Raw genomic sequence first — 57,671 nt, forward strand, 5'->3', positions numbered from 1 at the left:
GTGTCGGATTCCCAAGCGCCCCTCCACGAGACGTGGCGAAAAGTCGTCGAAGAACTTTTTGTTCTTACGTCGACTCCGGACAGCGGGCTGCAGCCCTTGGGCCCCCAGCAGCGGGCCTACCTGCAGCTTGTGAAGCCGGTCGCGCTCGTTGAGGGCGTCGCTGTCCTGGCGGTCCCCCACGCCAAGGCCAAGGAGATCATCGAGACCGAGCTCGGAACCGCAATCACTCAGGTCCTCGGGATGAAGATGGGCCGCGCCTTCGCGCTCGCGGTCACCATCGATCCCAGCGTCAGCCCCGAGCCGGTGCCGGTTCCCGCCCACGTGCAGGCAAGCCCCGCCCCCCGCCAGGAGGCTCCGGTCGAGGAACCGCGGGCGGAATACCGATTCGAGGAACCGCATACCGCGGGCAACAACCCCTTTTACGGCGAGCAGTCCCATGTGACCACGGCCGATAGCCTGCGCCATCAGGTTGCTCCCGAGTTCCAGATGTCGGGGCCTGAATTGACTCCCACGACGGCGACGCTGGCCCCGCAGGAAGCTGCTTCGGCGGGATGGGAAACCACCCACGCCCCGGCTGCACCCGCCGACTCGGGGTTCAAGCGCAACCCGCAGGCCGCCCCCAAGCACGCAGGCGAGCAGCCGGTCTCGCTCAACCCCCTGCACACCTTCGACAACTACGTCGTCAGCGACTCGAACAAGCTTCCGGCCTCCGCTGCCATCGCTGTGGCAGAAAAGCCCGCGCGCGCGTACAACCCGCTGTTCATCTGGGGTGACTCCGGGCTGGGCAAGACCCACCTCATGCACGCCATCGGCAACTACGCGCACCAGCTGCACCCGCGCCTGAAGATCAAGTACGTCTCGAGCGAGGAATTCACCAACGACTACATCAACTCCGTGCGCGACGACCGCCAGGAGTCCTTCAAGCGGCGCTACCGCGAGGTGGACATCCTCATGGTCGACGACATCCAGTTCCTCCAGGGCAAGGAGGGAACCCAGGAGGAGTTCTTCCACACCTTTAACGCCCTTGAGCAGGGCGGGAAGCAGATCGTGCTCAGCTCCGACCGCCCGCCGAAGCAGCTGACCACCCTCGAGGATCGCCTGCGCACCCGCTTCCAGGCGGGCCTCATCGCGGACATCTACCCGCCGGACCTGGAGACGCGCATCGCGATCCTGTCGAAGAAGTCCCGCGCCGACGGCATCGAGACCGACCGCGAGGTCCTCGAGCTCATCGCCAGCCGCTTCGACTCCTCGATCCGCGAGCTGGAAGGCGCCTTCATCCGTGTGTCCGCCTACGCCTCGGTGAACAAGCTCGAGCTCAACCGCGAGACCGCCGAGATCGCTCTGCGCTCGATCAGCCCGGATCAGTCCAACATCGAGATCACCCCGGAGACGATCATCGAGGTCACGGCCGATTACTTCCAGATCCGCGCCCAGGACCTCAAGGGGACGACCAAGACACGCAACATCGCGCACGCCCGCCAGATCGCCATGTACCTGTGCCGCGAACTGACCGAGTTGTCGCTGCCCAAGATCGGCGAGAGCTTCGGCGGCAAGGATCACACCACGGTCATGTACGCCGACCGGAAGATCCGCAAGGACATCGGGGAGAAGCGGGACACCTACAACGAGATCCAGCAGATCACCAACCAGATCAAGGGACAGGGCAACTCCTAGGCCCGAGACGTTGAAATAACAATCCTCTTGCAAGGTGGAAGCCGCCGCGCCGTAAGGTGCGGCGGCTTTGTTATTTTCCCTCCAATATGGCGCGCGAACTGGGGATTGTGGACAACAGGGGAGTAGTCCACAAAGTTATTCACAGCTGTGTAATTACAAACTTGTAATTCGGTGATCCTTGCCACTTTCGGTGAAAAACCCACGAAGAAAACGCCCTGTGGATAACTCCCGAAAAAGTGTGCATCATGCCCCTATGCTTTGGGGATGGGTTGTGGAGAAATCCGCCAGCCCCGTTTTTCTCCACAGGAAGCCCAAGTTATCCACAGGTTACGCACACCCGGATCCACACGAGGAAAAATTGTAATTATCCAAGTCAACGCGACGATTCCGCGCTTATCCACAGAGTGCACAGGACCTACTGTTGTTACCATCATTTAATTACAAAATTTCTTAATAGAAATAGGGGGCTGGGGATGAACGAGGATCAAGCCACGAGCAGCGCAGCTGCGAGGCCGCCCCAAATGACAAAAATCTGCACCATGAAGTTTCTTCCTTAGGCAAAGGCAGGTACGTTAGGTCTTGTAATTTCAGGAAGTTGTCGAAGCTGTTTTCAAGGAGCCGGACTTTGAGCATGGACGCAGTAGGGGTGTCATTCCAGGTCGCAAAAGATGACCTGGCCAGCGCAGTGGCGTGGGTGGCACGCAACCTTTCCTCCAAGCCCACTCAGCCCGTCCTGCGAGCCATGCTCATCACCGCGGACGACGAGGGCCTCGAGTTCGCTGGCTTCGACTACGAGGTATCTTCCAAGGTCAGGGTGCCTGCCGAGGTCAAGCAGCCGGGACGCATCGCCGTCGCGGGCAAGCTGATCGCCGACATCACCGCCACGCTTCCCAACAAGCCGGTCGACGTCTTCGTCGAGGGTTCCACCGTGCAGCTGGTGTGCGGCACCTCCCGCTTCGAGCTGCCGTCGATCCCGCTCGATGACTACCCGCCGCTCCCGGCGCTGCCCGCGGTCACCGGTGCGATCAACCCCGCGCTGTTCCAGGGGGCCGTCACCCAGGTCGCCGCAGCGGCCGGCAAGGACGACGCGCTGCCCATGCTCACCGGCGTGTTCATGGAGATCAATGGCGAAGAGGTCACGCTCACGGCCACCGACCGCTTCCGCCTCGCGCTGCGCCGCTTCAACTGGACTCCGGTCACCCCGGACGCCCAGGCCAAGCTGCTCATTCCGGCCAAGAACCTGCTCGAAAACGCCCGCACGCTGGAGACAAACTCCACGGAGCCGGTGGAGATCGCGGTCGGCACCGGCGAGAGCATCGGCGAGGAGGGCCTGTTTGGCATTCACGTCGACTCGCGCCAGACCACCACCCGCATGCTCGACGCCGATTTCCCCAACGTCAACCCGCTCCTTCCCAAGCAGCACAAGTCGATGGCCAGCGTCGAGATCAGCCCGCTTCTCGACGCCATTCGGCGCGTGTCCCTCGTCGCAGAGCGCAACGCGCAGATCCGCATGACCTTCAGCCGCAACGAGCTCACGCTCTCCGCGGGCGGCAACGATGCAGGTCACGCCGAGGAGTCCATCCCCTGCGCGTTCACCTCGGACGAGCCACTGCTCATCGCCTTCAACCCGGCCTTCCTGCGCGATGGCCTCAACGTCATCCGCACCGATCGCGTGGTCTTCGGCTTCACCGAGGCCTCCCGACCCGCGATTTTGATCCCCGAGCCGGAGGCCCTCCCCGAGGCCGACGCAGACGGCATGTTCCCGACCCCGGAGACGGACTTCACCTACCTGCTCATGCCGGTCCGCCTGCCGGGCTAAGCAGAAGGGGGCGAACGTGTACATCCGTGAGCTCGTCCTCCGGGGCTTTCGTTCGTGGCCCGAACTCGAGATCGAACTTGCTCCCGGCGTGACGGTGTTCGTCGGGCGCAACGGCTTCGGCAAGACGAACATCGTCGAGGCCATCGGGTACGTCGCACACCTGGGATCTCACCGTGTGTCCCAGGATGCGCCGCTGGTCAGGCAGGGTGCCAGCACCGCGCGGGTCTCCGCGACCGCCGTCAACCAGGGCCGCGAGCTGACCGCGCACCTGCTCATCAAGGCCCAGGGCGCCAACCAGGCGCAGATCAACCGCACCCGGCTGAACTCCCCGCGGGAGCTCCTCGGCGTGGTGCGCACCGTGTTGTTCTCCCCGGAGGACCTAGCGCTGGTGCGCGGCGAGCCGGAGCAGCGCCGCCGCTTCCTCGATCACATCCTCGCCACGCGCTACCCGCGCATCGCCGGGGTCAAGGCCGACTACGACAAGGTCCTTCGCCAGCGAAACTCCCTGCTCAAGACGGCCGGCTCCTCCCTGCGGAAGGGCTATTCCGGCGGCGAGGACGCCGAGGGGGCGCTGGCAACCCTGGACGTGTGGGACGGCCAGCTCGCCCACTTCGGCGCCCAGCTCATCGCGGCGCGCCTGCAGCTAGTCGCCGAGCTCAACCCGCTGGTCCACGACTCCTACGCGCGCATCGCGCCCGAGTCGAGGCCCGCGTCGATCGCCTACCGCAGCACGGTGGGCATCGAAGAGGCCGTCGACCAGGACTCACCGGTGGAGGTCGGAGTCCTCGAGGCGCTCATGCTCGCCGAGCTCGGGCACGTGCGCAAGCGCGAGATCGAGCGCGGCATGAGCCTCGTCGGCCCCCACCGCGACGACCTCGACGTCTTGTTGGGTAACTACCCGGCCAAGGGCTTCGCCAGCCACGGGGAGACGTGGTCGATGGCGCTCGCGCTGCGGCTGGCGGAGTTTCACCTGCTCAAGCAGGACGGCACGGACCCCATCCTCATCCTGGACGACGTCTTCGCCGAGCTGGATGCGCGCCGGCGGGAGAAGCTGGTGGACATCGCCAGCGAGGCCGAGCAGGTGCTCATCACGGCGGCCGTCGACGGCGACCTGCCGGACAACCTCGAAAACGCTGTGGTCCACCGCCACACCGTCACGGTGAAGGACACCGACGAGGGACGCATTTCGCTTCTCGACGCCGAAGGAGAGGAGCAGCCCTCGTGAGCGAACCCACCAAGGACGACAGCCCCGATCCCATCGCCTCGGCGTTCGCCAACCTGCGCAAAGAGGCGGTCAAGCGCAACGGCCGGGTGCCAGACCTCAGCCACCAGATCCCGCGTCGCAAGCCCGACTCAGGGTCGAGGGGGAAGGGTATCCTGCGGCAAAAGGGCATGCCCACCGGCAAGGATGGCCGCAGGCTGCCGCGCCGCGACACCATGGAGGGCATCGGCTCGGTGCTCAACACGGAGATCAAAAAACGCGGCTGGCGCAAGGAGATCGCGGGCGGCTGGGTCATCTCCCACTGGGCTGACTTGGTCGGCGAGCGCATCGCCTCGCACACGAGGGTGGAGATGGTCAAGGACAAGGCCGTCTTCATCACCTGCGACTCCACGGCGTGGGCGACGAACCTGCGCATGATGCAGCGCCAGATCCTGCAGTCGATCGCCGAGCAGGTGGGCGCGGATGTCATCGCGGAGCTGAAGATCTTCGGGCCCAAGGCTCCGAGCTGGCGGCACGGGCCGCTCCACGTCAAGGGCCGCGGCCCGAGGGACACCTACGGATAGGATTTTCGGCGGCCGCCATTGGCCGTCGGCAAGCGAAATGCGCGAAAACGCGCTGAGACGGCCCTTACACGCGGACAGCCAAGGCGCAAGTAGGGGGCTAGGCAGTGTAGAATAGAACGGTCTAAGAGGTTTTTCTACGCAAGGGAGTGCAAGGTCACGTGGCAAACGCTGAACACGCGAATGGGCAACACGAATACGACGCCTCATCGATCACGATTCTCGAGGGCCTAGAAGCCGTTCGTAAGCGCCCTGGCATGTACATCGGCTCCACCGGCGAGCGCGGCCTGCACCACCTGGTCTGGGAGGTCGTCGACAACTCGGTGGACGAGGCCATGGCGGGCTACGCCACGCAGGTGGACGTCACCCTGCTCGCTGACGGCGGCGTCGAGGTCGTCGACAACGGCCGCGGCATCCCGGTGGAGATGCACCCGTCCGGCCAGCCGACCGTCCAGGTGGTCATGACCCAGCTGCACGCCGGCGGCAAGTTCGACTCGGATTCCTACGCGGTCTCCGGCGGCCTGCACGGCGTGGGCATCTCCGTGGTCAACGCCTTGTCCACGCACATGGAGACCGAGGTCAAGCGCGACGGGTTCCTGTGGCGCCAGGACTTCACCAACGCCGTCCCCGCCGAGCTCAAGCAGGTCAAGAAGGCCCGCGGCACCGGCACCAAGCAGCGCTTCTGGCCGGACCCGGAGATTTTCGAGACCACCGTGTTCGACTTCGACACCGTGGCCAAGCGCCTGCAGGAGATGGCCTTCCTCAACAAGGGCCTGACCATCACGCTGACCGATCAGCGCGCCACCGAGGAAGAGATCGAGATCGAGGCCATCGCCGAGGCTGGTGACGTGGCCGAGTCCGCCTCCCTCGACGAGGTCGATTCCCAGGTCGACGCCGCCGAGGAGGAGTCCTCCGCCAAGGGCAAGAAGAAGGAAAAGAAGAAGACCTTCTTCTACCCGAACGGCCTCGAGGATTACGTCGCGCACCTCAACAAGTCCAAGACCCCGATCCACCCGTCGATCATCGGCTTCGACGCCAAGGGCGACGATCACGAGGTCGAGGTGGCCATGCAGTGGAACTCCGGCTACTCCCAGAGCGTGCACACCTTCGCCAACACGATCAACACCTTCGAGGGCGGCACCCACGAGGAGGGCTTCCGCGCGGCGCTGACCTCGCTCATGAATCGCTACGCCCGCGAGCACAAGCTGCTCAAGGACAAGGAGGCCAACCTCACCGGCGACGACTGCCGCGAGGGCCTGGCCGCGGTCATCTCCGTCAAGGTCGGCGACCCGCAGTTCGAGGGCCAGACCAAGACCAAGCTGGGAAACACCGAGGTCAAGGGCTTCGTCCAGCGCATGGTCAACGAGCACGTCACCGACTGGTTCGACGCCAACCCTGCCGAGGCCAAGACGATCGTGAACAAGGCCGTCTCCTCCGCGCACGCCCGCGTGGCCGCGCGCAAGGCCCGCGACCTGGTCCGACGCAAGTCCGCCACCGACCTGGGCGGCCTGCCCGGCAAGCTCGCCGACTGCCGCTCCAAGGACCCGGTGCGCTCCGAGCTCTACATCGTGGAGGGCGACTCCGCAGGCGGCTCGGCGAAGGCCGGCCGTGACTCCATGTACCAGGCGATCCTCCCGCTGCGCGGCAAGATCCTCAACGTGGAGAAGGCACGTCTGGACAAGGTGCTCAAGAACAACGAGGTCCAGGCGATCATCACCGCGCTCGGCACCGGCATCCACGACGAGTTCGACATCAACAAGCTGCGCTACCACAAGATCGTGCTCATGGCCGACGCCGACGTCGATGGCCAGCACATCGCGACGCTGCTGCTCACGCTGCTGTTCCGCTTCATGCCGAAGCTCATCGAGGAGGGCCACGTCTACCTCGCCCAGCCGCCGCTGTACAAGCTCAAGTGGCAGGGCAAGGGCGAGCCGGGCTTCGCCTACTCCGACGACGAGCGCGACCGGAAGCTCGAGGAGGGCCTGGCCGCCGGCCGCAAGATCAACAAGGACGACGGCATCCAGCGCTACAAGGGCCTGGGCGAGATGAACGCCTCCGAGCTGTGGGAGACCACGCTCGACCCGAACGTGCGCACCCTGCGCCGCGTGGACATCCACGACGCCCAGCGCGCCGACGAGCTGTTCTCCATCCTCATGGGCGATGACGTGGCTGCCCGCCGCTCGTTCATCACCCGCAAGGCGAAGGACGTTCGTTTCCTCGACGTTTAATGAAGAGCCAATGCAAGGGCCGAGACCGTATGGTCTCGGCCCTTCTCCTTTGTTGAGGACTATTCCGGGAGAGCACACATTACTCAAAAGAAACTTCCATAATTGCGCGCCCGATGAGCGCACCATGCCCATAGCCGGTAGTCGGTGATTGCTGGTTACGGGCATTGCCGTGTTCTGAATGGAATCCTTCAGGAAATCGGCGGGGATGTTCGGTGGGCTCGTGTTGGCAGTGGTTAATAGACAGATTTGTTCAAAATGTGAGATATTGGCCAGTTGTCCAATTATATTTTTGCAGGTTGCCGCCTTAATTTCTGGATGAAGGAAACGCTGGAAGATATTTAGACCGAGTGGTCTAATAGGGGTGCGTCTAGAGCGAAAGGACGCAGTGCGGGGCAGCTCGGGAATGAGGGGCACTACTTACCACTAGGTACTCGTGCCGTGGAGGCGGTGTTAACTCTCACGCCCGACCACGTCCCAGAGCGCTCTTGGGGCAAAAATCTGCCTGTACCTAAAACTCACAGAACGAAACCTGAAAGACGGTGGATCTTTCCAATGACAATTCAACTTGAAGCGCCCGTATCAGATCGGGGCGCGGAGTCGCTAGGAAACACTGAATTAGAACGAGTGCCTAATAGGAAGCAATCGCGCAGATCAAAAGTGCCGAAGCGGGCAATTCAGCTGGCTAGTTTCCTCATTTTGCTCACGGTGTGGTGGCTGATCACATCGTTGAGTGGCGTAGATCCGGTTGTCCTGCCTTCGCCGGGTGCTGTCCTAGAACAGCTCATCTTCACCAATACCTGCAGCATGCCAACTGGAGTTCCGGGCCGCACAGAATGCGGCGTCCAAGGTTATTACCTGTGGCAGCATCTATTTGCCACGCTCCAGCGCATCGGCGTTGGCGTGGTTGCCGGATCCGTCGTCGGCATAGCGCTGGGGTGGATACTGGGGCGGTCAACGTCGGCGCGATCGATAATTGAGCCCTACCTCAGTTTCCTACGGGCGCTTCCGCCGCTGGGCTACATTGGCCTGCTCATTGTATGGTTCGGCATCGGAGATCAGTCGAAGATTGTCTTGCTCTTCCTTGCCGTATTTCCCACCGTGACCGTGTCGACGCTGTCTGGCATTGTTGCGATCAAACGAGACTGGATCCGAGCAGCCAAGACGCTTGGCGCGAGTGAATTACAGATCCTCCGCCGAGTCATCATCCCCGCTGCTTTGCCGCAAATTATCAACGGTATCCGACTGGGTACGGGAATGGCCTGGGCCGCGATTGTGGCGGCTGAGATGAACGATGGAATCCCCGGCATCGGCGGCTTGGCCTATATCTCTGGAACGCAGCTAGATACCTCTTTGACCATTGCCTGCATTATCGTCATCGGTCTTACGGCTTTGACCATTGACCAGCTGCTTCTTCGTTTCGAACGGCGCTTCACCCCGTGGGTGGGCAAGTAGCAAGCGAACGCACCTTTAGCGGCCGCGCAATATCACTCCACGGAAACCTCTCAACAACACAAGGAACCTCATGTCCATTACAAGAAAGTACAAGAAGCTGATTGGAACCCTCGGGATTCTCACGCTCAGCACGTCGTTGACCGCCTGTGTCGGGAAAGCTGCCACACAAACTCAGGCAGGAAACGCCGTCTGCCCCGTGACCGTCAATGAGTCGGAAGGCAGCGTCCGGATCGCCTATTTGGGGTGGCCAGGACCGGACCTCTACACCTACGATCAGGGCCTCCTAGGTGCCTGCCTACCGAATGTGAAGGCAGAGTGGACGAGGTACCCAACCGGCCAAGACATCATTCAGGGATTTGCCGCCAAGTCGGTTGATCTTGGCGGATTGGGTTCGACCCCTACGGCGAAGGCGTTGAGTGATCCTCTCAACCTTGATGTCGTGGTCCCTCGCGTGAACGCGGTAATCGGGGAGACGGAAGCCTTGGTTGCCAAAAATGTCACTTCAGTGGAAGAACTGAAGGGGAAGAAAATTGCGGTTCCCTTCTCTTCGACTTCCCACTACAGCCTGCTTAAAGTCCTTGAGTCCGCCGGTTTGGACCCGAAGAAAGATGTAACAATCACCAACATCTCCCCAGACAAACTACCGGCTGCCTGGGCATCCGATGAGATTGAGGCGGCCTATGTGTGGGATCCCACCCTGCAGGTCCTCAAGGATAGTGGACGGGTCTTGGTTACCTCGGAGGAAGTTGCGAAACTCGGCGCACCAACCTTCAACGTGTCATTGGCCGATCGTACTTGGGCACAGAAGAATTCTTCGATTCTCAATACGTGGCTCGAATTGCAAGATTGGGTGACTGAGAAGGGGGCCGTAGGCGATGAAGACTACATTCAGGCAAATGCCGCGCAGTCTGGCATGAAGCTCGAGGATGCAACGCGACAGATCAAGGGGCAGAAGTATGTCACCAAGGAGGAACAAGCCGACGAATTATTGACGGTTGGGAAGGCTCTGTACAGCACAGCTGGGTTCCTCGTGGATCAAGGTGAGATCCCCGCCGTTCACGAAGAGACGCACTACATTGGCGCGGTGACTGAGTACGGATACTACGCACAAGGTGAGAAGCAATGATCAGTATCCATCACATTTCAAAGACGTTCGTCACGGATGCCGGAACGGAAGTCAAAGCACTCGGCGACATTGACCTCGAGATTACTAATGGAGAGATCCTCTCCGTCGTCGGGCCATCCGGGTGCGGAAAATCAACCCTCCTCAAGCTCATTGCGGGGTTCGAGACACCGACCGCCGGTGTCATCCTCGGGTCGGAGGGGCAAGAACTAACGGTTCCGGGAGTGGATCGGGGGGTTGTGTTTCAACAACCTACCCTCTTTCCTTGGCTGAATGTTCGCCGCAACGTAGAATTCGCCGGCACTGTGCGCGGTAGGAAGGAGTCTCAGTCCATCAAGGCTGCGGCCAACGAGCTGATTGGGCTTGTCGGTTTGGGGGCGGCTGCGCGACGGTTCCCTCACGAGCTGTCGGGCGGCATGCAGCAGCGCGCCCAAATTGCCCGTGTGTTGGCCACCAGTCCCGAGGTGGTGTTGATGGATGAGCCCTTCGGTGCATTAGACCCGTTCACGAGGGAGCACCTCCAAGCGGAGCTACTGCGGGCGTGGCATCGCTACCGCCCCACAATTGTCCTGATCACGCACTCAGTGGAAGAGGCGCTCTTGGTCTCCGATCGCGTCGTGGTCATGGCGCCAAACCCAGGGCGGATTCTTCGAGATTTCGAGGTGCCACAGAAGATCCGTGCCAGCTTGCTCGATGAGGAGGTCGTCGATGATCGCGAGCGCCTGCGGGCACGCTTGCGCGAGCACTCGGCACATCCGACGTTGGTAGAGCTGCGGCATGTCGTCAAAGAGGCGATTGCTCACGCTCACAGCGGGCCGGAGCTTGCTGCCTAGGCGGGTTACGCCGAGAGAAAACCATGGCAATAGCCGTCGTCGGCGCGCTGGATCCCACAGTGTGCTCGCGGCGGCTTTTTGCTTGTCGACGCCTACGGCTGGGTGACATTCGGGCAAACAAGTGGCGTTATTTTCGGGGTGAATGCATCCGTTGTATAGGGCGCTTGGTCTGAATAATCTAGACCATGCGGTTCACATTTTGAGCAAGCATAAACCCACGTAGGAAAGGCAATCTAGAAAATGACAGATCCCAATCGAAAGATCCTCTTTAACGCATTCGACATGAACTGCGTAGTGCATCAGTCACCAGGCCTGTGGCGCCACCCCGATGACCACGCACGAGACTACAACACCATCGATTATTGGGTGAATCTAGCTAAGACGCTGGAGCGCGGCCTGTTCGACGGCCTGTTCATCGCGGATGTCTTGGGAACCTATGACGTCTACGGATCCAGCAACGAGGCGGCCTTGACCACAGGTGCCCAAGTGCCGGTCAACGACCCGATCCTGCTGGTGTCCGCGATGGCGCAGGCTACGGAGAACCTAGGTTTCGGCATTACCGCTGGCACTGCCTACGAACACCCGTACCCCTTCGCCCGCAGGCTCGCTACTCTCGATCACCTCACCCAAGGTCGGGCGGGCTGGAACGTGGTCACTGGCTACTTGCCGTCGGCGGCGCAGAACATGGGGGAGAAGGACCAGCTCCCACACGACGAGCGCTACGACCGTGCGGATGAATACCTCGAGGTGGTCTACAAGCTCCTCGAAGGCTCGTGGGAGGACGACGCCGTGGTCAACGACCGCGAGACAGGTATCTTCAGTGACCCAACAAAGGTCCACTCCATCAATCATCACGGGAAATACTTCGACGTGCCCGGCATTGCTATCACTGAGCCGAGCGTGCAGCGTACCCCGGTCATCTATCAGGCTGGCGCCTCCAGCCGCGGAAAGCGATTCGCTGGCGAGCATGCCGAGGCCGTCTTCGTGAAGGCGAATAGCCCGGAGAAACTCAAAGAGGTCGTCGCCGATATCCGTGCTGAGGCCGCCGCCGCCGGCCGTGATCCGGAAGACATCAAGGTTTTCGCGATGCTCACCATCATCACCGGTGCAACAGAGGAAGAAGCGCAGTCGAAATACGAGGATTACCAGCAATACACTGACGTGCTTGGCGGACTTACCCTGATGAGCGGCTGGTCGGGAGCGGACCTGTCCACCTTCGAGCTCGACGAGCAGATCCGAGACATCAAGTCGAATGCCATCCAGTCCATCGCCAATACCTTGACCAGCGAGTATGGGGATGCTCCCACCGTGCGCGAGCTAGGCGAACGAACCGGGATCGGCGGATTCGGCCCGATCCTCGTCGGATCCGGCAAGGAGGTAGCTCGCCAGCTTGTCGAGCTCCAAGACCTCACCGACATTGATGGTTTCAACCTCGCATACGCAATCACCCCGGGCACCTTTGAAGATATCGTCGAATTTGTCGTGCCGGAACTTCAGGCTTTGGGCAGGTACAAGACCTCCTATGCCCCGGGCACGCTGCGGAACAAGCTCTTCGGCAAGGGAGATCGACTACCGAGCGACCACCGCGGTTCTCGTTACCGCGTTGGCGGGGATCTGTCGACTATCGGCGCTGCGTGGACGCCATCACAAGAAGTACCGGAAATTGAGGAGATTCTGGAAAACCTACGTCCCGTGTTCGAGGAGATTGCTGCCACGGCGGCAGCTCGCGAAGCAGATAGGAATTTCGACCGTAGGCTCGTCGACAAGCTCAAGCGGGCAGGATTTACCCGACTGCGAGCGCCGGTCGAGTACGGCGGGTACGGATTGAACCTGGAGGACACTTTTCGCGCTTACGTCGAGCTGGCGGCGGCTGACTCAAACCTCGCGCAAGGATTGCGTCCGCACTTTCTGGCGGTGGAATCGCTGCTGTCGGCGAAGGACGAGGGAATCAAACGCCGCTGGTTGACCCGCGTGGGTGCGGGTGAGATCGCCATCGGGAATGCTCTCACGGAAGTCGGGAACAAGCCGGGAGAAATCACAACGACGCTTAGCCCAGGTGCGGATGGATTTTTCCTCCTCAACGGTACGAAATTCTATTCCACTGGAAGCCTATACGCCGATGCGATCTTCGTGCGGGCGCGGATCGCTGGGACAGGCGAGGACGTCTTCCTATTTGTTGATCGAAACGCTCCAGGGGTCGGACTTTTCGACGATTGGGATGGGTTTGGCCAGAAGCTGTCTGCCTCGGGGACAACGGTCTTTAACCAAGTCATCGTGCCCGAAGAAGACATACTTCACCGCGATTACACCGCTCCCGGGGTAACCCAGGCTTTTGCCCAAGCGCATCACCTAGCAACCCTGGCTGGCATTGGCACCGCGATTGAACGAGACATCACGAACTATGTTCGCGAACGCGCCCGTATCTTCAGTCATGGTGCAGGAACCATCCCGCGAGAGGATCCCCAGGTCCAGCAGGTCGTGGGTGAAGTGTCCGCGAAGGCCTATGCGGCCCGCACAGTGCTGGAAGGATTCCTCCGCAACCTCGATGCGGCATTAGTTCGCCTAGAGGGGATTCCGGAAAGCAAGGAAGGAGAATTCCGCGAGGCAATCTATGCGAGCATCGAGCTGGAGGCCTTCCGCGCTCAGCTCACCATCGCACCAGCCGTGCTCGATGCTGCCAATCACGCCTTCGAAGTGGGAGGAGCCTCGGCCACGCTAAAAACGACGGCGCTCGATCGACACTGGCGCAACGCGCGCGTCCTAGCCAACCATAACCCCCTCATCTACCGTGCTCGGCTCGTGGGCGAAGACGTCCTCAACGGCGGACACCAGGCAATTCAGTACACCATCGGTTCGAGCGAGAAGGTGGGTGCGAGCGCGTAGCAAAACCACACTGATCTGATCCGCACCCGGGGAAGCCAGCTATGGCCCCCGCATCCGCTGAACAACACTTCTCAAACAGAAAGGAAAGAAACATGACTTCGAACAGCCGCGATCTCACACTGCATTGGTTCCTCCCGACCTACGGGGATTCCCGAGGTATTACCTCCGGCGGGCATGGCGCTGGCTTTCACCACGGATCCCGGGAGGTGGATCTCGACTACCTCACCCAGATTGCCCTAGCAGCAGAGCACAACGGTTTCGAATCCGTCCTAACGCCTACGGGCCTGTGGTGCGAGGATGCCTGGATTACCACCTCGGCGCTGATCGCGCGTACTTCTCGACTGAAATTCCTTGTGGCCACTCGCCCAGGACAGGTCAGCCCGACGATCATCGCTCAGCAGGCGGCGGCATTCCAGAAATTCTCGAATAATCGGCTGTTCATCAACATCGTCGTCGGCGGCGAGGACCACGAGCAGCGCGCCTTTGCGGACTATTCCACCAAGGAGGAGCGCTATCTGACCTCGGCTGAAGCCCTGACGATTCTCGATCATCTGTGGAATGATCCACAGCCGTACTCCTTCGAGGGCAAGTTCCTCCGGATTGAGAACGCACAGCTTAAACAGCTCCCAGAGGTGTCACCGGCGATCTTCTTCGGCGGCTCCTCCGATCTCGGAATTCAGGTGGCCTCGCGGCATTCAAACGTGTATCTGACTTGGGGCGAGCCGGTGGCAAACGCGAAGGAAAAGATCGACCGTGTCCGCCGAGAAGCGGATAGCGTTGGTCGGGAACTGGAGTACGGCATTCGCCTGCACATCATCGCGCGTCCCACGGATGAGGAAGCATGGGATGTGGCGCAGCGGTTGCTTGATGGGATTGACCCGGCAGAGGTGGAGAAGATCCAGGCGGGTCTCGCGCGCTCACAGTCGGAGGGGCAGCGCCGCATGACCGAGCTTCACCACCAAGGCGCGGGTTTTAGCTCCGGTCAGAGCGCACGAGTGCTCGAAATTGAGGACAATTTGTGGGCTGGAGTCGGACTCGTGCGCGGTGGTGCCGGTACGGCTCTGGTGGGCTCGTACGAGTCGGTCGCGGCCGCGATCAAGCGCTACTACGACGTCGGGTTTACCCACTTTGTCCTCTCGGGTTACCCGCACCTCGAGGAAACCTACTATGTCGGCGAGGGAGTGGTGCCAGCGCTGCAGAAACTGGGGATTTCTGTTTCCAACCACCAAGACGCTTCGAACGCCGCGTCCCCACAGACCCCGTTTCTCGCAGGTTGATCGCTGAGCAAGGGTGTTGCTTGTCGACGGCCAAAGGCATCGACGCCACTTTGCTTCCTCGTGACCGCAGGGTTTCTCGCGAAGGGCCGCGCCGATCATTATCGATCGACGCGGCCCGATTTTCGTGAAGACTGCTGGGGACTGGGAGGATTCCTAGGAGAAGAGCAAGGGGTCATTACGGAAGCGGCTGAGCGCAACCTGGCTCGCCGCCCGTTGCAAAATGTTGCGTCCAGCATTGTGAATGCGCAGTTGCGCGCCGGGATGAGCCGTGTGTCTTACTCGGGAAACGGTAACGCGCAGGGTATCCGGGTCGAGCGTAAAAGCCTCACCGGCAAAAACAACAACCTCGGGGTCGACGAATTCGACCGCTGCGGCGACGGCGTCCCCTAGTGCCTCGGCGCGGGCCCGGAAAAGTTCTTTGATGGGGGTGCAGTGCTGCGAATGCCGGACAAGGTCGGCGAAGGAAGACGTGCGCAAGCCCTGCGCCGTGGCTTCATCGATGATGCCAGAAACACTCAGTGGTGAGGCGTGCGAGGGGGTCTCAGGCCGGTAGATCGAGGGAGCCTTGCCGGAATGAGGGCGATGAACCACGCCGTTGAAAATCCAAGCATGATTCACTATTTCCCGAGCGTAGAAGTACAGAGTGGAGGGCAACAGAGGAGCCTCCCGACGGTCTGCCGCAAGCGGCGTATCGCTGATCTCTGCCCCGGCCATCGCCAACACGCCTGTTGAGACAGAAACCGAACGATTGAAGATTTCCGATAGGAGGGAGCAGACGTTGATGTCGTGCCAGCCATATTCGGAGGAATCGACGAATCCGTGGTGGTTTACGTGGGAGGAAAATGCTATTCCAACGTCCACCGGCTGGGGCAGCCCGACAGATAAACGCTCTAGTTCGTGAGATACCGTGCGAAGATGGTCCTCTGGTGCCAGCTTCTTCGTGGCAAGGGGAAGCCTCCTCTGTCTGATAATTCGTCCGCCAACGTCGCAGACGACGATCTCGGTGCTAGAGACGCCGACGTGTGCTCCCCACGCAGTCAGGTGTCCTCCATCGATCCCCAGCGTGATACGCGGGCGACCTGTACGAGACTCCTCTTGGTTCGCAGCGGACACCTCTTCGACGAGGCCAGCCTCCATAAGCGAAGCGACGTGTCTAGTGATGCTGGCTTGTGAGTATCCCAGCTGTCTCTGTAGGAGGGTGCGGTCGGAAGCGGTGGTCCTAATCTGATGGAAAACCCGTGCGACGGGAGTATCCGGAAAGGAAAAATAGACTGGTTTGTTCATGATGCTTGTAGTCATGAACCATTAGTGTAGACAGATTGGTGCACAATTCCATCGCCCGGAAGAATTATTTGTATAAATGCCAGCTACCTCGGCAAATAACAATTACATTCTGAATGAAAATAATGCCAAATTTTCACTTTGGAAGAAATGATCGACAAATGAATAGACAACATTGTCTAATAAGGGCATGAGTACAGCACTGAAGAATCATCTAAGTAGAGCCTCCTTTGAGGCTAAGGTCGAAAAGGCTTCGCTTCGCGAAACTCTCCGTCGTGTGCCCACTCCCATCACCTTCGTTGCAGCCGTCGTGGATGGGCGCCCAGTGGGGATGGTGGTTGGCTCTTTCGTTGGAATCAGTATTGAGCCTGCGCTGGTGGGCTTTTATACCCAGCATTGCTCGGGTACCTGGCCAGCACTCAAGAAGCACCTCGACAGAGGAGGAGAGATTGGAGTTTCCGTGCTCGGGATCAACTTCCACGGGGATGTGTATTCGCTCGCCGGCCCGCAAGAGAAGCGTTTTGATCGCAACTGGAATCTGGCAGGCGACGAAGCGATCATTCTCGACGGCGCGGACAGCTTCATCGTTGGTCGTGCCGATCTTATTGCAGAGGCTGGCGATCATGACTATGTGCAGCTAAGTGTTGAGAGGTCCTTTGTTGGTCTGAATGACTCCCAAGCACTTGTGTTTCATGATTCTCGGATTGGTCTCGTTACCTAGAGCGCCACGGTGGTCGCTCAGATCGAGAATAGAGAAGAGCCCAGCACCTGCCGAAGGTGCTGGGCTGCGTGTTTTTTCGTTGGCTTAGCCCATGTGCTTGGCGATGACCGCGCCGAGCTCCGGCAGCGCCGGCTCGATGAAGTTGGCGGCCTTGCCGCGGATCGCCTTGTAGGCCTTGACGAGCGCTGGGACGTTGATCTTCTCGGAGGCGTTGTCGGCGACGGTCATGATGGCGGAGACGACCTCGTCCTTGTGCGCGACGAGGTAGGCGCCGAAGTCGGACTCGCCGCTGGCCTGGAAGCCCTGCCACTGCGGATCGAGGCTGCTGGCCAGCTCCGGCAGCAGGCGGTTGAGTCCCTTGGAGACGATGTCGGCGTCCATCTTCTTGGCCGCGCCGACCGCGCCCTTGAGCGCCATGCCGGAGATTCCGGACTGGCTGTCGACGGTGCGGTTGACGAGGTCGGTCAGGTCGGCGACGACGGCCTCGCGCGGGGTGCCGAGAAGATCGTTGAGAGAGCTCACGGTGGAAAGCCTTTCGGTGACGTAGGGGAAAGGCGGCCGGTGGCCGCCGCATTTTGTCCATATTAGCCGCGACCGGTTCAACGCGGTGCCCGTTCGCGGAGAGTTGTTTTCCTTTTTTGGAAGCAGTTCCTGTTCCTTATGGGAGGGCATCCTCCCCGCGCCGACCAGCGGCTGGACTCCACTTGGTCGGGTTATTCGAGCCGGGATGGCCTTGCATAATCTCATCGAAGAAAATTATTTCTAGGCGAGGCAAGAAAAATGCGATTCCTATAGTGGGTCATGCCAATCATTGGGCCATGAACAATAGGAACCGCTAACGTTGTCATTCTTCCGCCACAGGAAACTACTATTTCGGGCGTAGCGAAGAGCAACACAAGAAACACGAATTAACTGTAATCACAACAATCACAGATGTTACTTTACTTATTTCCTGCAAGGCAACCGAATGCGGGAAAGGGGAAGAAAAACTTTCTCTAAAAAGAGTGTCGCGCCAGCCAGCGCAAAAGTCAATGCGATATCCGCGCGAGTCAATAGGCGTTGAGGCCGAGGAGAACGCGGGCGACGATCGTCGCAAACTCATCGTTGTGGGCGCTGAGCGGTTTCAGTCGGGTGATGATGGAGGAGAGGTGTGCTGCCAGCGGTTCGGGGGTTTCGAAGACGGGGAACCCGTCGAAGCGCGGCGAGCTCGCGCCGGCGATGGCGCACAGCGCCGAGTAGTCGACCACCTCGCAAGGAAAGCGCTCGGCGAAGGCGTCCGCGATGGCGAGCACCTGCTCGGGGCTAAGCCCCCGCGGCGGCGCGCTCACCTGTGCGCCTTTGCTACGCGGGCCTTGGTCTCGGCCAGGTCGGTGATGGCGGAGGCGGCGAGGTCGCGCACTTCAGCGTCGGAAAGCGAACGCGAAGCGGCAGTAAGGATCGCACGGACTGCGGCCTCGTGCTTGCTCGTGGACTGCAGGCGGGCGAGGAGGGTGAGCGCGCGGTCCTGCTCGGCGGTGAGGCGAAGGGTCATGGCCATGTGCTCATGGTATCAGGGTGATACCATACTGGGCGCAGAGGGAGGCCTAGGGAGGGAATGAGGGGCAAAAACGGGTAGAATGGTGGGCGTCTGTGCACGCATGCGAGCACAATGATCCCAATCAGGCCGCCACAGCGGCGAAGAGAAGTTAAAGGTGACTTATGAGTGACGATCTCTTAGGAGATGGCTTCGATCGCGTGAACCCGATCGACCTGAACGAAGAGATGCAGACCAGCTACATCGACTACGCCATGTCGGTCATCGTTGGTCGTGCGCTGCCCGAGGTGCGCGATGGCCTGAAGCCGGTGCACCGCCGCATTCTCTACGCGATGTACGACTCCGGCTACCGTCCGGAGCGCGGCTACGTGAAGTCGGCCCGCCCGGTCTCGGACACCATGGGCCAGTTCCACCCGCACGGCGACTCGGCGATCTACGACACGTTGGTGCGTCTCGCGCAGGACTGGAACATGCGCTATCCGCTTGTCGACGGCCAAGGTAACTTCGGCTCCCGCGGCAACGATGGCCCCGCGGCCATGCGTTACACCGAGTGCCGCCTGACCCCGCTGGCGATGGAGATGGTCCGCGACATCCGCGAGAACACCGTGGACTTCTCGCCCAACTACGATGGCAAGACCCAGGAGCCCGACGTCCTGCCGTCGCGCGTGCCGAACCTGCTCATGAACGGCTCGAACGGCATCGCCGTGGGCATGGCCACCAACATCCCGCCGCACAACCTGGGCGAGCTGGCCGACGCCATCTACTGGCTGCTGGAGAACCCCGAGGCGGGCGACGCCGAGGCGCTCGAGGCCTGCATGGAATACGTCAAGGGCCCCGATTTCCCCACCGCCGGCCTCATCGTGGGCACGCAGGGCATCAAGGACGCCTACTCCACCGGCCGCGGATCGATCCGCATGCGCGGTGTCACCTCCATCGAGGAGGAGGGCAGCCGCCAGACCATCGTCATCACGGAGCTGCCGTACCAGGTCAACCCGGATAACCTCATCTCCAACATCGCGGAGCAGGTTCGCGACGGCAAGATGGCGGGCATCTCCAAGATCGAGGACGAGTCGTCTGACCGCGTGGGCATGCGCATCGTGGTCACCCTGAAGCGCGACGCGGTCCCGCGCGTGGTGCTCAACAACCTGTACAAGCACTCCCAGCTGCAGACCAACTTCGGCGCGAACATGCTCTCCATCGTCGACGGCGTGCCGCGCACCCTGCGCCTGGACCAGATGCTGCGCCTGTACGTCGACCACCAGGTCGAGGTCATCGTGCGCCGCACCCAGTACCGCCTGGACGAGGCCGAGAAGAAGGCCCACATCCTGCGCGGTCTGGTCAAGGCCCTCGACATGCTCGACGAGGTCATCGCGCTGATCCGTCGTTCGCCCACAGTCGAGACTGCCCGCACCGGCCTGATGGACCTGCTCGACGTCGACGAGATCCAGGCCAACGCCGTCCTCGAGATGCAGCTGCGCCGCCTGGCCGCCCTGGAGCGCCAGAAGATCATCGACCAGTTGGCCGAGATCGAGCTCGAGATCGCCGACCTCAAGGACATCCTGGCCAAACCGGAGCGCCAGCGCGCGATCGTCCGCGACGAGCTCAAGGAGATCGTGGAGAAGTACGGCGACGAGCGCCGCACCCAGATCGTCGCCGCCACCGGCGAGGTCACCGAGGAGGACCTCATCGCCCGCGAGAACGTCGTGGTCACGATCACCTCCACCGGCTACGCCAAGCGCACCAAGGTCGACGCCTACAAGTCGCAGAAGCGCGGCGGCAAGGGCGTGCGCGGCGCCGAGCTCAAGCAGGACGACATCGTCCGCCACTTCTTCGTCAGCTCCACCCACGACTGGATCCTGTTCTTCACCAACTTCGGTCGCGTCTACCGCCTCAAGGCCTACGAGCTGCCGGAGGCTTCGCGGACCGCGCGCGGCCAGCACGTGGCCAACCTTCTGGAGTTCCAGCCCGAGGAGCGCATCGCCCAGGTCATCCAGATCCAGAGCTACGAGGACGCCCCGTACCTGGTGCTCGCCACCGCCCAGGGGCGAGTGAAGAAGTCGCGCCTGTCCGATTACGAGTCGGCGCGCTCCGGCGGGCTCATCGCCATCAACCTCAACGAGGGCGACAAGCTCATCGGCGCCGCGCTGTGCTCCGACGAGGACGATCTCCTGCTCGTCTCCGAGGAGGGCCAGTCCATCCGCTTCACCGCCTCCGACGACCAGCTGCGCCCGATGGGACGCGCCACCGCGGGTGTCCGCGGCATGCGCTTCCGCGGCGATGACCAGCTGCTGTCCATGTGCGTGGTCCGCGAGGGCGGGTTCCTGCTCGTCGCCACCAGCGGCGGCTACGGCAAGCGCACCGCGATGGAGGAGTACTCCGCCCAGGGCCGCGGCGGCGTCGGCGTGGTCACCTTCAAGTACAACCCGAAACGCGGCAAGCTCATCGGCGCCCTCGCCGTGGACGATGACGACGAGATCTTCGCCATCACCTCCGCTGGCGGCGTCATCCGCACCGAGGTCAACCAGATCCGTCCGTCCTCGCGCGCTACGATGGGCGTACGCTTGGTCAACCTGGAGGACGGTGTCGAGCTGCTGGCCATCGATCGCAACGTCGAGGGCGAAGGCGAGGAAGAGGCCGAGGCAGTCGCCACCGGCCAGGCCGCGGGTCCTGCCGACAAAGCCAAGCAGCAGCAGTCCCTGCTGGATGACTCCACCACCGACGAGGAGGACTAAAGATGGCCAACCGTAAGGTAGCGATCCGCTACGTGTCGCCGCTCTCGGCGTTCAAGACCGCTCTGTCGCTGAGCCTCGTCGGGCTCGCGGCGTGGGTCATCTGCGTCGTCCTGCTGTACTTCGTCATGGGTGCGGCGGGCGTGTGGGACAACGTCAACGAGATCATCGGCGGCGTCGGCGGTAGCCAGGGGATTACCTTCGGGCTCGTGCTCTCGCTGGCCAGCCTTATCGGGGCCATAGGCGCCATCATCGTCTCCGTCCTGGCGCCGCTGACGGCGGTTGTCTACAACGCGATCGTCGACCTGTTCGGCGGGCTCGTCGTCTCGCTGAGCGACGACGGCGAATTGGTTGGATAGCACAAAGGACGCGAAAAAAGGGACGGGCCAAAAGGCTCGTCCCTTTCTTCTTTGGCGGGCTAAACCAGCCAGTCGTTCGGGCTGAACAGCTCGAAGTGGACCCGCGACTCGTCGACGCCTGCAGCGGTCAGCTGCTCGCGGACGTTCTTCAGGAAGCCGTTTCCGCCGCACAGGTAGATGTCGGCGTCCTCGGGCAGGCGACCTGAGACCTCGAGTCGATCCCCCTCGGAGCGGTAGAAGGACGAAAGCTGGGCGTCGGAAAGCTTATCGACGAGCAGCTGCGCCTCCTCGCGCTGGGCGTAGGACTCGGCGGAATCGTCGGCGTGAAGCACGGTGACCGGGCGGGTGGCGTTGACCTCTGCGAGGTGGCCCAGCATGCCCACCATCGGGGTGGAGCCGATGCCCTGGGAGATGAGCGCGACGGGGTGGTCGCCGTCGGAAAGAACCAGGTCGCCGGCGGCGATGGTGGTCTCGATCTGGTCGCCGACGGCGACGCGATCGCGCAGGAAGGTGGAGACCTCGCCGTCGATCTGCACGGCGATGCGGTAGGAGTTCTTATCGCCTGCGAGCAGCGAGTACTGGCGCAGCTGGCGGGCACCGTCGTCGAGCATGACGCCGACGGAGGTGTACTGGCCCGGCTTCGGGGCGACGAGCGCGCCGTCCTTGCTGGTGAGCTCGAACTCGTAGACGTTGTCGGACAGCTGCTTCTTGCTGGTCACAGTGACGTCGCGGAAGACGTCGCCGGCCTCGAGGTTGTTGGACTGGTAGAGGTCCGACTCGTAGTTCACCAACACGTCCGCCATGAGCCAGTAGACGGCGTCCCAGGCCTCGGCGACGTCAGGGGTGACCACGTCCGCGCCCAGGACCTCGACGATCGCGGCGAAGAGGTTGTCGTGGACGATCTGGTACTGGTCCTTGGTGATGCCCAGCGAGACGTGCTTGTGGCCGATGCGGGCGAGCATGGCCACCGGGTCCGGCGCCTCGGAGTCGACGAGCATGCTAGCGAAGCTGGCGATGGAGGCGGCCAGCGCCTTCTGCTGCTCGCCCTGCTTCTGGTTGCCGCGGTTGAAGGTGTCGGCGATGAGCTCCGGGTGAGCGGTAAACATCTTCTTGTAGAAGACCGGGGTGATCTCGTTGATCTTGCCGCCGACGAGCGGAAGCGTGGCCTTGATGGTGGCCTCGTGCTCGGGGCTCAGGTGAACCGCCTTGGTCTCTGGCTGGGAGGAAACGAACATTAGTGTCAGGCCTCTTCCTTCGTGAAGTGGGTGAAAACGTTTGAAGCGGATGAACTCTTCAACCGGCTGTTGGCCACTCTACACCATAAAACACGGATATTGCCGTTTTAATTGTTGGAGTTTCCTGACCGTCTCACCCGCGCATCGGGGAGGGCGAAAAACCGCTGGCGAGCGACGGTGAATATATGTGTCTACCAGCTGATTTGCTAATGTTCTCGGGTCTTGTGTAAAGTTCTATCTCGTTCCCAGGGCCTATAGCTCAGTCGGTTAGAGCGCATCGCTGATAACGATGAGGTCGCAAGTTCGATTCTTGCTAGGCCCACAGGAACGATGGGGCATTAGCTCAATTGGTAGAGCATCTGCTTTGCAAGCAGAAGGTCAGGAGTTCGATTCTCCTATGCTCCACAGCCCAAGATCCCGGACCGAATGGTCCGGGATTTTTCAATTTCTGCAGCTCACTGGCCATCCTGAGCTTGCGAGGCAAGGGGCCTCAGCCTGCGGAGGACCAAACCTGTTTCTTGGTTTAGTCTTGCTTGATCTCCCACGAGACTAACCGTGCCGATCCGGGGGTGAAAAGCGTGCGCTCAACGAACGTGCGTACCCACGGCGAAACTCGGCGCTAGGTTGTAAGCATGATTGACGTGACAACCTCCAAGATCGATCTTCGCCGAGCCGCCATCCATGCCGGCGGCTTCGTGGGGCCCTTCCTCGGTCAGTCGCTCGCGGTGATCCTGCCGGAGTTTGCCGCGTCCTACGGCATCACCCTTAATCAGGCAGCCTCGACGATCACCGCGTACATGATCCCGTTCGCTCTGGCCATGCTCGGCTCGACTCATCTTGTGCGCAATCTTTCACCGTCGAAGGTGGTTCTGCGCGCGTTCGTGATCATCTTCTTGGGTGCGCTGGTGCTCACGGTCGCGCCGTCGTGGTGGGTCTTCCTCGCCGCGTTCATGGTCATGGCCGTCTGCAACGCGTTTACCACGCCGGTGCTGCAGGTGCTCATCAAGCGCACCACCCCGGACGGCCAGTTGGGCAGGGAGCTGGGGACATTCGTCGCCATCCAGTCGCTCGGCGTGTTCAGCGCGCCGCTCATCGCCGGCGCCGCGGCGAAGTACTCCTGGCGGTTGACCTACCTGCTCGTGGCGGTGGTCTGCGCGTTCATCCTCATCGTCCGGCTGCCCGAGTGTCGGGCCGCCGAGACCACCGGTACCGGGGCCAAGCAGCGCTTCTCGCTGGCCCACACCAGCGTGCACATGGCCACCTGCCTGGCCATCGGCATGGGCGTTGCGGGCATGCCGTTCGCGGTCGCGCTGCTGGTCGGCGACCGGTTCGGCGCCGATTCCGTGGCCAAGGGCTTGGTGGTCATGTGCGGCGGACTCGCCGCGTTCTTGTTCTCCCGGGCGATTGGCACGTTCGCGGACCGGGCCGGGCACGCGAAGGTGCTGCTCATGGGCCTCGCCGAGAGCGCCTGCGGGCTGGCGGTGGTGCCGTTCGTGCCCGCCCTCGGGCTCGTGGGCGTGGTGTGGGGGCTCACGCTCATCGGCAGCCAGGCGGTCCAGGCGATGGTCACCGTCATCGTGCTGCGCAGCCCCGGTGGCACGAGCCTGCTCTCCTCGGTCCTCGCCTTCCGCTTCTTCGGCAGCGCGCTGGCGCCGATCCTCATGCTGCACGTCTACCAGCGCAGCGCGCAGGCGGCCTTCCTCATCCCCGCGGTGATCCTCCTCCTCGTTTTCACCGCCGAGGGCGTTATCGCCCGCAGGAAGGTATTGGCCTAGGAAAGTTCCAGGTAGGACTTCAGCGAGCTCAAGATCATCGACCATCCCTCGGTGACACCTTGGAGCATGACGGACTCGTCCGAGTCGAAGCCGTCGTGCACGAGCTGGAGGCGAGCCCCCGTCAGGCCGTCGGAAAGCGGCGAAATGGTAAAGGTGACCTTGCTGCGCTCCGGCAGCGCCGCCTCGAACGCCTCGTCGGAGTCGAAGAGGTAGCGGTGCATTTCCTGGATCGGGTGCCACGTGTACTGCAGGATCTCGCCGGGGACCGCCTTGAGTACGATCTGGTCCATGTCGTCGAACTCGTCGTCCGGCATGGACTTCCAGAACACCTTGTCGCCCGGGACCCACGTGGACTTCGGGCCGGTTCCCTGCAGGTAGACGTCCATGTCGGAGCGTTGCGTGAGCGCCTCGTAGACGCGCTGGCAGGTGACGGATTCGCCGTAAATATAGGTGATGTAGTTGAACTGTGGGGCGCGCATCGAGGCTCCTTCGGTTTGCTGGGCTGTCGCGCGGCGGCACCGTGCGAAACTGTGAGGCCCAGCATAGGCGCAGCGGCCGACACCCGCCGCGCGGCGATGTGCAGGATGGCAGGGCCCAAAGGGGGCGAAATCTAGGGGTGGGCAGATAGTTCTCCGCGGGGCTTGTGCCCGCTAGGGTAGTGGGTGGAAAAGTTCCGCTCTGTGAGGAAGGCCTGACAAAGGTGACTAGGGTAATGGACGCACGTCTTGCAGTTCGCCGTAAACCACAATTCCGCGACGAGGAAGCCGCGTTGCGGGAGACCTTGAACAATCTCGATGGTGTCGCCCTAGATAGCGTCACCATTATTAATGTCTACGACGTCTTCGGCGCGGGTGAGGCGGACCTTGCCTCCTTGAAGGCCTCTGTCGTCGCCGACGAGCGCGTCGATCAAGTGCTCGTCGACGGAGAGCTTTCTTCGCTTATCGACGCTTCGCTGGCGGCCCTCGCCGTCGAGCCGCTGCCAGGGCAGTACGACCAGCGCGCGGATGCCGCGGAGCAGGCGCTGCGCCTGCTACAGCCGGACACCGCTGCCAGCATCTACTCGGGCGAGCTGTACCTGTTCGAGCCGGCCCCCAGCGCCGAGGCGCTGGCCGCCATCGAGAGCTACCTCATCAACCCGGTCGAGGCCGGCAAGAAGGACATGAACGTCCTGCGCCAGCCAGCCATGGGCGAGATCGAGCCGCTGGCGACCTACCCCGACTTCCTCGAGCTCGACGACGCCGGGCTGGAGGCCCTGCTCAAGAGCGTCGGCATGGCCATGAACCTGGCCGACCTCAAGGTCACCCAGGAGTACTTCCGCTCCGAGGGCCGCACCCCGACCGAGGTCGAGCTGTCCGCGTTGGACACCTACTGGTCCGATCACTGCCGCCACACCACCTTCAACACCGAGCTGACCAGCATCACCAACAGCGAGCCGACCTTCGGCCCGCTGCTTGACCGCGCGCTGGCGCGCTACGAGGAGCTGCGCGAGGCCAACGGCCGCACCGCCAAGCCGCGCACCCTCATGGACATGGGCACCATCATGGGCCGCGAGCTGCGCCGCACCGGCGTCATGGACGATCAGGAGGTCTCCGAGGAGATCAACGCCTGCTCCGTCTACGTCGACGTGGACCGCGCCTCGGGGGAGAAGGAACCGTGGCTGCTCATGTTCAAGAACGAGACCCACAACCACCCGACCGAGATCGAGCCCTTCGGCGGCGCCTCCACCTGCCTGGGCGGCGCGATCCGCGACCCGCTGTCGGGGCGTTCCTGGGTCTACCAGGCCATGCGCATCTCGGGCGCGGGCGACATCAACACCCCACGCAGCGAGACGATCGAGGGCAAGCTGCCCCAGGCCGACATCTCCACCCGCGCGGCCCACGGCTACTCCTCCTACGGCAACCAGATCGGCCTGGCCACCACCGGCGTCCGCGAACTGGTCCACCCTGGTTACGTCGCAAAGCGAATGGAACTCGGTGCGGTCGTCGCCGCGGCCCCGGTCGACAACGTCAAGCGCCTCGAGCCGCAGCCGGGCGACGTGGTGATCTACCTGGGCGGACGCACCGGCCGCGACGGCGTAGGCGGCGCCACCGGCTCCTCCAAGGCCCACGACGAGGAGTCGCTGGCGCGCTCCGGCGCCGAGGTGCAGAAGGGCAACCCGGTCAACGAGCGCAAGATCCAGCGCCTGTTCCGCCGCGCGGATGTCGCGCAGATGATCGTGCGCTGCAACGACTTCGGCGCGGGCGGCGTCTCCGTGGCGGTCGGCGAGCTGGCCGACTCCATCGACATCCACCTTGAGCGCGTCCCGCTCAAATACGCCGGCCTCAACGCCCGCGAGATCGCCATCTCCGAGTCCCAGGAGCGCATGGCCGTCGTCGTGCGCCCGGGGGATGCCGACGCATTCATTAAGGCCGCCGAGACCGAGAACATCGAGGCCGTGGCCCTGGCGGAGATCACCGACACCGGCCGCCTGCGCATGTTCATGGGCGAGGAGCTCGTCCTCGACCTCTCGCGCGAGTTCATCGAGACCAACGGCGCGCACCGCGAGCAGGCGGTCGAGCTCGTCGCGGCACCGGCCGCGGCACCGCGCGCGACCACCGGCATCCTGGAGTCGCTGGCGGCTGCGCCGTCGGGCTCCCAGGAGGGCATGATCGAGCAGTTCGACTCCACCGTCGGCCGTTCCACCGTGCTCATGCCCTACGGCGGCCGCACACAGAAGACCGACGAGCAGGCCAGCGTCCAGACCCTCCCGGTCCCCGGCGGCACCTCCACCGCGTCGGTGATGACCTGGGGGTACTCTCCGGTCAAGGCCGACGAGTCCCCGTTCCTCATGGGCGCGTACTCCGTGGTCGAGGCCCTGGCTAAGCTCACCGCCTCCGGCGCCGATCCGCGCGGGGCGTGGCTGAGTGTCCAGGAGTACTTCCAGCGCCTCGACCAGGACGCCGAGCGCTGGGGTGAGGTCACCCAGGCGCTGCTCGGGCTCCTCGAGGCCCAGGACGGTTTCCAGGTCGCGGCCATCGGCGGCAAGGACTCCATGTCCGGCACCTACGGCCACGACCTCCACGTCCCGCCGACGCTGGTGACCTTCGCCGTGGCGGCCATGGACGCCGCTCAGGCCGTCTCCGCCGCCATCCCGGCGGGCCAGCACGAGCTCTACCTCGTGCGCCACACCCCGCTGGCCGCGGGTGATCCCGACTACACGCAGCTGAGCGCCAATTTCGCCGCCATCCACGAGCTTGCCTCCCAGGGCAAGGTCGCCGCCGCCCAGGCCGTCACCGAGTCCGGGCTTGCGTCCGCGATCGTCAACATGGCGCTCGGCAACGAGCTCGGCTTCGCGGTCGCGCCGGGCGCGTCGCTCGAGGCGGCCATCGGCTCCGTCGTGGTGGCGGTCGCTGCTGGCACCGAGGTCGCAGGCGGGGAGTTGCTGGGTACTACCAGCGACAACGGCACCCTCGACTTCGGCACCGAGTCCTTCACCGTCGCGCAGGCGCTCGAGGCCCTCGAGTCCGGCTACCGCGAGGTGTACCCGCTCAACGTGACCTCCGAGTACGAGGGCGCGGACCAAGCTCTGCCGGAGTTCGCCGTGTCCCTGCCCGCCGAGGGCGCGGAGGCCATGGCTGCCGCGAACAAGGCCGAGGCCCACGTGCTGCTGCCGGTGTTCCCGGGCACCAACTCCGAGTACGACATGGCGGAGGCCTTCCAGGCCGCGGGCGCGACCACGGAGTTCCACGTGATCCGCAACCTCACGCCTGAGTTGTTGGAGCAGGACACCCGCGCGTTCATCGAGAAGCTTGCCGATCCCCAGACCAACATCCTGGCCTTCTCCGGCGGCTTCTCGCTTGGCGACGAGCCTGACGGCTCCGCGAAGTTCATCGCCGCGTTCTTGCGCTCGGAAGAGGTGGCCGAGGCCGTGAAGGCCTTCACCGCCCGCGACGGCCTCGTGCTGGGCATCTGCAACGGCTTCCAGGCGCTGGTCAAGTCCGGCTTCCTGCCGTACGGCGACCCCGCCAAGCAGACCGAGGATTCCCCGACGCTGGCCCATAACCGCCAGCTGCGCCACATCTCGCGCATCGCGGAGACCCGCGTGGCCACCGCGCCGGGTGTCTCCCCGTGGCTGTCCACCTTCGAGCCGGGCCAGCGCCAGTTGATCCCGGTTTCCCACGGCGAGGGCCGCTTCGTGGTCAGCGAGGAAGAAGCCAAGGCGCTGTTCGCCGCGGGCCAGGTGGCCTTCCAGTACGTCGATGCGGAGGGCACCCCGACCATGGAAGCACCCGCCAACCCGAACGGCTCCTCCTACGGCATCGAGGGCATCATCTCCGCCGACGGCCGCATCCTCGGCAAGATGGGCCACCCGGAGCGCTTCCGCGACGGGCTCATGCGCAACATCCCGGGCATTGCGTCCCAGGACATCTTCGCCAACGCCGTGAACTACATTCGGGGCAAGGCGTAGGAGAGCTGTTCCCGCGCCCACCGAAACGCTGAGGTGTTCGGTGGGCGCGCAGGAAACTCCAAGAATCCTCTCACCCAAATCGACGTTGAGGCCCATGGAATGGGCAGAATGTCGGGGTTAACTTCCTTTCATTGAAGTCAAGGCAATGAGAGGAACACGAATGGCTAAGCCTGTAAGCCTGCGAAGGAAGGCCCTCGCGGGCATCTTTGCGTCCGCGATGGTGGTGAGTGTCGCCGCCTGCAGCACCGACCCGATCGTTTCGAACACGAGCTCCGCATCCTCGGAGTCCGCGCTGGCCGGGACCACCGACGTGGGCAAGGACAGCGCCGACCTGTTCGATGCGTCCGCCAGCCACACGATCTCGCTCAACATCAGCCAGGATGACATCGACAAGATCCTCGAGGCCTACAAGAATGACGATGAGAAGACCTGGGTGAGCGCGGACATCACCATCGACGGCACCGAGATCAAGAACGTCGGCGTGCGGCTGAAGGGCAACTCCTCGCTCATGTCGCTGAGCGGAAACACCCCTGGCGGCGGGCAGCCCCCGCAGGGGCAGGCCAACCAGGACCAGGCGGCCACCGACGAAGCGTCGGCAAGCGACAACAACAACGCCGCGAACCCCCCGCAGGGGATGGGAAACCGCTCGGGAAGCACCATCGATGCCAGCGACCCGACGACGCTGCCGTTGCTCATCAAGTTTGATAAGTACGTGGACGGCCAGCTCTATCAGGGCATGTCCGAGCTGTCCTTGCGTTCCGGTATCCCGTCGCTCAACGAGGCGACCGCCCTGTCTGCGCTGTCCATGACGGATCAGGCCACCCAGCGCTACTCCTACGTGACCTACTCGGTCAACGGCGGCAGCACCCTGACCCGCATCGTTCTGGAGACCCCCGACGAGTACTACGCCGCGCGCCTCGGCGACGGCATCCTGTACAAGGCCGACGCCTCCAGCTCCCTGACCTACCAGGGTGACGACGAGGACACCTACACGGACCAGTTCAAGCAGCAAAACGGCGACGACAACGAGCAGCCCATCATCGACTTTGTGAAGTGGCTCGACTCCGCCGACGACCAGGAGTTCGAGGACAACCTGGACAAGTACGTCGACGTGGAGAGCCTGGCGAAATACATTGCGACGCAGAACCTGCTCGTCAACTCCGACGACATGGCTGGCCCGGGCCGCAACTACTACCTCTGGTACGACAACAGCACGAAGAAGCTGTCCGTTCTTGCCTGGGACATGGACATGTCGATGCAAGGAAACGCTGAGCTCAGCCCCGACTCCACCGCCTCGATGGGCATGGGCGGCGGGAAGCCTGAACAGACACCTGGCGCGCAGGCAGCGGCTGGCCAAACTGACCAACAGACGTCCACCGACCAGCAGGCGCCCACCGAGCAAACGGATCAAAACGGTCAGCAGGCCGCGCCGGGTGGAAAGAGCGGCGGCATGTCTACAGGCGCCGACACGCTCAAGGAGCGCTTCCTCGCCTCCTCGAAGTTCAAGGCGATCTACGAGCAGCAGTACTGGGAGCTCTACGACCAGCTCTACGGCAACGGCGCGCTCGCGGGCGTCGTGGACCAGCTGCGCACCCAGATGCCCGCCACCGACGGGCTGAGCCAGGACGAGATCAACACCGACGCCGACACGCTGGCCAGCTTCATTCAGCAGCGCACCGACTACCTGGCGTCGCAGCGGACCGCGTCGACCAGCTCCGCTTCCTAGCTAGCGGGGACATCCCTCCGGATAATGGGGAGCATGGAGATCTCAGAACCCTTCGTGTTCCCCGCCCACGTCGCCATTGCCATTCGGGAGGATGTGCCCATCGTAGAGGTCGGCGACTTTTTCTCACGGTCCTATGAGCTACTCGGTGAGGTGCTAGGCCGCGCGCAGGCCGTACCGGTGGCAGTGCGCGGTTACTATTTCTCGGCCCCGAGCGCCACCCTCGACGTCACCGCAGCCTTTGTCATTGATCCGGCCGCGCGCACCCGGGTCGCTGAGTTGGTGCCAGAGTACTCGTCTCGCGGGGTGGAGATCCTAGAGTTCGCTGAGACCCGGGCGATCAAGACCGAGTTGACCGGCGGCTACGAGCAGCTCGGTGGGGCTTGGGGCGAGTTCTGCACGCTCATCGCGCGGGCCGGGTACGAGGCGGGGGAGTGGACCTGCGAGGACTACCTCACCATGCCTAGCGAGGTACCCGTCGACGAGGTCCGCACGGACCTCTACTCGGCGATCATCTAACCTTCTTATTGCACGCAATAAGAACGCCTAGGCGTTGAGATCTGTGAAGGTCACCTCGGTGGGGTGTTCCACCGTGCGCGAGACGGTGCAGTCCTTGTCGTGGGAAATGGCGATCAGTCGTCCGACCATCGACTGGGCCTGGCGGCCCTCGGGGGTGTCGGGGAAGGTGACGTCGAAGCCGAGGCGCACCGAAGAAAGCCGGGATGCTCCTTGTTCGCTGACGCGATCGCCCTCGGCGTGGACGCTGAACGCCTCGGACTCGGCGCGCCTGCCGGTGACGACGTCGACATCAATGGAGGAGCACCCGGCGATCGCGGCGAGCAGCAGCTCGACCGGGGAAAGCAGCCCCTCGCCTTGTCCGAACTCGACGCTGTCACCAGCTGCGTTGGTGGCCTTGTAGTGGGTGGGGCCGATGCGGGTGAGGTCGACGGCATATGTCTTGACCACTTCTGGTTTATTCATAGGGCCATTATGACTCCCCGCTGACGTCGGCGGATGACGTCCTCGAATTCCTCACCGCGCGAGTTTGCCGTTGCCCGTAGCCCGGTACGCCCACAGCACCGCGCCGAAGGGGTCGGTGATGGTCGCCTGCGCCGGGCCGCTGATGTCGAGCGAGACGAAGAGCTCCCGGTCGCCGCTGAAGCTGCGGTAGGTGATCGACTCGTTGGCGATGTCGGTCACCTCCGTGCGGGATTCGATGAGCCACGCTTGCGCGCGTCGTAAAGCGATCAGCGCCTTGTACGCGTTCGTTACCTCGTTCGGCTCCGGCGTCGAGGGGAAGGCTGGCCGGATGGCGTCGTCGCCGCGGAAGCGCTCCTCCTTGAGCCCCTCGAAGCCCAGCTCGTCGCCGTAGTAGACGCTCGGGATGCCGCCCACGGTGAACAAGATGGTGGCGGCGAGCAAAGCCTTGTCGCGGCCGACCTGCGTGGCGATGCGCGTGACGTCGTGGTTGCCGATGAACGTTTGCGGCACGAAGGCGTCGAGGAACTCGTTGTGGCGGCCAAGCGTCCACTCGAGCTCGAAGAAGTTGGCCTCCTTCAGCGAGGACCACGTCGCCTTCCACAGCTCGTACTCGGTGAGTGTGTCCATCCCGGACTCGGCGACGATCGCCGCGTAGTCGCCGTGGATGACCTCGCCCAGGATGAGCGCGTCGGGGTGTTCCTTCTTTACCGCTGCGAGCACCGGCGCCCAGAACTTTGGCGAGACGGAGTAGGCGGCGTCGAGCCGCCAGCCGGAGATCCCCTGGTCGAGCCAGTGGTTCATGACGGAGACCACGAACTCGGCCACCTCCGGCAGCGCGTGGTCGAAGCGCTTGAGGTCGCCGTGGCCCTCGAATACCTCGCTGGAATCTAGCAGCTCTGGCCGCACAAACGAGGCAGCGGCGTGCGAGAAGACGCCGTCGAAGATCACCTTGATGCCGCGCTCGTTGCAGGCGTTGATGAGACGGCGCATGTCCTCGTTGGTGCCGAGCCGGCGGTCCACCGCGAAGTAGTCGATCGTGTCGTAGCCGTGGGTGGCGGACTCGAACACGGGGCCGAGCAGGAGCCCGTTGAGGCCGAGGCCGATGAGGTAGTCGAGCTGCTCGATCAACAGGTTCAGCCGCGGCGGCTGGTCGGTGCCGGGGCCGCGGTCCCAGATCGGCGCCCCGCAAAAGCCCAGCGGGTAGACGTGCCAGAACATGACGTGATTGGCCCAGGCGGGCAGCGAGGTCGGTGCGCTCATACTTATCAAGAATAGTTCCCCACTTGCATTTGCTTGTCGACGCTACGCGCCTGATCCCCTACCCATGGGGGAGGAAATGGCCCGCTAGCTGAATGCAAAAAGTGGAAAATTACCCACGTTTGGCCAGCGATGTTTTTCACAGCTTTCGGTTCTTTACACCCAGCTTAACAACACTTAATCGATAAACTTGCAGGTCAGATGGTTTGACCGCACTGGGGGTAGTGGGCGACTATGCAATTGTGAAAAAACTTTCCCGGACACTAAAGACGGCCGCTGCCGGCGTTCTCGTGGCAGTGCTCAGCGCCTGCTCCTCCACGGGTGGCTCCCCCACTTCGAACAATGAAAGCGGCACCGCTGGCGGCGTGGACACCCCCCGCTACGTGGTGGCCATGGTCACCCACGGCGCGCCGGGAGATACCTACTGGGATCTCGTCCGCAAGGGCGCCGAGGACGCGGCGAAGAAGGACAACATCGAGCTGCGCTACTCCAGCGACCCGCAGGCGCCGAACCAGGCGAACCTGGTGCAGTCGGCCATCGACTCCCAGGTTGACGGCATCGCCGTGACCCTGCCGAACGCCGATGCCATCGGCCCAGCGGCGAAGAAGGCCGTCGACGCGGGCATCCCGACCGTCGGCCTCAACGCCGGCATGGACGCCTACCAGAACTACGGCATCTCCGCGTTCTTCGGCCAGGAGGAGAAGGTCGCCGGCACCAAGGCGGGCGAGCGCCTGGCTGGCGAGGGTGCCAAACACGTCGTGTGCGTGATCCACGAGCAGGGCAACTCCTCCCAGGAGTCGCGCTGCGCCGGGCTTGCCGACGGGCTGAAGGCCTCCGGCGGTCAGGTCGAGACGCTCTACGTCAACGGCCAGGACCTCACCGCGGCCCAGGCCACCATGCAGGCCAAGCTGTCGCAGGACGCAACCATCGACTGGGTCATGGGCCTGCAGGCACCTGTTGCCATGCGCGCCATCGACGCGGTCAAGCAGGCGAACTCCACCGCCAAGATCGCCACCTTCGACACCAACTCCGAGCTCGTGGACGCCATCGCCGACGGCCGCATCGCCTGGGCCGTCGACCAGCAGCCCTACCTCCAGGGCTACATGGCGATCGACGCCCTGTGGCTGGCCAAGCGCAACGGCTCCACCATCGGTGGCGCCCGCCCGGTCTACACCGGTCCTAGCTTCGTCGACTCCTCCAACGTGGCCACCATCTCCGAGGCCGCGAAGGCGGGTCTTCGATGAGCGACGCGGCGGATCTAGGCGAAAAGCCTTTGGCCGTCGACAAGCAAGAAAACGGCGAGGACCGCCTGCGGACCCGCTCGGGGCTGTCCCAGCTCATCCGGCGCCCGGAACTGGCCAGCCTGCTCGGCGCCATCCTCATCTTCGTGCTGTTTTTCACCGTGGCGCCCGCGTTTCGCTCGCTCGACGCCGTCTCCACGGTGTTCTACGCCAGCTCGACGCTCGGCATCGTGGCGCTGGCCGTGGGCCTGCTCATGATCGGCGACGAGTTTGACTTAAGCTCCGGCGTGGCGGTGACCTCCTCGGCGCTGGCCGCGACGATGCTCAACTACAACCTGCACCTCAACGTGTGGGTGGGCGCGGCGATCGCGCTGGCGATGTCGCTGGGGATCGGCGCGCTCAACGGCTACCTCGTCACGCGCACCGGTATCGCCAGCTTCCTCATCACGCTGGCGGCGTTCCTCATGCTGCAGGGCCTCAATCTCGCCGTGACCAAGTTGGTGACGGGGCAGGTGGCCACGCCCTCGATCGCGGACATGGCGGGCTTCGATTCCGCGCACGCCGTGTTTGCTGGAACGGTTCACATCGGCTCGGTGAGCGTGCGCGCGACCGTGTTCTGGTGGCTGGGCTTCGTCGCGCTCGCGTCGTTCCTGCTCTACAAGACGCGTTTTGGAAACTGGATCTTCGCGGTCGGCGGCGACCAGGCGGCCGCGCGCGCCGTGGGCGTGCCGGTGCGGCGCACGAAGATCACGTTGTTTATGTTCGTCGGCTTCGCGGCGTGGTTCGTGGGCATGCACACGCTGTTCGCGTTCGATTCCATCCAGGCGGGCCAGGGCATCGGCAACGAGTTCCTCTACATCATCGCGGCCGTCATCGGCGGCTGCGCGCTCACCGGCGGCCGCGGTACGGCGCTGGGCACCGCGATCGGCGCGCTCATCTTCGGCATGACCAACCAGGGCATCGTTTACGCGGGCTGGAACCCGGACTGGTTCAAGTTCTTCCTCGGCGCGATGCTGTTGTTCGCCGTCTTCACCAACACCTCGTTCGCCAACCTCACCAGTAAGCGTTAAGCCATGCCGATCATCGAACTAAAAGAAATCACGAAATCCTACGGCAGCTTCGACGCGCTGCGCAAGGTCGACCTGTCCGTCTCCGCGGGCGAGGTCACGTGCGTGCTCGGCGACAACGGCGCGGGCAAGTCGACGCTGATCAAGGTGCTCGCCGGGTTGCATCAGGCCACCAGCGGGCAGTTGCTTATCGACGACCAGCCTACGGTGCTCACCAGTCCCCGCGACGCGCTCGACCACGGGATTGCTACCGTCTACCAGGACCTGGCGGTCGTGGGGTCGATGTCGGTGTGGCGGAACTTCTTCCTCGGCCAGGAGCTCACCGGGCGCTTCGGGACCTTGAGGACCGACGAGATGAAGCAGATCACCCGCGAGCAGCTGCTCACGATGGGCATCGACCTGCCCGACGTGGACGTGGAGGTCGCGAGCCTCTCCGGAGGCCAGCGCCAGGTGGTGGCGATCGCCCGCGCCGTGTATTTCGGCGCGCGGGTCATCATCCTCGACGAGCCGACCGCCGCGCTCGGCGTGAAGCAGTCGGGCATGGTGCTGCGGTTCATCGCGGCCGCCCGCGACCGCGGCATCGGCGTCGTGCTGATCACGCACAACCCGCACCACGCCTACCTCGTCGGCGACCACTTCACCATCCTCAACCTAGGTCGCCAGATCCTCGATGCACCGAAGTCGGAGGTAACCCTCGAGGAGCTCACCCGGCAGATGGCCGGTGGGGGAGAGCTCGACGCGCTCAGCCACGAGCTGGCGCGCTAGCCCCGCCGACAAGCGCCCGTGTCCAGCTCTAGGACGCGGGCGTTTTTTCATGCGAACGCTCACGCCTTCCTAGCGTGATCGGGATCGCGGGAGGATAATCGAGTGAAGTGGCTAACATTTAGCCCTTCACGACGGCTCAAGATAAGGAGCATCCAAGACCACCACTTATCGCAACTACATAAACGGCGTCTTCGTCGCGGCCCCCGCGCTGCAGGACGTCACGAACCCGTCCAACGGCGAGCTGCTCGCGCAGACTCCGGCGTCGGACGCCGAGGCTGTCGACCAGGCGGTCGCCGCCGCCAAGGCCGCGCAGAAGGAGTGGGCCGCGCGCTCGGCGATCGAGCGCGCGGGGTACCTCACCGCGATCGCGGCCGAGCTGCGCAAGAACATCGATCGCTTCGCGGACTACCTCGTCAAGGAGCAGGGCAAGATCCGCGCGCTGGCCACGGTGGAGGTCACCTTCACGGCCGACTACCTCGATTACATGGCGGGTTTTGCACGCCGCATCGAGGGCGAGGTCATCCCGTCCGACCGCAAGAACGAAATGATCTTCTTGACCTACCAGCCGCTCGGCGTGGTCGGCGGCATCCTGCCGTGGAACTTCCCGTTCTTCCTCATCGCCCGCAAGATGGCCCCGGCGCTGCTCACCGGCAACACGATTGTGCTCAAGCCGTCGGCCGAGACCCCGATCAACGCCTTCGAGTTTTGCACGCTTGTCGACGCCGTTGGCTTGCCGGCCGGAGTCTTCAACATGGTCGGCGGGTCGGGCCGGGTCGTCGGCGAGGCCATGACCACCCACCCGGACATCGACATGATCTCCATGACCGGCTCGGTGGGCACCGGCAAGCGCATCATGGCGCAGGCGGCCGACACGCTCACCCGCGTGAACCTCGAACTCGGCGGCAAGGCTCCGGCCATCGTTCTCGAAGACGCCGACCTTGAGCTCGCGGCTACCGCCATCTGGAACTCGAGGGTCATCAACACGGGGCAGGTGTGCAACTGCGCGGAGGTCATCTTGGTCCAGGAGTCCGTCCACGATGCGCTCGTCGATAAGCTCGTCAGCAAGTTCGAGGCGACCCGCTACGGCGACACCTCCGCCACCGACGAGCTCGACATGGGCCCGCTGATCACCGCGCAGGCCCTGCGCGACATCGACGGCATGGCCAAGGACGCCGTCGCGGCCGGCTGCACCGTGGCCACCGGTGGTGGGCCCGCCACCGACAAGGGGCCGGGCAACTTCTACCAGCCGACCATCCTCACCGGCGCGACCCGCGACATGGGCATCGCGCGCGAGGAGATCTTCGGGCCGGTGGCGCCGATCGTGAAGGTCAAAGACCTCGACGAGGCCATCGAGATCGCCAACGCCTCCGAGTACGGGCTGACGTCTTCGATCTTCACCAACGACCTCAACAAGGCGCTCAAGGCGTCGCGCGAGCTGCTCTACGGCGAGACCTACATCAACCGCGAGCACTTCGAGGCGATGCAGGGCTTCCACGCCGGGCGCCGCAACTCCGGCATCGGCGGTGCCGACGGCAAGCACGGCATCATGGAGTTCGTGGAGACACACGTGACCTACGTCCAAGGTCAGGAGTAGGCAGGCGTTTTTGGGCATGGCTGTGGGGCGCGTTGGCGTGTGCCAGCGCGCCTTTTCGGCGTTGTTGGGGGTGTTAGTGGTACACGCGGCGGACTGTGCCGTCGACGCGTTCTAACCGGCCGCGGGTGCCAGGTGCTGCCGGGTCATCGTCGTTGACCCCGTTGTGGTACGCGCAGCAGGTTGTCAGGTTCGAGCTGGTGGTGTGCCCACCGTACTGCCACGGCAGGAGGTGATGAACCTGGCACTCATCAGCAGGCTTGTTGCACCCTTCCCACGCACAGGTCGGGTTTTCCACCGCCGCCAACACCCGCTGCTTGGTGTTGGCAAACCGCTTCGACCGCACCAAGTCCACTGGTCCTTCGACCGGGTGGATCAGCGCGAACCCCCAGTGGTCATCCAGCCTGGCGCCGACGATCTCACAACTAGTACGTGTCACCCCGTCGGAGCAGGAAAACACGGTCTCGTCCCCGGTACCGTCTAACACCGTGTCGGCTTTGTCTAGGGGGATGGTGACAATCGGGCGCAGGATCGTTTCCACCGATCTTCCACCGGTGACTGCTTGATGCAATGCATCGACGGGGTCGTCGGCGTTTTTGACCGGGTCGTACAAGCTGGCGATGATGGCGGCGGGTCCGGTGATCCGCATCGACCAGAGTTGGTCACTGTACCGGCTCACCGACACCCCTAGTTTCCTGGTGCGGGGTGTGGCAAGTTCTACGAGCAGGGTAAGGCCGCGTTTTTTGATCTGCTTCGGATTACCCTTTGTGTGGCATAGAAGGCGGCGCAGCTGCCATTTCTTGCGGCTGCTTTTGACCCTTTTGGCTAGTTTCTCGATGACGATAAGCGTGTCGAGGCTGTGGTGGTTGTCCTCGATGGCCTTCGCGCAGATGACTGCCGCTGGGTCGGTGGTGGACCCGTAGACCGCGGTGAGGGCATACAAGGTGGCGGCGGTGTCGTGGGGGAGGAGGTGAAAAAGTTCTGCGCGGCTTTTCCCGGTGGCTGCGCGGATGAGCCCCATGGGGGCTTTCAAAAGCGCGGCGAGGGTGTCAAGCGGATTCATGCCCCGAAAGCTAACAACCCACCCAACACCCGGCAACCCCCGAAATCTCAACACGCCGATTTCTGTGGATAACCCCACCAGAGGAAAAGTTATCCACAGAAAACGGCGCCTTTCCAACGCCCGCCGCGCGCACCGGACACCGATGTGCTAGGGGCTCGTCGCGGCGAAGCGACCGGTCACACCGTCCACCAAAACCCTGCGCCCGCCCGCCTCGAACAGCCAGTTCGGCTTGTACAGCGGGTCGATGACCTCCGCCACCTCCAGCTCGATGCGCGAGGCCAGCTTCCAGGTCTTGCGCAGGCGCAGGGAGACCACGCCGTAGGCGTCGGAAAGCAACTGCCTTCTAGGCAGCGAGGAAACCTCCTGCAACACGGCGTGTTCGGGAACCGGCACCAGCGTCCACGGGTCGGATGTCTGCGCGCGGCCGGTTTGCTTGTCCACGATCGCGTGGGCGAGGCAACCCAGGAGCCGCCGCGCCGGGCCTCGGGCACCCGTCACCGAAAACACCGCGCCGAGCAGGGGATAGGCGTACAACACGCCCGAACTGGCGGGCGCGCCCGCGATCGCGGCGGCCTCGTACTCGTCGACGAGGATCGGCAGCATCATGGGCGCGGCATCTGCAGCAGCAGCTGGGCGTCCTCGCTCGAGGAGCCGGCGGCGAGCTCCATGGCGCGGACCACGCCGCCGGGCACGGGGTGGGTGCGCTGCGAGGCCAGCGAGCCTGCCACCATCGCCAGCGTGGAGGCACCGAGGCCCGCGACCATCGGGTCGAGCCCGGTGGCGTCGGTGAGCCCCACGATGTCCCACGAGACGCTGGCCACGGCGCCGGCGATCATGGACGCGAGCGCGCCGACCGCGTTGGCCTTCTTCCACCACACGGCGCAGATGTAGGCGGGCGCGAACGAGCTGCCCAGGATGGTCGTGGCGTAGATGGCCATGGCGAACACGCTCGGCGGCTGCCACAGCGCCAGCCCCACCGCGCCCAGGCTCATGACCAGCACGGTCGCGCGCGAGACGGTCACAAGCGCGCGGTCGGTGTAGGTGGCGGGGATGAATCGGCCGAGCAGGTCGCGCGAGACGATCGTCGAGGCCTGCAGGAGCAGGGCGTCGGCGGTGGACATGATCGCCGCCATCACCGCGGCCATGACGATGCCGACGGCGAAGGTCGGCAGCACCGCCTTCGACACCTCGAACAGCGCGAGCTCCGGGTTGTCAAGCCCCGGCACGATGAGAAGGGCCATGACGCCGATGAGGTAGGGGCTTGGGATGAACAGGAAGTTAAAGATCATCGAGTACACCGACGCCTTGCGCACCACGTGCGGCGAGCGCATCGCCATGTGCGATACCACCACGTGCGGCCAGCCCATGTAGCCGATCGAGAAGATCAGCAGCGCGCCCAGGATGATCCCCCATTGGCCCTGGTACTGCAGGTTAGCGCCGAACATGGAAAGCAGGTTTGCATTTTGCTTGCCGACGGCTACGTTTCCGGCCTCAAGGCCCCCGACGTGGCTCAGGGTGGCGATGAGGATCCACACCATGCCCACCACCATGATGATGGCCTGGACGCAGTCGGTGTAGGCCACCGCCAGGTAGCCGCCCAGGAAGGTGTAGGCGATGATGATGCCCGCGGAGACGAGGAGCGCGGCCTCGAAGTTGATGCCGGTGACCGCCGAAAGCCCGGAGCCGCCCGCCACGAACTGGGCGAGGAGGTAGAGGAAGAGGCCGAACAAGGCGATGATGGCCGCGACGAGGCGCACCCAGCCCGAGGCGTAGCGGTGGCCGAGGTACTCGATCGAGGTGATCGAGCCGAACAGCTGCGAGAGCCTGCGCATGCGTCGGCCGATGGTGGACAGGTTCAAGACGCCGCCGCCGAGGTCGCCGAGCGCGTACCACATGCCGAAATAGCCCTGGGTGTAGCCGAGCGAACCGGCGCCGAGGAACATGTAGCCGGACATCGACGAGGACTGCAGGCGCAGCGCGGTCACGGCCGGGCCGAGGCTGCGGCCGGCGAGGAGGAAGTCCTCCTGCGTGTCGGAGGACCGGCGCGCGGCCCACACGCCGATGGCGAGCATGAGCAGGAAGTAGCCGGCGAGGAAGGCGATCGCGGTGTTCACTGCTCCTCCTCCGCGGCCCAGTCGCGGCTGACAAACATGAACACCGCGGTGTACAGGATCCAGAAGATGCCCACGGCACCCAAGATGGCGACGGTGAGAAGGGGAAGTCCAAACATGAAAAAGAAGCCCCGCGAGGGTAGAAAATATGACGTAGAGCACGTCTCGCGCTCGGGCTTCATCTTGCCCGCCCGCCCGATTCCCGGGCAAGATTCTTGATGCATCAAGATTGAAAGCACAGGTCACGGGCACCCCCGGGACCGGTCGGCGGGGGCCGATAGGCGTCGGAAAGCGAAAAACGGCGCCCCGTGATGGGGCGCCGCTGCGACCTCAGCCTAGTCTTCGGCCTGGTGCTTGTTGAGCTGCTCCTCGAGCGAGTCGAGCAGCTCCTCGTCGCGCTCGGTCACGCCCTCCTCAGGCGAGGCGACCTTGGCCTCGTCTTCGTCCTCGGTCGGGGTCTGGGTGGAGTAGACGAGGCGGGAGTCGGGGTAGTCCTCCACGCGCGGCGGCTCGGCCTCGACGGCCTTCTTGCGCTTGCCGAGCACCACGTAGACGACGGCCGCGATGGCGGCGAGAACGGCGCCCACGAGGCCGACCTGGGCGACGCGGGCGCCCACGCCCGGCTTCTGCTTGCGGCCGAGCTTGGCATTGAGCTTCTTCTCGGTCTGCGCCACGAGCTTTTTGGCGTCCTTGGGGGCCTGCTTGCGCGCCTTCTTCAGAGAGGCGCTGGCCTCCCTGACCACCTCGTCGCGGCGGGCCTCGGCCTGGGCGCGGGCGGCCTCGAGGCGCTTGCGGTACTGGTCGGACAGCGTGGCGACCTGCTTGGACGAGTCCTGGTAGAAGCCCGCGACGTTCTCCTGGCCCTTGCGGACCGACTGGGCTACCGAGTCCGCCACGGAGTCGTAGGAGTCGGCCGCCTTGAGCAGCGCCTCGTAGGTCTCGCTGGTCTTGCGATCACGGTAATCTGCGTAGGTGTCATAGGCCTTCTTGGCCACGGTGATGGCACCGCGGATCGTGCTGGAATCCATGAGCGTCTCCTCGGTTTCGGTGTGTTTAAAAATAGGGTGCTTAATTACCCAGCGTAGCGAGCTTTCGCATTCCTTGCCTAAGATAGAACCCATGAGTTTTAAGACTGCTACCGCAATCATGCACACGAACCGCGGTGACATCACGATCGAGCTGTTCGGCAATCACGCGCCGAAGACGGTCGAGAACTTCGTCACCCTGGCCGACGGTTCCGCCGACTACCGCACCCCGAACGCCCAGGGCACCAACGAGGGCCCGTTCTACGACGGTGCGATCTTCCACCGCGTGATCGACGGGTTCATGATTCAGGGCGGCGACCCGACCGGCACCGGCCGTGGCGGCCCCGGCTACCAGTTCGCCGACGAGTTCCACCCGGAGCTGCGCTTCGACCGCGCCTACCTGCTGGCCATGGCGAACGCGGGCCCGGGCACCAACGGTTCCCAGTTCTTCATCACCGTTGTTCCCACCCCGCACCTGAACAACCACCACACCATCTTCGGTGAGGTCACCGACGCCGAGTCCCAGAAGGTCGTCGACGCCATCGCCTCCACCGCCACCGATCGCATGGATCGCCCGGTCGAGCCGGTCGTGATCGAGTCCATCGAGATCACCGAGTAATTCTCGGCGCTTCGTGACCGAAGCGCGCGAAAGCCCCAGGAACCAGCGGAGGTTTCTGGGGCTTTTCCTGTCTCACACCGCACCCCAAGGAGGCCCCGCGTGACGCTCAACCAGACCCTTGCCCGGCAGACCCGCGGCGCGCCGGGCACGGTGGGGATCTGCATCGCCACGGTCGCCGTGTTTATCGCGACGGCGGCGCAGTCGGGCTCGGTGGCGGAGAACCTGTCGTTCTCCGCGCTGGCCGACTCGTGGATCCTGTTCGCCCCGGTCATGCACGACCCGCTCAACCTCCTGCGCGCGGTGGGGGCGATGTTCCTGCACGTGGGCCCGGCACACCTCGTGATGAACACGATCATGATCTTCTTCCTCGGCCGCGAGGTCGAGCGCTACCTAGGCACGGCGATGTTTCTCGCCGCGTACTTCATCAGCGGGGTGGGAGCCTCGCTCATGGTGATGGTCGCCGACCCGCTCGCGCCGACCGCGGGGGCCTCGGGCGCGCTCTACGGGCTCATGGCGGTCTTGCTGGTCATCGCCATGCGCACCCGCGCCGACGTGCGCGCCCCGCTCGCGCTCATCGCGGTCAACCTGGGGTACTCGTTCATCGCCAGCGGCGTCTCGCTGTGGGGGCACGTCGGCGGGCTCGTCGCGGGCGCGTTGGTGTCGTGGCCCTTGGTCGCGGGGCGGAAGGCGTTGCTCGTGGTCTTCTTCGTTGCCGAGTGGGCGGGCATTTGGTACGTCGGCACGCACTTGGGGCATCAGGCTATCGGGTTGTGAAAAACTCGTGCGGTCGCGTCTCCCGTGATTGAGCGGGAGGCGCTTTTTGTGCTTGTCGACGCTTCGCTGGTGATACCCCCGGGGAGTGTATCCACAGGCGGGCTGGGACGGGCGACGTCCTCATCAAGCCCGGATGCTTTACTCGGGCCGGATGTGAATCGAGAAAGCTTCGTCATTCACAGGTTATTCACCGAAGATACACATTCTTGTGGAGCGCGCGCGGCGGATGTGGACAACCGAGATTATCCACAGGAGTTATCCACACTGTGGATAATTACACGGCTGGAAATACATTCTTGTAATTCGAATTTGACACTGTGGAGTTGTCTGCGAACTGGGCGTTTATCAGAGCATTCGAACAAAGCCGCAGGTGGGGAAGAAGTGCACAACGTCATCCACAGGCTGTGCATAAACCCTGTGGATGACGCGGCGGGGGAGTTTTCTACAGGTTTGTGCACAGCCTGTGGATAACTCGTCCCCTGTGGAGTGCACAGCGGTGGATGGCGAGTATGGCGGGGAAGGGATAGTGGTGCGGGGTCGATCGTTGGCTTCGCCAATGAATGAGGGGGAGGGGGTATGCCCGCGGGGCCGCTAGGTGATGTGTCACAAAGGTGTGATGAAGTCGACTTTTTCAAAGGCTTCCGATTGCGGCGGCCGGAGCGTAGTGTTCTTGGGGTCTCATGATAGACAGCTAGGTCTATCACTTATGAACAAATTAGTTTAGAAACGGAATGTGAATCCCATGTCCCAGCAGGTCATCGACAAGGTGGACGCCGCTCCCAGCAACAAGAAGGTGGGCGGGGCGCTCATCGGCTCCGCCATGGAGGTCTTCGACTGGTCGGTCTACTCCACCTTCGCCGCCTTCTTCGCCGTCTCCTTCTTCGGTTCGGGAGGCAGTGACAACCAGGCGTTTATCAACTCGCTCATCGTCTTCGCCGTCGGCTTCATCGCGCGACCGATCGGGTCGTTGTTGTTCGGCTACATCTCAGACAAGCGCGGCCGGCGCGTCTCGCTCTTCCTCACCTCGCTGACCGCGCTCATCGGCACCACGCTGCTGGCCGCGGCACCCACCCACGCGCAGGTGGGCGTCGGCGCGGCGATCGTGCTGGTCGTCGCCCGCGTCATTCAGGGCATCGCCCACGGCGGCGAACAGCCCGCCGCCGGTGCCTACGTCGCCGAGCGCTCGACCAAGGACAACCGCGGGGCGCTGTCCAGCCTCATCTACGTCTCCATCATGGTCGGCGGACTCATCGCCACGCTGCTCGGTGCGGTGCTGACCTCCTCGGTGGGCAAGGAGGGGCTCGTCGATTGGGCCTGGCGCGTGCCGTTCATCGTCGGCGGCCTCGGCAGCCTCGCGGCCCTGTACTCGGTGTGGCGGCTCAACGATACCGAGGTCTTCGAGGAGGCCACACAAGACGCGGTCCGCCCGAACGTGTGGAAGGAGATGGCGCGCTCGTGGCGCCCGTCGCTGCAGATCATCGGGCTGACCCTCGGCATCACCATCGCCTTCCAGAACTGGGCTGCCATCTCCGGCTTCCACATCTCCGTGCTCAAGGCCAACCCGACCCACACCATGTGGACCGCCGTCGCCGCCAACCTGCTCGCAATCATCGCCCTGCCGCTGTGGGGCAAGCTCTCCGACCGCATCGGCCGCAAGCCGGTCCTCTACATCGGGTTCGTCGGTATCGCGCTTTCAACCTACGTGTTCATGCGCTACCTCGACGGCTCCTGGCAGCACATGCTCGTTGCCATGGGGGTCTCCCTCATCTTGCTGTCCGGGCCGCTGGCTATCCTGCCTGCGCTCATGGCCGAGCTGGTTCCCACCTCGATCCGTACCATCGGGGTTGGGTTCAGCTACGCGCTGGCCACCGCCATCTTCGGCGGCACCGTTCCGGCGCTCCAGGCCTGGATCGGCGACCGCTGGAGCCCGCAGGCCTTCGGCGTCTACGTCACGCTCGCCGTGATCGTGTCGCTGCTGGTCACCCTCACCATCCCAGAAACCCGCGGCAAGGACATCGCCGCCGAGGCGACCACCGAATCCTAGAGGAGGAAACCATGGGCGTCGACAAGCAAAAAGCAGACCACCTGGCCAAAGAAGTAGGAGCAAAGGGCGAGTTCAAGCGCCAGAGCAACCGGTTTACGGCGCCTTTTGCCGCGGAGGCGGGGAAGTATCGGCTCATCGTGGGCAAGCTGTGCCCGTGGGCGCACCGCCAGCTCATCGTGCGCGAGGTCCTAGGGCTCGAGGACGCGATCAGCGTCGGCGTCGTCGACCCGATCCGCGGCGAGCGCTCGTGGGAGTTCAACCTCGACGAGGGTGGGGTGGATCCGGTGCTCGGCATCCACGAGCTGCGCGAGGCGTACCTCGCCGCCGATCCCGACTTCGACGGCCGGCCGACCGTGCCCGCCGTCATCGACATCGAAAGCGGAAAGGTAGTCAACAACGACTACCACGAGCTGTCGCACTACTGGGAGACCACGTGGCGCCCCTTCCATGCCGAGGGCGCGCCGGACCTCTACCCCGAGCGGCTGCGCGCGGAGATGGACGAGCTGGCCGACTTCATCTTCCACAACATCAACAACGGCGTGTACAAGTGCGGCTTCGCGCGGACCCAGGAGGCCTACGAAGAGGCCTACCACGTGCTGTTTTCCGCGCTGGACGCGATCGAGGAGCGGCTTGGCAGCCGCCGGTTCCTCTTAGGCGACCGCATCACCGACGTCGACGTGCGCCTGTTCGTGACCCTCGTGCGCTTCGACGCCGCCTACCACGGGGCCTTCCACTGCAACCGCCAGCGGCTCACCGAATTCCCCAACCTCTGGGGCTACGCCCGCGACCTGTACCAGACCAAGGGGTTCGGCTCGACCACCGACTTCGACCACATCAAGCGCCACTACTACTCCATCCCGGTGGTGCGCAGCCAGTTCGGCATCACCCCGGTGGGCCCGGACGAGTCCGGCTGGCTCACCCCGCACGGCCGCGAGGCGCTCTCGCGGACCCCGGAAAAGATTTACTACGACTTCAAGGACTAACAATCATGGGAATCAGCGAACGCACCAAGGAAACCGACGGACACGGCGGATTTACCCGCCAGCAGAACTCCTTCACCACCCCCTTCGGCGACGGCGAGGGCGAGCTGCCCGTCGAGGCGGGCCGCTACCGGCTCATCGTGGCCAAGATCTGCCCCTGGGCGCACCGCCAGCTCATCGCCCGCGAGCTGCTCGGGCTGCAAGACGCGATCAGCGTCGGGGTCGCGGGCCCGCGGCGCACGCTCAACGGCTGGCGCTTCTACCTCGACGAGGGCAACAAGGACCCGGTGCTCGGAATCGAGTACCTCATCGAGGCCTACGAGGCCGCCGACCCCACCTACTCCAAGCGCGGCACCGTGCCCGCCATCGTGGACGTGACCACCGGAAAGGTGGTCAACAACAACTATCACCGCATGACCAACGAGCTGGAGGTCAAGTGGGAGAAGCTCCACGCGCCAGGCGCCCCCGACCTCTACCCGGCGGACAAGCGCGAGCAGATCGACGAGTTCAACGAGTGGCTGTTTAACAACGTCAACAACGGCGTGTACAAGTGCGGCTTCGCCACCACGCAGGCCGCCTACGACGCGGCCCACGACAACCTCTTCGCCGCGCTCGACAAGCTGGAGGAGTGCCTGGCCACGAAGCGCTTCCTCTGGGGCGACTACATCACCGACTCCGACATCCGCCTGTACGTCACGCTCGCCCGCTTCGACGCCGCCTACTACGGTGGGTTCAAGGCCAACCGCCAGCGGCTCGTGGACTTCCACCACCTGTGGGACTACGCCCGCGACCTCTATCAGACCCCGGGCTTCGGCTCGACCACCGACTTCGAGGCCATCAAGGAGGGCTACTTCGGCGGCGAGGGCGTCATCGGGGAGGGCGAGCCCATCATCCCGAAGGGGCCGGACCAGTCCGGGTGGGAGCTGCCGCACGATCGCGCGCGCCTGTCGAGCGACCCGGACAACAAGTTCCTCGCCAAGTCCTAGGGCGCGTGGCCGTAGGCGTCGACAAGCAAGGTGCTAGGCGAGGGCGTCCGTGATGGATTGCACGCCCGTGTAGTGAACGGCGCGGAGGCCGAAGGCGCGGGCGGCCTCGACGTTGCCGAGGGTGTCGTCGAAGAAGATCGTCTCCGACGGCTTGGTGCCTAGGTCCGCGACCGCGCGGGCGTACGCCGCGTGATCGGGCTTCACGGCGTGGATGTCGCAGGAGAAGGTCACCGAGTGGAACTCCTTGAACCAGGCATGCTTGTCGACGAGGCCTTCGGCGAGCACGTGCGGGATGTTGGAGAGCACGCCCACGGTGTGGCCCTGCGCGATGAGCTCGCGGACGAGCGAAACCGCGTCCTCGTGGGGGATGAGCAGGGTGTCCTTCTCGGCCTGGATGGCCTCCTCGATGGGGAAATCCTCGAGCCCCGCGGTGCGTGCGACGGTGGCCCACCACTCCTGGTCGGAGATCGCGCCCAGGTCCAGCGGCTCGCGCAGCCGGTGGTAGGCGTCCCAGAGTGCGTCGCGGTGGTTCTCGTCCACGCCAAGCCGCTTGTCGACGTCCCGCCGGACGCCATCGGTGCGGTGCTTGATGAGGACTCCGTAGAGGTCGAAGAGCAAGTTAGCCATGGCCCCAGTCTAAGCCGAAACCCAATAAAACAAAAGGAATCGGAACTAATTAAACATTGTCGCGTCGTGTTTCCCGATAAGGCGGGGCGGTGGGCATGGGAAAAGGCCGCCTGCGATGCAGACGGCCCTGGCTTGGTGGCGGAGGCTGTGGCTTAGCGCCAACCCATGGTCATGAGCAGACCCAGGATGAACGCGCCGAATCCGACGGCGTAGTTCCACGGACCCAGGTTGGTCATGAGTGCGATGTCCTCGCCAGCGAGGTAGTTGACGATCAGCCACGCGAGCCCCACCAGCATGAGGCCGAACATGATGATCTTGTACCACATCGGGGTGCCGGAGGAGTTGATCTTGACCGGCGTGCGGTTGCTCGCGCTCGAGGAGTGCGGGACGGAGCTCGCGGAGATCTTTGACTTTGGCATAACAATCCTTCAGGGATACGCGTAAAAAACTGAATTCAGTTGGTGTAAGGGACAATATACCAGCCGCGAGGCGCTGGCCAGCGCAAGTAGTGCTTGCGCGGACCGGCGCCTGTTAGTTGGCGGGGTTGATCGCGAGGAGGTCGAACTCGTAGAGCCTGACCACCACGTTGCCGTTCTTTCGGACGGTTCCGCCGCTTGCCGGGTCCTGGGATGCGATGAGCCCCTGATCCACGAGCGCCGCCGTCTTCACGGGCTGGCCGATCTGCAGCTGGTCGTTCGTGCCGGTCCACCCCGCGGCGCGCAGGGCGGCGAGGGCGTCGTTGACGTTCTTGCGGGTGATCGTCGGGATGTTGATGAGCTGGCCGTTGGAGACCTGCACCGCCACCTGGGTGCCCACCGCGGCCTGGTTGCCCTCGCCGTCGACGGAGATGACCGTGCCCTCGGGCTCGGTGGAGTCGACGTACTGCACCACCGGGGTAAAGCCGAGCGAGGTGAGGTTGCCCTCGGCCTGGTCCCACTTCATGCCGGTCACGACGGGGATGCGCTGCTGCTCCGCGCCGGTGGACACCGTGATGGTCACCTTCGTTCCCTTGGACACCTGCGCACCCGCGGCCGGGGACTGGTCGACCACCCCACCCGGGGCGACGTCCTGGGAGGAGGTCTCGTGTACCGTGGAATCCAGCTGGAGCCCGACCTTCTCGAGCGCCGCGGCCGCCTCGGAGGTGTTCATGCCGCGCACGTCGGGCACGTCGGTGATTTCCTTGCCCGAGGAGACGTACAAGGTGATGGTGGTTCCCGACTGCACGGACGACCCCGATGCCGGGTTGGTACGGATCACGAGCCCGCGGGCGATGTCGGGATTGGCCTCCTCGGTCACGGTGACCTGGAGCCCGAGGTTCTGCAGCTGGGTGACGGCGTCGGTCTGGGCCTGGTTGGCGAGGTCCGGAACCGTCACCATCGTGCCCGAGCGATTGAAGCTGAAGCCGTTGTTGGAGACGTAGTCGTACGCGGCGATGCCGCCACCGCCTAGGGCCAGCACGGCGAGCAACGCGACGAGCGCGTTGCGCACCTTGTGGTTAGGCTTGTCCTCCTCGTTCGCGCTGGCCTCGGCGGCCTCCGCCGCAGGCTCTGCCGTGGCGGCGCTCGTAGCAGGCGACTCGGCGGGCGAAACCGTGGTCGGGGCGACCACGGGGGCGGGCACGATCTGGGTCGGGGCGTCCTCGATCGGCTTGACGTAGTGGCGGGCGGCCTCGGTGACGGAGTTGCGCTCGAGCCGGCGCAGATCCTCGGCGAACTGGTTCGCCGACTGATAGCGGTCGCCGGGGTGCTTGGCCAGCGCCGTGAGCACGACGGCGTCGACGTTGAGCGCGGCGGTCGGGGTGAGGTCGGTGAGCAGCTCGCTCGGCGGCTGCGGGTCCTCCTGCACGTGCTGGTAGGCGACGGCGAAGGGGGTGTCGCCCTCGAACGGCGGCTTGCCGGTGATGATCTCGTAGAGCACGCAGCCTAAGGCGTAGACATCTGAGCGCGCATCGGCGCCCTTGCCGCGGGCCTGCTCGGGGGAGAGGTACTGGGCGGTGCCGATGACCGCCGAGGTCTGCGTCATCGCCGAGGTGGCGTCGCCGATCGCGCGGGCGATGCCGAAGTCCATGATCTTCACCGCGCCGGTGTTCGTGATCATGATGTTCGCTGGCTTGATGTCGCGGTGGATGATGCCCGCGTCGTGGCTGACCTGCAGCGCCTCACACACCGGGATGAGCGTGTGCGCGGCCTGCGTGGGCGTGAAGCGTCCGTCCTCGCGGATGATGTCGCGCAGGGTGCGGCCCCGGACCAACTCCATCACGATGTACGGCGTGCCGACGCCGTCGCGGTCGGTCTCCCCGGTGTCGTAGGTGGCCACGATGGCGGGGTGGTTGAGGCGGCCCGAGTTCTGGGCTTCGCGGCGGAAACGCTCGCGGAAGTTGATGTCGCGCGCCAAGTCGGGGCGCAGCATCTTGATCGCCACCTCGCGGCCAATGAGGGTGTCTTTGGCTATGTACACCTCTGACATGCCGCCGGTGCCGATCACCTCGCCTAGGTCATAGCGGTTCGCGATGAGCTCACTCACTGGCCTACTCCTGTGTTTGCTGTTCCTGCCCCGTTGGGCAGGTTGATCGCGGTCGGGATGGAAATCGTGTTAGGGATGGTCACCACGGGGGTCTGGTTGCCCGTGCCGTTTCCGGCAGTGGGTTCGGGCAGAACGACGGTGCTGGCAGAATCCGGGTTGTCGTCGACCGTCGCGGAGGGCAGCAGCATCGAGGAGTGCTCCTGGGTGGTCTCCGGGGTGGTCTGCTCAGGTGCCTGATAGGTACGGGTCGGCGCCTGGTGAGTGGTGGCATTCTTCTGGGTGGTCGGGGTCTCCGTCACGGTTGCGGTGATCGTCGCCGGGTCGGTGGTGGGAGTGTTGCTGCCCGTGCCGAACAAGCCGGTGCTCGCGGCGAAGACGCCGAGGGCGACAAGGGCTGCGACGATGAGCGCGACGAGCAACCCGATGGACAGGCCGCCCGACTTCTTCTTCGTGGGGGTCTTGGCGGGGACCGGCGTCGCGGAGGCGCGCCGGGCTGCCGCGTTGGCGGCCGCCCCGGCCGCGACCTCAGACGCCTCCGTGGCACCAGCCGTGCCCGCCGAGCCCGCCGCCGGGATGACGGTGGTCGGCTGTGCCTCGTCGCCGAGCGCCTGGGTGGAGGCAGTAGGCGAGGGGGTGGGGGCGATGCGGTTGAGGCCCGCGGACTTCGGCTGCGGCGGGCGCTGGCCGAGGCGCGCGGCGGAGACCGCCAGCGCCATCTCGTTGCCGTCGGCGTAGCGGGCGTCGGGGTCCTTGCGCAGGGTGATCCCGATGAGCTCGCGGGTCGGGGCGCTGATCGAGGTGGGTAGCGCGGGCGGGGCCTGGTTGATGTGGGCGATGGCCACGGACACCGAGCTATCGCCGCTGAACGGGCGCTCGCCGGCAAGCATCTCGTAGCCGACGACGCCGAGGGAGTAGACGTCGCTTGCGGCGGTGACATCCATGCCCTGAGCCTGCTCCGGGGAGACGTACTGGGCGGTTCCCACGACCATGCCGGTGCGGGTGAGCGGAACGGCGGCCGCGGCCTTGGCGATGCCGAAGTCGGTGATCTTGACCTGGCCGTTCTGAGTGATGAGCAGGTTGCCCGGTTTGATATCGCGGTGGACCAGGCCCATCCGGTGGATGACGCTCAGGCCATGCGCGGCCTGCTCGAGCACGTCGAGGGCGAGATCCTCGGGAAGCGAGCCCTTGCGCACGAGCATGTCGGCCAGCGACTCGCCGCGGACGAACTCCATGACGATGAAGCACAGGGTGCGGCCTGCGTGCTCGACCTCGCGGTAGTCGTAGGTGGCCACCACGTTGTCGGAGTCGATGTTCTCGCTGGCGAGCGCCTCGTTGCGGAAGCGGGAGAGGAACTCGTTATTGTCGGAAAACTCCGGGCGCAGCACCTTGATGGCGACCTCGCGCTGCCCAGCGACGTCGTCGGCGAGCCACACGGTGGACATGCCTCCGTGACCGACGATCCACTGCAGCCGGTAGTCGTCGCCGATGAGCGCCTGGAGCTCGTTCTGAGAATCGCTGATTGAAGTCATGTCTTATCCCTGCGCGTTGTGCACTGCGTTGATGACAGCGCGTCCGATAGGTGCGGCCACCGAGCCGCCGGTCGCGGCCTGGCCGAGGTCGCCGCCGTTTTTGACCACAACCGCAACGGCCACGTCCGCGTTGGTCGACGGTCCGAAGGCGATGTACCAGGCGTGCGGGTTGGAGTTACGCGAGTCCACGCCGTGCTCGGCGGTGCCGGTCTTGGAGGCGATGTCCGCGCCGGTGTAGCCCGAGGTGTGCTGCTCGGAGGCGCGCATGAGGTCGGTGATGGTGGAGGCGACGTCGGAAGAGATGGCCTGGTTGAGCTCCTTCGGCTGGGTCTCGGAGAGGACCGAGAGATCGTCGCCGACGACCTTGGACACGAGGTGCGGCTCCATGCGCTTGCCGCCGTTGGCGACGGTCGCCGCGATGACCGCGTTCTGGAGGACGCTGATGGAGACGTCGCGCTGGCCGATGGCGGACTGGCCCAGCTCGGCATCGTAGTTGATGTCGCCGATCGTGCCCGCCGACATCGGGATGCCGAGGTCGTAGGTGTCGCCCACACCGAACGCGGCCGCCGCATTCTTGAAGGCATCGATGCCAGCGCCGATGGACAGCTGCACGAAGGCGGTGTTGCAGGAGTACTGGAACGCCGTGCGCAGCGTCACCGTGCTCTGGCTCGCGCAGGTCTCGCCGCCGTAGTTCTCCAGCGTGGTCGTGGAGTCGGGCAGCGTGATCTGGGATGCTCCGGTCAGGGTCGAGTTCGGGCCGTAGCCGGAGTTGAGCGCCGCAGCGGTGGTGATCACCTTGAAGGTGGATCCCGGGGGCAGCGTCTCCTGGGTCGCGTGGTTGAGCAGCGGATCGCCGTCGTTGGCATTGAGCTGTGCCCAGGTGTCCTCGGCGGTGTCCGGGTTGGAGATGGCCGACGGATCGTAGCTCGGGGTCGATGCCATGGCGAGGATCTCGCCGGTGGATGGGCGGATGGCGACGACCGCGCCCTCGTAGCCCGAGTTGGCCAGCTGGTCGTACGCCACCTGCTGCACGCTCGGGATGATGCTCAGCTCGACGTTGCCGACGGTCTTTTTGTCGTCGACAAGCTGGCGCCACCACTGCTTGGCCGTCTTCTGCGTGCCGTTAAGCACGTTGTTGTAGCTGGACTCGAGGCCGGACGCGCCGTAGATGTCCGAGTAGTAGCCCTCGACCGGCCCGAAGGCGATCGGGCTGGTGACGTAGTTGCGCTGGTAGAAGCCGTCGGAGTCCTGGACGGACTGCGCGAGGATCTGACCGCTGGCGGAGATCTGGCCGCGCGGGCTGGACTTCAGCTCGATGAAGTTGCGGCGGTTGAGCGAGTTGTTCGCGTACTTGTCCTGGCTGAACCCGTGGATGACCGTGAGATTGACCAGGAGCACGACCACGAGGAGCAGCCCGAAGATGGATGCGAAGCGAATGGAACGGTTCATCGTTGTGCCTCCGTACCCGCGGTGGACCTCGCGGAGTTAGAAATCCTCAGGATAATGCCCAGCAGAATGTAGTTGGCCATGAGGCTCGAACCGCCCTGCGACATGAACGGGGTGGTCAGGCCGGTCATCGGCAGCAGGGCAGTGATGCCGCCCGTGACCACGAAGACCTGGATGGCCAGCGTGAGCGACAGGCCCGCCGCGACGAGCTTTCCGTAGGAATCCTTGGTCATAAGAGCCGTGCGGAAGCCGCGGGCGACGAAGATGGCGAAGAGGATGAGCACGGCGGCCAGCCCCACTAGCCCCAGCTCCTCGCCGATGGCGGCGAGGATGAAGTCGGACTCGGCGACGGGCACGAGCTCTGGGTGGCCCTGACCCAGGCCTGTGCCGGACACACCACCGGAGGACATGCCGAACAGGCCCTGGGAGAGCTGGTAGCCCGTGGTGTCGTAGTGAGCCAGCGGGTCGAGGAAGTTGTTGAAGCGGGCCTGGATCTTGCTGGAGACCTGGTAGACGGCGGTGCCGCCGATGGCCACGAGCAGCGCGCCGATGAACAGCCAGGACACACGGTTGGTGGCGATGTAGATCATTCCCAGCACGGTGCTAAACAGCAAGAGCGCGGGGCCGAAGTCGTTCTCGCCGGCCATGATGAGGATGGCCGCACCCCAGACACCGAGGATCGGGCCGAGGTCGCGCAGGCGGGGCAGCTCCATGCCCAGCACGCGGTAGCCCGCGACGTTGAACAGGGCGCGCTTGTTCACCAGCAGCTGCGCGAAGAATAGCAGCAGCAGGATCTTGGAGAATTCGCCCGGCTGGATCGACAGCGGGCCGATGGAGATCCAGATGTTCGCGTCCGCGTTGATCTTGATCGGCCACACCATCGGCAGGGCGAGCAAGACGATACCCGCAAGCCCCAGCACGTAGGAGTAGCGGCTCATGCGCCGGTGGTCCTTGAGCAGCACCAACAGCCCGATCATGAGCGCGACCGAGATGAGCGTCCACATCACCTGGCGCGAGGCCAGCTGCTTGTCCAAGGCGAGGTCTAGGCGATAGATCATGACGAGGCCTAGCCCGTTGAGCAGGGCGGCTACCGGCAGCATGATCTGATCCGCGTTGGGGGCTAGGATGCACAGCGCGAGGTGGGCGATCGTGAACACGCCGATGAACCCGCCGATGACCCACGCCACCTCGGACCCGATGGAGCTTCCCTGGGCGAGGTTGAGCGTGATGAGCGCGATCGCGATGATCACGGTCGCCGCCACCAGCAGCCCGAATTCGGTCCGCCTGGAAACGATGCTCTTCAATGCGTTCATCTAGTTCACCTCCCTGCAGTTGACTCCTGGTGTCGATTGATCTCCCGGTGCGTTCTTCGGCGGCGTTTGCTCGCTTGTCGACGCCGAAGGCTCGGCAGCCGCCGACGAGGCCGGGGCCTCGGACGGGTTGGCCCCCGGGCTTGCCGACGGCGTGGCCGAAGGCTGCGCCTCGCGGGTCACGCAGATGGGCAGAGCCTCGCTGGCCAGCCGCTGCATCTGCTGCTGGACCTCGTCGTAGGTGCCCTCCGGCAGGGAGGTCACCTGGCTGCGCGCCGACTCCTTGAGATCGGAGAGCGTGAACCGGTGGCACGGCTGCGTCGAGTTGGGATCCACCAGGGTGATGTTGTCCGACTCGTCGAGGCAGGCGCGCTGGTAGGTCTGGTGCAGCTTCTTTCCGAGGATCTCGATGTCGGAGCCCTGCTCGATGACGAGCTCCTCGCCGTCGGTGGTGACGTAGTAGGTGTCGTTGAGCGAGGACTTGAACCAGACGAGTCCGCCCGCGATGAGCGCGAGGACCGCGAGCACGGCGACGACCACCGCGATGCGCTTGCCTGCGGACTTCTTCTTTTCGGGTTTTGGCCCCGTAACGGCCGAAGCCCCCTCCGAGGAGGAAGCTTGGGCGGTCGGTTCTGGGGGGATCACGCGCGATTGTCGCGCCTGAATGGCCATGGCGGCTCGGCCCGCGGCGGTGTCCGGTCGCGGGTCTTCCGGCTGCTCGCCGTTGAGCGCGCCCGCGGTGACGGCGACGGTGGGCAGCTCGATGTCTGGGCTGTCCCCGTCGACGACGTCGGCGATGACCACCGTGACGTTGTCGGGGCCGCCGGAGCGCAGCGCCAGCTCGACGAGCCGGAAGGCCGCCTCTTGCGGGGTGCCGTTTCGCAGGGTCTGCTCGATGGTCGACGCCGTGACCGGGTCGGACAGGCCGTCGGAGCACAGGAGCAGGCGGTCGCCCACGCGGGCGTCGAGGGACTTGAGGGTCGGCTCGACCGGGCGTCCGGTGTACGCCTTGAGGATCAGCGAGCGGCGCGGGTGGGTGGAGATGTCCTCTGGGTCGAGCTCGCCGCGCTCGACGAGCGACTGGACGTAGGTGTCATCCACCGTGATCTGCTCGAGCTTGCCGTCGCGCAGGCGGTAGCCGCGGGAGTCGCCCACGTGGCACATTCCGAACTCGGAGCCGTTGAACATCAGCGCCGTGAGCGTGGTGCCCATGCCGTCGGTCTCGGGCGCTTCGCGCACGCCCTCGGCGATTGCTCGGTTGGCGTCCTCGGCGACGGAGCCCAGCAGGGCCAGCATGTCGTTGTCCTCGGGATCGGCGTCTAGGCGCATGATGTGGTTGATCATGAGCTGGGAGGCGATCTCGCCGGCCGCGTGCCCGCCCATGCCGTCGGCGAGCGCGAGCAGGTAAGGACCGGCGTAGGCCGAGTCCTCGTTATTGCCCCGGACCAGTCCGCGGTCGGAGGCAACGGCGAAATTGAGTTTGAGCATTTAGGGAACCAACCTAACCGTCGTCCGCCCGACCTTGATGTCGCTTGCGGTGGTCACCTTTTCGGGCTGATCGATGCGGTAGCTGCCGACGAACGTGCCGTTGCGGGAGTCGAGGTCCTCAACGAACCACTCGTTTCCCCTGCTGAACAGGCGCGCGTGGCGTGCGGAGGCGTAGTCATCCCCCAACACCAGTGTGCAGTCGGAGGCACGCCCCAGCGTGATGTCGGTCGCACCGTTGAAGTCCAGACGGGTACCCTGCATCGGCCCGTCGACGACCATGAGGGCCTGAGGCGCGCTGCCTCGGGACTTCAGCTTCGGCGCCGCTGGTGCGTCGACAAGCGACGGCGAAGACGGCATGGCTCCCGCAGCGGCCTTGGTGTCTCGGCGCAGTGCATTGAGTGCAAAGAGAATGAAAAGCCACAGCACCACGAGCAAGACGATGCGCAAGACCAGCAGAATCGTGGAATCCATGAAAAGCTGCCCTCCTAGGCTGGCGTATTGATACGGACTTCGATGTTCGAGTGACCCACCGTGATCACGTCGCCGTCCGCGAGCAGCCAGTTCTCAATGCGCATGTCATTGACACTGGTGCCGTTGGTCGACTGCAGATCCACCAGGATGGCATCCTGGCCGTTCCACGTAATCTCAGCATGGTGACGCGACACGCCCGTATCGGGCAGGCGGAAGTCGACCTCGTTGCTGCGGCCGATGATGTTGGAACCCTCATGGAGCAAGTACGTGCGCGAGGAACCGTCCTGGAGAAGCAGGCTGACCGTGGGGCGCGGCGGGGTCGGTGCGGGCGCGGGCGGCTCGGGCTCCGCGGACTCGACGACCGGCGCCTGCGCCGGGAGGTGCTCGGTGCTTGGCCACTGTGAGTGCTGGGCCATTTCGACCTGCCTTTCTGCCGGGGACGCCTCGTCGGCGCCGACCTCGACCCCCACGAACTGGGAGATGCCGTCGGCGCGGACATTCACCTGCGAGCTGGCCTGCAGCTGGCCGGTGTGCAAGGAGGAATCCACCTCAATGTGAACCGTGACCAGCCCGGGAGTTGTCCAGCCGCGGTTGCGGTGAAAGCGGCTGAGCTGGTCGGCGAAGTCTGCCGGCAAGCTGGGATGGGTCGCGGCTAGGTTGGCCCCGTCCTTCTCGCTTACCCGCACGTGAAATACGTTCGGTGCTTCGATCGTGCCCTCGTAGGTGCGCACGAGGTTGTCCTCGGCCTCCTGCTTGAGAAGCTCCTCGATCTCAGCGGGCACCACCCGTCCGCCGAAAACTCGGGCGAAGCTGTTGTCCAAGCCTCGTTGCATAGCGCTATCCAGCTTGGCGATCCTGCCCATGAAGGACATGGTGCTTACACCTCCTACGTTGTTTT

General features: G+C 64.1%; 47 protein-coding genes, 2 tRNA genes and 1 pseudogene. 29 read left to right on the forward strand and 21 right to left on the reverse strand.

The genetic code is table 11. The features are described from left to right. The 11 genes and pseudogenes from dnaA to B843_RS00050 all read left to right on the forward strand — a co-directional run bounded on the left by dnaA (position 1) and on the right by B843_RS00050 (position 15,071). Positions 1-1,674 carry a chromosomal replication initiator protein DnaA gene (gene dnaA / locus B843_RS00005; protein ID WP_025251476.1) on the forward strand — a complete coding sequence of 558 codons (1,674 nt, stop codon included), beginning with the start codon at positions 1-3 and terminating at the stop codon, positions 1,672-1,674. 631 nt (positions 1,675-2,305) lie between these two features. After that, positions 2,306-3,493, forward strand: a complete 1,188-nt coding sequence (gene dnaN / locus B843_RS00010; protein WP_025251477.1) for a DNA polymerase III subunit beta — start codon at positions 2,306-2,308, stop codon at positions 3,491-3,493. A gap of 16 nt (positions 3,494-3,509) precedes the next feature. Continuing rightward, positions 3,510-4,718, forward strand: a complete 1,209-nt coding sequence (gene recF / locus B843_RS00015) for a DNA replication/repair protein RecF (RefSeq protein ID WP_025251478.1) — start codon at positions 3,510-3,512, stop codon at positions 4,716-4,718. Beyond that, entirely contained in the window at positions 4,715-5,278 is a 564-nt protein-coding gene (locus B843_RS00020) for a DciA family protein (protein WP_025251479.1), read from the forward strand. Before recF ends, B843_RS00020 begins: the two co-directional genes overlap by 4 nt. Before the next feature lie 158 nt (positions 5,279-5,436). After that, positions 5,437-7,503 carry a DNA topoisomerase (ATP-hydrolyzing) subunit B gene (gyrB, locus tag B843_RS00025; protein WP_034651279.1) on the forward strand — a complete coding sequence of 689 codons (2,067 nt, stop codon included), beginning with the start codon at positions 5,437-5,439 and terminating at the stop codon, positions 7,501-7,503. 552 nt (positions 7,504-8,055) lie between these two features. Then, on the forward strand, positions 8,056-8,955 hold the full coding sequence (locus B843_RS00030) for an ABC transporter permease (protein ID WP_034651276.1): 900 nt from the start codon (positions 8,056-8,058) through the stop codon (positions 8,953-8,955). A gap of 70 nt (positions 8,956-9,025) precedes the next feature. After that, positions 9,026-10,081 carry a taurine ABC transporter substrate-binding protein gene (locus tag B843_RS00035; protein WP_025251482.1) on the forward strand — a complete coding sequence of 352 codons (1,056 nt, stop codon included), beginning with the start codon at positions 9,026-9,028 and terminating at the stop codon, positions 10,079-10,081. Continuing rightward, positions 10,078-10,911 carry an ABC transporter ATP-binding protein gene (locus tag B843_RS00040; protein WP_025251483.1) on the forward strand — a complete coding sequence of 278 codons (834 nt, stop codon included), beginning with the start codon at positions 10,078-10,080 and terminating at the stop codon, positions 10,909-10,911. The genes B843_RS00035 and B843_RS00040 overlap by 4 nt, the downstream gene beginning before the upstream one ends. A 240-nt stretch (positions 10,912-11,151) precedes the next feature. Next, positions 11,152-12,537 (forward strand): annotated as a pseudogene (locus tag B843_RS14050) (LLM class flavin-dependent oxidoreductase); the annotation flags it as partial. Between the two features lie 48 nt (positions 12,538-12,585). Continuing rightward, positions 12,586-13,794, forward strand: coding sequence for an acyl-CoA dehydrogenase family protein (locus B843_RS14055; protein ID WP_404825238.1), 1,209 nt, complete (start codon positions 12,586-12,588; stop codon positions 13,792-13,794). Positions 13,795-13,886: 92 nt separating this feature from the next. After that, the gene (locus tag B843_RS00050; protein ID WP_025251485.1) at positions 13,887-15,071 is read left to right on the forward strand and encodes an LLM class flavin-dependent oxidoreductase; all 1,185 of its coding nucleotides are present in this window, start codon (positions 13,887-13,889) and stop codon (positions 15,069-15,071) included. 153 nt (positions 15,072-15,224) lie between these two features. Here the strand turns inward: B843_RS00050 and B843_RS00055 are convergent, their stop codons facing one another. Further along, positions 15,225-16,370 (reverse strand): ROK family transcriptional regulator, encoded by a 1,146-nt coding sequence (locus B843_RS00055; protein WP_025251486.1) that lies wholly within the window; start codon positions 16,368-16,370, stop codon positions 15,225-15,227. A gap of 172 nt (positions 16,371-16,542) precedes the next feature. Here B843_RS00055 and B843_RS00060 point away from each other — a divergent pair, with 172 nt between their 5' ends. Further along, positions 16,543-17,073 carry a flavin reductase family protein gene (locus B843_RS00060; RefSeq protein WP_025251487.1) on the forward strand — a complete coding sequence of 177 codons (531 nt, stop codon included), beginning with the start codon at positions 16,543-16,545 and terminating at the stop codon, positions 17,071-17,073. Positions 17,074-17,157: 84 nt separating this feature from the next. On the opposite strand, the gene B843_RS00065 is transcribed toward B843_RS00060, so the two are convergent. From B843_RS00065 to B843_RS00075, 3 genes are all read right to left on the reverse strand, one after another. Continuing rightward, positions 17,158-17,595, reverse strand: a complete 438-nt coding sequence (locus B843_RS00065; RefSeq protein ID WP_025251488.1) for a DUF6918 family protein — start codon at positions 17,593-17,595, stop codon at positions 17,158-17,160. A 527-nt stretch (positions 17,596-18,122) separates the two neighbouring features. Continuing rightward, the gene (locus B843_RS00070) at positions 18,123-18,401 is read right to left on the reverse strand and encodes a hypothetical protein (RefSeq protein WP_025251489.1); all 279 of its coding nucleotides are present in this window, start codon (positions 18,399-18,401) and stop codon (positions 18,123-18,125) included. Then, entirely contained in the window at positions 18,398-18,610 is a 213-nt protein-coding gene (locus B843_RS00075) for a hypothetical protein (protein ID WP_025251490.1), read from the reverse strand. The genes B843_RS00070 and B843_RS00075 overlap by 4 nt, the downstream gene beginning before the upstream one ends. A gap of 161 nt (positions 18,611-18,771) precedes the next feature. Here B843_RS00075 and gyrA point away from each other — a divergent pair, with 161 nt between their 5' ends. Both gyrA and B843_RS00085 read left to right on the forward strand, forming a co-directional pair. Further along, positions 18,772-21,339, forward strand: coding sequence for a DNA gyrase subunit A (gene gyrA / locus B843_RS00080; RefSeq protein ID WP_025251491.1), 2,568 nt, complete (start codon positions 18,772-18,774; stop codon positions 21,337-21,339). 2 nt (positions 21,340-21,341) lie between these two features. Then, a complete protein-coding gene (locus tag B843_RS00085; RefSeq protein WP_025251492.1) occupies positions 21,342-21,695 on the forward strand; it encodes a DUF3566 domain-containing protein in 354 nt (117 codons plus the stop codon). Between the two features lie 59 nt (positions 21,696-21,754). On the opposite strand, the gene B843_RS00090 is transcribed toward B843_RS00085, so the two are convergent. Further along, the gene (locus B843_RS00090) at positions 21,755-22,930 is read right to left on the reverse strand and encodes a globin domain-containing protein (RefSeq protein ID WP_025251493.1); all 1,176 of its coding nucleotides are present in this window, start codon (positions 22,928-22,930) and stop codon (positions 21,755-21,757) included. A 248-nt stretch (positions 22,931-23,178) separates the two neighbouring features. Between B843_RS00090 and B843_RS00095 the strand changes: the two genes are divergently transcribed. The 3 genes from B843_RS00095 (at position 23,179) to B843_RS00105 (ending at position 24,705) form a co-directional block, all read left to right on the forward strand. Continuing rightward, positions 23,179-23,252, forward strand: a tRNA-Ile gene (locus tag B843_RS00095). A 10-nt stretch (positions 23,253-23,262) separates the two neighbouring features. Further along, positions 23,263-23,335, forward strand: a tRNA-Ala gene (locus B843_RS00100). 227 nt (positions 23,336-23,562) lie between these two features. Beyond that, positions 23,563-24,705 (forward strand): MFS transporter, encoded by a 1,143-nt coding sequence (locus B843_RS00105; protein WP_038595066.1) that lies wholly within the window; start codon positions 23,563-23,565, stop codon positions 24,703-24,705. Here B843_RS00105 and B843_RS00110 read toward each other — a convergent pair. Next, positions 24,702-25,184 carry an SRPBCC domain-containing protein gene (locus B843_RS00110; RefSeq protein ID WP_025251495.1) on the reverse strand — a complete coding sequence of 161 codons (483 nt, stop codon included), beginning with the start codon at positions 25,182-25,184 and terminating at the stop codon, positions 24,702-24,704. The genes B843_RS00105 and B843_RS00110 overlap by 4 nt on opposite strands. Before the next feature lie 233 nt (positions 25,185-25,417). Here B843_RS00110 and B843_RS00115 point away from each other — a divergent pair, with 233 nt between their 5' ends. From B843_RS00115 to B843_RS00125, 3 genes are all read left to right on the forward strand, one after another. Continuing rightward, entirely contained in the window at positions 25,418-29,152 is a 3,735-nt protein-coding gene (locus B843_RS00115) for a phosphoribosylformylglycinamidine synthase (protein ID WP_025251496.1), read from the forward strand. A gap of 160 nt (positions 29,153-29,312) precedes the next feature. After that, complete coding sequence (locus B843_RS00120; protein ID WP_197020826.1) at positions 29,313-30,878, forward strand: CotH kinase family protein; 1,566 nt, start codon at positions 29,313-29,315, stop codon at positions 30,876-30,878. A gap of 33 nt (positions 30,879-30,911) precedes the next feature. Next, the gene (locus tag B843_RS00125) at positions 30,912-31,394 is read left to right on the forward strand and encodes a hypothetical protein (RefSeq protein WP_034651248.1); all 483 of its coding nucleotides are present in this window, start codon (positions 30,912-30,914) and stop codon (positions 31,392-31,394) included. Between the two features lie 27 nt (positions 31,395-31,421). Here the strand turns inward: B843_RS00125 and B843_RS00130 are convergent, their stop codons facing one another. Then, positions 31,422-31,856 carry an OsmC family protein gene (locus B843_RS00130; RefSeq protein ID WP_025251499.1) on the reverse strand — a complete coding sequence of 145 codons (435 nt, stop codon included), beginning with the start codon at positions 31,854-31,856 and terminating at the stop codon, positions 31,422-31,424. 51 nt (positions 31,857-31,907) lie between these two features. Beyond that, on the reverse strand, positions 31,908-33,116 hold the full coding sequence (locus B843_RS00135; RefSeq protein ID WP_025251500.1) for an alpha-amylase family glycosyl hydrolase: 1,209 nt from the start codon (positions 33,114-33,116) through the stop codon (positions 31,908-31,910). A gap of 236 nt (positions 33,117-33,352) precedes the next feature. On the opposite strand from B843_RS00135, the gene B843_RS00140 reads away from it, so the two are divergent. From B843_RS00140 to aldA, 4 genes are all read left to right on the forward strand, one after another. After that, positions 33,353-34,357: a sugar ABC transporter substrate-binding protein gene (locus B843_RS00140; protein WP_449720061.1), complete on the forward strand. Its 1,005-nt coding sequence runs from the start codon at positions 33,353-33,355 to the stop codon at positions 34,355-34,357. Then, a complete protein-coding gene (locus B843_RS00145; protein ID WP_025251502.1) occupies positions 34,354-35,424 on the forward strand; it encodes an ABC transporter permease in 1,071 nt (356 codons plus the stop codon). The genes B843_RS00140 and B843_RS00145 overlap by 4 nt, the downstream gene beginning before the upstream one ends. Before the next feature lie 3 nt (positions 35,425-35,427). Continuing rightward, positions 35,428-36,186, forward strand: coding sequence for an ATP-binding cassette domain-containing protein (locus B843_RS00150; RefSeq protein WP_025251503.1), 759 nt, complete (start codon positions 35,428-35,430; stop codon positions 36,184-36,186). 208 nt (positions 36,187-36,394) lie between these two features. After that, a complete protein-coding gene (aldA, locus tag B843_RS00155) occupies positions 36,395-37,780 on the forward strand; it encodes an aldehyde dehydrogenase (RefSeq protein WP_244877379.1) in 1,386 nt (461 codons plus the stop codon). 73 nt (positions 37,781-37,853) lie between these two features. Here aldA and B843_RS00160 read toward each other — a convergent pair whose 3' ends face one another. The 4 genes from B843_RS00160 to B843_RS00180 all read right to left on the reverse strand — a co-directional run bounded on the left by B843_RS00160 (position 37,854) and on the right by B843_RS00180 (position 41,979). After that, positions 37,854-38,840 carry an HNH endonuclease gene (locus B843_RS00160; protein WP_025251506.1) on the reverse strand — a complete coding sequence of 329 codons (987 nt, stop codon included), beginning with the start codon at positions 38,838-38,840 and terminating at the stop codon, positions 37,854-37,856. A gap of 147 nt (positions 38,841-38,987) precedes the next feature. Next, positions 38,988-39,446 carry a hypothetical protein gene (locus B843_RS00165; protein ID WP_025251507.1) on the reverse strand — a complete coding sequence of 153 codons (459 nt, stop codon included), beginning with the start codon at positions 39,444-39,446 and terminating at the stop codon, positions 38,988-38,990. After that, positions 39,443-40,954 carry a sodium/proline symporter gene (locus tag B843_RS00170; RefSeq protein WP_025251508.1) on the reverse strand — a complete coding sequence of 504 codons (1,512 nt, stop codon included), beginning with the start codon at positions 40,952-40,954 and terminating at the stop codon, positions 39,443-39,445. The genes B843_RS00165 and B843_RS00170 overlap by 4 nt, the downstream gene beginning before the upstream one ends. Positions 40,955-41,286: 332 nt before the next feature. Further along, positions 41,287-41,979: a hypothetical protein gene (locus B843_RS00180; RefSeq protein WP_025251510.1), complete on the reverse strand. Its 693-nt coding sequence runs from the start codon at positions 41,977-41,979 to the stop codon at positions 41,287-41,289. A 91-nt stretch (positions 41,980-42,070) separates the two neighbouring features. On the opposite strand from B843_RS00180, the gene B843_RS00185 reads away from it, so the two are divergent. The 5 genes from B843_RS00185 to B843_RS00205 all read left to right on the forward strand — a co-directional run bounded on the left by B843_RS00185 (position 42,071) and on the right by B843_RS00205 (position 47,379). Continuing rightward, on the forward strand, positions 42,071-42,595 hold the full coding sequence (locus tag B843_RS00185; RefSeq protein ID WP_025251511.1) for a peptidylprolyl isomerase: 525 nt from the start codon (positions 42,071-42,073) through the stop codon (positions 42,593-42,595). Positions 42,596-42,694: 99 nt separating this feature from the next. Next, on the forward strand, positions 42,695-43,369 hold the full coding sequence (locus tag B843_RS00190) for a rhomboid family intramembrane serine protease (protein WP_025251512.1): 675 nt from the start codon (positions 42,695-42,697) through the stop codon (positions 43,367-43,369). A gap of 742 nt (positions 43,370-44,111) precedes the next feature. Beyond that, the gene (locus B843_RS00195; RefSeq protein WP_051483413.1) at positions 44,112-45,413 is read left to right on the forward strand and encodes an MFS transporter; all 1,302 of its coding nucleotides are present in this window, start codon (positions 44,112-44,114) and stop codon (positions 45,411-45,413) included. Between the two features lie 11 nt (positions 45,414-45,424). Further along, on the forward strand, positions 45,425-46,396 hold the full coding sequence (locus B843_RS00200; RefSeq protein WP_025251513.1) for a glutathione S-transferase family protein: 972 nt from the start codon (positions 45,425-45,427) through the stop codon (positions 46,394-46,396). Positions 46,397-46,401: 5 nt separating this feature from the next. Next, a complete protein-coding gene (locus B843_RS00205) occupies positions 46,402-47,379 on the forward strand; it encodes a glutathione S-transferase family protein (RefSeq protein WP_025251514.1) in 978 nt (325 codons plus the stop codon). Between the two features lie 33 nt (positions 47,380-47,412). Here B843_RS00205 and B843_RS00210 read toward each other — a convergent pair whose 3' ends face one another. From B843_RS00210 to B843_RS00250, 9 genes are all read right to left on the reverse strand, one after another. Then, positions 47,413-48,006 (reverse strand): HAD family hydrolase, encoded by a 594-nt coding sequence (locus B843_RS00210; protein WP_025251515.1) that lies wholly within the window; start codon positions 48,004-48,006, stop codon positions 47,413-47,415. 152 nt (positions 48,007-48,158) lie between these two features. Continuing rightward, positions 48,159-48,425, reverse strand: coding sequence for a cell division protein CrgA (gene crgA, locus B843_RS00215; protein WP_025251516.1), 267 nt, complete (start codon positions 48,423-48,425; stop codon positions 48,159-48,161). Between the two features lie 112 nt (positions 48,426-48,537). Then, on the reverse strand, positions 48,538-50,529 hold the full coding sequence (pknB, locus tag B843_RS00220; protein WP_025251517.1) for a Stk1 family PASTA domain-containing Ser/Thr kinase: 1,992 nt from the start codon (positions 50,527-50,529) through the stop codon (positions 48,538-48,540). Further along, positions 50,526-52,058 carry a serine/threonine-protein kinase gene (locus tag B843_RS00225; protein ID WP_025251518.1) on the reverse strand — a complete coding sequence of 511 codons (1,533 nt, stop codon included), beginning with the start codon at positions 52,056-52,058 and terminating at the stop codon, positions 50,526-50,528. Before B843_RS00225 ends, pknB begins: the two co-directional genes overlap by 4 nt. Before the next feature lie 3 nt (positions 52,059-52,061). Further along, complete coding sequence (locus tag B843_RS00230) at positions 52,062-53,507, reverse strand: penicillin-binding transpeptidase domain-containing protein (protein ID WP_025251519.1); 1,446 nt, start codon at positions 53,505-53,507, stop codon at positions 52,062-52,064. After that, entirely contained in the window at positions 53,504-54,817 is a 1,314-nt protein-coding gene (locus B843_RS00235; protein ID WP_025251520.1) for an FtsW/RodA/SpoVE family cell cycle protein, read from the reverse strand. The genes B843_RS00230 and B843_RS00235 overlap by 4 nt, the downstream gene beginning before the upstream one ends. After that, a complete protein-coding gene (locus tag B843_RS00240) occupies positions 54,818-56,302 on the reverse strand; it encodes a PP2C family protein-serine/threonine phosphatase (RefSeq protein ID WP_025251521.1) in 1,485 nt (494 codons plus the stop codon). Then, positions 56,303-56,773 carry an FHA domain-containing protein FhaB/FipA gene (locus B843_RS00245; RefSeq protein WP_025251522.1) on the reverse strand — a complete coding sequence of 157 codons (471 nt, stop codon included), beginning with the start codon at positions 56,771-56,773 and terminating at the stop codon, positions 56,303-56,305. A gap of 14 nt (positions 56,774-56,787) precedes the next feature. Further along, positions 56,788-57,645, reverse strand: coding sequence for a DUF3662 and FHA domain-containing protein (locus tag B843_RS00250; RefSeq protein ID WP_025251523.1), 858 nt, complete (start codon positions 57,643-57,645; stop codon positions 56,788-56,790). Positions 57,646-57,671 lie beyond the last annotated feature (26 nt).

Origin of the sequence: Corynebacterium vitaeruminis DSM 20294 (assembly GCF_000550805.1) — a bacterium.
GTDB lineage: Bacteria > Actinomycetota > Actinomycetes > Mycobacteriales > Mycobacteriaceae > Corynebacterium > Corynebacterium vitaeruminis.

Coding starts and splice junctions, on each gene's coding strand:
- dnaN (WP_025251477.1), top strand. CDS start 2,306: ATGGACGCAGTAGGGGTGTCATTCCAGGTCGCAAAAGATGACCTGGCC.
- B843_RS00030 (WP_034651276.1), top strand. CDS start 8,056: ATGACAATTCAACTTGAAGCGCCCGTATCAGATCGGGGCGCGGAGTCG.
- B843_RS00035 (WP_025251482.1), top strand. CDS start 9,026: ATGTCCATTACAAGAAAGTACAAGAAGCTGATTGGAACCCTCGGGATT.
- B843_RS00040 (WP_025251483.1), top strand. CDS start 10,078: ATGATCAGTATCCATCACATTTCAAAGACGTTCGTCACGGATGCCGGA.
- B843_RS00050 (WP_025251485.1), top strand. CDS start 13,887: ATGACTTCGAACAGCCGCGATCTCACACTGCATTGGTTCCTCCCGACC.
- B843_RS00055 (WP_025251486.1), bottom strand. CDS start 16,370: ATGACTACAAGCATCATGAACAAACCAGTCTATTTTTCCTTTCCGGAT.
- B843_RS00060 (WP_025251487.1), top strand. CDS start 16,543: ATGAGTACAGCACTGAAGAATCATCTAAGTAGAGCCTCCTTTGAGGCT.
- B843_RS00075 (WP_025251490.1), bottom strand. CDS start 18,610: ATGGCCATGACCCTTCGCCTCACCGCCGAGCAGGACCGCGCGCTCACC.
- gyrA (WP_025251491.1), top strand. CDS start 18,772: ATGAGTGACGATCTCTTAGGAGATGGCTTCGATCGCGTGAACCCGATC.
- B843_RS00085 (WP_025251492.1), top strand. CDS start 21,342: ATGGCCAACCGTAAGGTAGCGATCCGCTACGTGTCGCCGCTCTCGGCG.
- B843_RS00090 (WP_025251493.1), bottom strand. CDS start 22,930: ATGTTCGTTTCCTCCCAGCCAGAGACCAAGGCGGTTCACCTGAGCCCC.
- B843_RS00105 (WP_038595066.1), top strand. CDS start 23,563: ATGATTGACGTGACAACCTCCAAGATCGATCTTCGCCGAGCCGCCATC.
- B843_RS00110 (WP_025251495.1), bottom strand. CDS start 25,184: ATGCGCGCCCCACAGTTCAACTACATCACCTATATTTACGGCGAATCC.
- B843_RS00115 (WP_025251496.1), top strand. CDS start 25,418: ATGGACGCACGTCTTGCAGTTCGCCGTAAACCACAATTCCGCGACGAG.
- B843_RS00120 (WP_197020826.1), top strand. CDS start 29,313: ATGGCTAAGCCTGTAAGCCTGCGAAGGAAGGCCCTCGCGGGCATCTTT.
- B843_RS00125 (WP_034651248.1), top strand. CDS start 30,912: ATGGAGATCTCAGAACCCTTCGTGTTCCCCGCCCACGTCGCCATTGCC.
- B843_RS00130 (WP_025251499.1), bottom strand. CDS start 31,856: ATGAATAAACCAGAAGTGGTCAAGACATATGCCGTCGACCTCACCCGC.
- B843_RS00135 (WP_025251500.1), bottom strand. CDS start 33,116: ATGAGCGCACCGACCTCGCTGCCCGCCTGGGCCAATCACGTCATGTTC.
- B843_RS00145 (WP_025251502.1), top strand. CDS start 34,354: ATGAGCGACGCGGCGGATCTAGGCGAAAAGCCTTTGGCCGTCGACAAG.
- B843_RS00150 (WP_025251503.1), top strand. CDS start 35,428: ATGCCGATCATCGAACTAAAAGAAATCACGAAATCCTACGGCAGCTTC.
- B843_RS00160 (WP_025251506.1), bottom strand. CDS start 38,840: ATGAATCCGCTTGACACCCTCGCCGCGCTTTTGAAAGCCCCCATGGGG.
- B843_RS00165 (WP_025251507.1), bottom strand. CDS start 39,446: ATGATGCTGCCGATCCTCGTCGACGAGTACGAGGCCGCCGCGATCGCG.
- B843_RS00180 (WP_025251510.1), bottom strand. CDS start 41,979: ATGGATTCCAGCACGATCCGCGGTGCCATCACCGTGGCCAAGAAGGCC.
- B843_RS00185 (WP_025251511.1), top strand. CDS start 42,071: ATGAGTTTTAAGACTGCTACCGCAATCATGCACACGAACCGCGGTGAC.
- B843_RS00195 (WP_051483413.1), top strand. CDS start 44,112: ATGTCCCAGCAGGTCATCGACAAGGTGGACGCCGCTCCCAGCAACAAG.
- B843_RS00200 (WP_025251513.1), top strand. CDS start 45,425: ATGGGCGTCGACAAGCAAAAAGCAGACCACCTGGCCAAAGAAGTAGGA.
- B843_RS00205 (WP_025251514.1), top strand. CDS start 46,402: ATGGGAATCAGCGAACGCACCAAGGAAACCGACGGACACGGCGGATTT.
- B843_RS00210 (WP_025251515.1), bottom strand. CDS start 48,006: ATGGCTAACTTGCTCTTCGACCTCTACGGAGTCCTCATCAAGCACCGC.
- crgA (WP_025251516.1), bottom strand. CDS start 48,425: ATGCCAAAGTCAAAGATCTCCGCGAGCTCCGTCCCGCACTCCTCGAGC.
- B843_RS00225 (WP_025251518.1), bottom strand. CDS start 52,058: ATGACTTCAATCAGCGATTCTCAGAACGAGCTCCAGGCGCTCATCGGC.
- B843_RS00230 (WP_025251519.1), bottom strand. CDS start 53,507: ATGAACCGTTCCATTCGCTTCGCATCCATCTTCGGGCTGCTCCTCGTG.
- B843_RS00235 (WP_025251520.1), bottom strand. CDS start 54,817: ATGAACGCATTGAAGAGCATCGTTTCCAGGCGGACCGAATTCGGGCTG.
- B843_RS00240 (WP_025251521.1), bottom strand. CDS start 56,302: ATGCTCAAACTCAATTTCGCCGTTGCCTCCGACCGCGGACTGGTCCGG.
- B843_RS00245 (WP_025251522.1), bottom strand. CDS start 56,773: ATGGATTCCACGATTCTGCTGGTCTTGCGCATCGTCTTGCTCGTGGTG.
- B843_RS00250 (WP_025251523.1), bottom strand. CDS start 57,645: ATGTCCTTCATGGGCAGGATCGCCAAGCTGGATAGCGCTATGCAACGA.